Origin of the sequence: Neobacillus sp. PS3-12 (assembly GCF_030915385.1) — a bacterium.
Taxonomy (GTDB): domain Bacteria; phylum Bacillota; class Bacilli; order Bacillales; family Cytobacillaceae; genus JAEVLT01.
On the sequence record NZ_CP133268.1, the window covers coordinates 3,274,385 to 3,332,055 of the forward strand.

Annotated in this window: 57 protein-coding genes, 6 pseudogenes and 1 riboswitch (2 of these 64 running past the window's edge); of the genes and pseudogenes, 42 read left to right on the forward strand and 21 right to left on the reverse strand. The window is 38.1% G+C overall.

The genetic code is table 11. From position 1 onward, the window contains the following. On the reverse strand, window positions 1-154 hold the 5' end (the start) of the coding sequence (locus tag RCG17_RS16610; protein WP_308171253.1) for an SDR family oxidoreductase. The gene continues 614 nt to the left of window position 1, outside the view; only the first 154 of its 768 coding nucleotides appear in the window; it begins with the start codon at window positions 152-154; its stop codon lies beyond the left edge, outside the window. A gap of 306 nt (window positions 155-460) precedes the next feature. Here RCG17_RS16610 and RCG17_RS16615 point away from each other — a divergent pair, with 306 nt between their 5' ends. Genes RCG17_RS16615 through RCG17_RS16625 form a run of 3 tightly spaced genes read left to right on the forward strand, consistent with a single transcriptional unit; the run spans window position 461 to window position 4,745 of the window. Further along, a complete protein-coding gene (locus RCG17_RS16615; RefSeq protein ID WP_308171254.1) occupies window positions 461-1,609 on the forward strand; it encodes an iron-containing alcohol dehydrogenase in 1,149 nt (382 codons plus the stop codon). A 35-nt stretch (window positions 1,610-1,644) separates the two neighbouring features. Beyond that, on the forward strand, window positions 1,645-3,273 hold the full coding sequence (locus tag RCG17_RS16620; RefSeq protein ID WP_308175866.1) for a PAS domain-containing sensor histidine kinase: 1,629 nt from the start codon (window positions 1,645-1,647) through the stop codon (window positions 3,271-3,273). Next, on the forward strand, window positions 3,270-4,745 hold the full coding sequence (locus RCG17_RS16625; RefSeq protein WP_308171255.1) for a sigma-54-dependent transcriptional regulator: 1,476 nt from the start codon (window positions 3,270-3,272) through the stop codon (window positions 4,743-4,745). Before RCG17_RS16620 ends, RCG17_RS16625 begins: the two co-directional genes overlap by 4 nt. A 65-nt stretch (window positions 4,746-4,810) precedes the next feature. Here the strand turns inward: RCG17_RS16625 and RCG17_RS16630 are convergent, their stop codons facing one another. The 7 genes from RCG17_RS16630 to trmL form a co-directional block, all read right to left on the reverse strand. Further along, window positions 4,811-6,304: an aldehyde dehydrogenase family protein gene (locus RCG17_RS16630; protein ID WP_308171256.1), complete on the reverse strand. Its 1,494-nt coding sequence runs from the start codon at window positions 6,302-6,304 to the stop codon at window positions 4,811-4,813. A gap of 64 nt (window positions 6,305-6,368) precedes the next feature. Continuing rightward, window positions 6,369-7,382: an alcohol dehydrogenase AdhP gene (gene adhP / locus RCG17_RS16635; protein WP_308175867.1), complete on the reverse strand. Its 1,014-nt coding sequence runs from the start codon at window positions 7,380-7,382 to the stop codon at window positions 6,369-6,371. A 347-nt stretch (window positions 7,383-7,729) separates the two neighbouring features. Further along, on the reverse strand, window positions 7,730-8,005 hold the full coding sequence (locus RCG17_RS16640; protein WP_308171257.1) for a hypothetical protein: 276 nt from the start codon (window positions 8,003-8,005) through the stop codon (window positions 7,730-7,732). Beyond that, a complete protein-coding gene (locus tag RCG17_RS16645) occupies window positions 8,005-9,408 on the reverse strand; it encodes a radical SAM protein (protein ID WP_308171258.1) in 1,404 nt (467 codons plus the stop codon). Before RCG17_RS16645 ends, RCG17_RS16640 begins: the two co-directional genes overlap by 1 nt. Further along, window positions 9,380-10,132, reverse strand: a complete 753-nt coding sequence (locus RCG17_RS16650) for a prolipoprotein diacylglyceryl transferase (RefSeq protein WP_308171259.1) — start codon at window positions 10,130-10,132, stop codon at window positions 9,380-9,382. Before RCG17_RS16650 ends, RCG17_RS16645 begins: the two co-directional genes overlap by 29 nt. 152 nt (window positions 10,133-10,284) lie before the next feature. Continuing rightward, window positions 10,285-11,121: a hypothetical protein gene (locus RCG17_RS16655; protein WP_308171260.1), complete on the reverse strand. Its 837-nt coding sequence runs from the start codon at window positions 11,119-11,121 to the stop codon at window positions 10,285-10,287. Between the two features lie 139 nt (window positions 11,122-11,260). Continuing rightward, window positions 11,261-11,731, reverse strand: coding sequence for a tRNA (uridine(34)/cytosine(34)/5-carboxymethylaminomethyluridine(34)-2'-O)-methyltransferase TrmL (gene trmL, locus RCG17_RS16660; RefSeq protein ID WP_308171261.1), 471 nt, complete (start codon window positions 11,729-11,731; stop codon window positions 11,261-11,263). A gap of 190 nt (window positions 11,732-11,921) precedes the next feature. Here trmL and RCG17_RS16665 point away from each other — a divergent pair, with 190 nt between their 5' ends. Beyond that, window positions 11,922-12,848 carry an HPP family protein gene (locus RCG17_RS16665; protein WP_308171262.1) on the forward strand — a complete coding sequence of 309 codons (927 nt, stop codon included), beginning with the start codon at window positions 11,922-11,924 and terminating at the stop codon, window positions 12,846-12,848. Between the two features lie 65 nt (window positions 12,849-12,913). On the opposite strand, the gene RCG17_RS16670 is transcribed toward RCG17_RS16665, so the two are convergent. The 4 genes and pseudogenes from RCG17_RS16670 to RCG17_RS16685 form a co-directional block, all read right to left on the reverse strand. Further along, complete coding sequence (locus tag RCG17_RS16670) at window positions 12,914-13,501, reverse strand: YhcN/YlaJ family sporulation lipoprotein (RefSeq protein ID WP_308171263.1); 588 nt, start codon at window positions 13,499-13,501, stop codon at window positions 12,914-12,916. Window positions 13,502-13,526: 25 nt separating this feature from the next. After that, window positions 13,527-14,099: a hypothetical protein gene (locus tag RCG17_RS16675; protein WP_308171264.1), complete on the reverse strand. Its 573-nt coding sequence runs from the start codon at window positions 14,097-14,099 to the stop codon at window positions 13,527-13,529. A 215-nt stretch (window positions 14,100-14,314) separates the two neighbouring features. Next, window positions 14,315-16,200: pseudogene (nosZ, locus tag RCG17_RS16680) on the reverse strand (Sec-dependent nitrous-oxide reductase). A gap of 19 nt (window positions 16,201-16,219) precedes the next feature. Next, window positions 16,220-16,660, reverse strand: coding sequence for a cytochrome C (locus RCG17_RS16685; protein WP_308171265.1), 441 nt, complete (start codon window positions 16,658-16,660; stop codon window positions 16,220-16,222). A 161-nt stretch (window positions 16,661-16,821) separates the two neighbouring features. Between RCG17_RS16685 and nosD the strand changes: the two genes are divergently transcribed. Genes nosD through RCG17_RS16710 form a run of 5 tightly spaced genes read left to right on the forward strand, consistent with a single transcriptional unit; the run spans window position 16,822 to window position 20,618 of the window. Next, window positions 16,822-18,147 (forward strand): nitrous oxide reductase family maturation protein NosD, encoded by a 1,326-nt coding sequence (gene nosD, locus RCG17_RS16690; protein WP_308171266.1) that lies wholly within the window; start codon window positions 16,822-16,824, stop codon window positions 18,145-18,147. Next, window positions 18,135-18,929 carry an ABC transporter permease subunit gene (locus RCG17_RS16695; protein ID WP_308171267.1) on the forward strand — a complete coding sequence of 265 codons (795 nt, stop codon included), beginning with the start codon at window positions 18,135-18,137 and terminating at the stop codon, window positions 18,927-18,929. The genes nosD and RCG17_RS16695 overlap by 13 nt, the downstream gene beginning before the upstream one ends. Continuing rightward, window positions 18,926-19,597 carry an ABC transporter ATP-binding protein gene (locus RCG17_RS16700; RefSeq protein WP_308171268.1) on the forward strand — a complete coding sequence of 224 codons (672 nt, stop codon included), beginning with the start codon at window positions 18,926-18,928 and terminating at the stop codon, window positions 19,595-19,597. The genes RCG17_RS16695 and RCG17_RS16700 overlap by 4 nt, the downstream gene beginning before the upstream one ends. Further along, on the forward strand, window positions 19,594-19,965 hold the full coding sequence (locus tag RCG17_RS16705; protein WP_308171269.1) for a FixH family protein: 372 nt from the start codon (window positions 19,594-19,596) through the stop codon (window positions 19,963-19,965). The genes RCG17_RS16700 and RCG17_RS16705 overlap by 4 nt, the downstream gene beginning before the upstream one ends. Continuing rightward, window positions 19,962-20,618 (forward strand): hypothetical protein, encoded by a 657-nt coding sequence (locus RCG17_RS16710; RefSeq protein ID WP_308171270.1) that lies wholly within the window; start codon window positions 19,962-19,964, stop codon window positions 20,616-20,618. The genes RCG17_RS16705 and RCG17_RS16710 overlap by 4 nt, the downstream gene beginning before the upstream one ends. A 56-nt stretch (window positions 20,619-20,674) precedes the next feature. Here the strand turns inward: RCG17_RS16710 and RCG17_RS16715 are convergent, their stop codons facing one another. Then, complete coding sequence (locus RCG17_RS16715; RefSeq protein WP_308171271.1) at window positions 20,675-21,139, reverse strand: hypothetical protein; 465 nt, start codon at window positions 21,137-21,139, stop codon at window positions 20,675-20,677. A gap of 190 nt (window positions 21,140-21,329) precedes the next feature. On the opposite strand from RCG17_RS16715, the gene RCG17_RS16720 reads away from it, so the two are divergent. Together RCG17_RS16720 and RCG17_RS16725 are read left to right on the forward strand one after the other, a co-directional pair. Continuing rightward, on the forward strand, window positions 21,330-22,469 hold the full coding sequence (locus RCG17_RS16720; RefSeq protein ID WP_308171272.1) for a heavy metal translocating P-type ATPase: 1,140 nt from the start codon (window positions 21,330-21,332) through the stop codon (window positions 22,467-22,469). Next, entirely contained in the window at window positions 22,466-23,539 is a 1,074-nt protein-coding gene (locus RCG17_RS16725) for a heavy metal translocating P-type ATPase (RefSeq protein WP_308171273.1), read from the forward strand. The genes RCG17_RS16720 and RCG17_RS16725 overlap by 4 nt, the downstream gene beginning before the upstream one ends. Window positions 23,540-23,607: 68 nt before the next feature. Here RCG17_RS16725 and RCG17_RS16730 read toward each other — a convergent pair whose 3' ends face one another. Both RCG17_RS16730 and RCG17_RS16735 read right to left on the reverse strand, forming a co-directional pair. Beyond that, complete coding sequence (locus RCG17_RS16730) at window positions 23,608-23,838, reverse strand: hypothetical protein (RefSeq protein ID WP_308171274.1); 231 nt, start codon at window positions 23,836-23,838, stop codon at window positions 23,608-23,610. Next, window positions 23,835-24,566, reverse strand: coding sequence for a hypothetical protein (locus RCG17_RS16735; RefSeq protein WP_308171275.1), 732 nt, complete (start codon window positions 24,564-24,566; stop codon window positions 23,835-23,837). Before RCG17_RS16735 ends, RCG17_RS16730 begins: the two co-directional genes overlap by 4 nt. 515 nt (window positions 24,567-25,081) lie before the next feature. Between RCG17_RS16735 and opuFA the strand changes: the two genes are divergently transcribed. The 3 genes and pseudogenes from opuFA (at window position 25,082) to RCG17_RS16750 (ending at window position 28,826) form a co-directional block, all read left to right on the forward strand. After that, window positions 25,082-26,035, forward strand: coding sequence for an osmoprotectant update ABC transporter ATP-binding subunit OpuFA (gene opuFA / locus RCG17_RS16740; protein ID WP_308171276.1), 954 nt, complete (start codon window positions 25,082-25,084; stop codon window positions 26,033-26,035). Further along, window positions 26,028-27,556 (forward strand): annotated as a pseudogene (gene opuFB, locus RCG17_RS16745) (osmoprotectant update ABC transporter permease/substrate-binding subunit OpuFB). The gene opuFA and the pseudogene opuFB overlap by 8 nt, the downstream one beginning before the upstream one ends. Window positions 27,557-27,638: 82 nt before the next feature. Next, on the forward strand, window positions 27,639-28,826 hold the full coding sequence (locus RCG17_RS16750; protein WP_308171277.1) for an MFS transporter: 1,188 nt from the start codon (window positions 27,639-27,641) through the stop codon (window positions 28,824-28,826). 342 nt (window positions 28,827-29,168) lie between these two features. On the opposite strand, the pseudogene RCG17_RS16755 reads toward RCG17_RS16750, so the two are convergent. From RCG17_RS16755 to RCG17_RS16765, 3 genes and pseudogenes are all read right to left on the reverse strand, one after another. Further along, window positions 29,169-30,496, reverse strand: a pseudogene (locus RCG17_RS16755) (NCS2 family permease). A 184-nt stretch (window positions 30,497-30,680) separates the two neighbouring features. After that, window positions 30,681-31,667 carry a multicopper oxidase family protein gene (locus RCG17_RS16760; protein ID WP_308171278.1) on the reverse strand — a complete coding sequence of 329 codons (987 nt, stop codon included), beginning with the start codon at window positions 31,665-31,667 and terminating at the stop codon, window positions 30,681-30,683. Window positions 31,668-31,706: 39 nt separating this feature from the next. Then, window positions 31,707-32,140, reverse strand: a pseudogene (locus RCG17_RS16765) (multicopper oxidase domain-containing protein); the annotation flags it as partial. 367 nt (window positions 32,141-32,507) lie between these two features. On the opposite strand from RCG17_RS16765, the gene RCG17_RS16770 reads away from it, so the two are divergent. The 9 genes and pseudogenes from RCG17_RS16770 to hprK all read left to right on the forward strand — a co-directional run bounded on the left by RCG17_RS16770 (window position 32,508) and on the right by hprK (window position 39,963). Then, entirely contained in the window at window positions 32,508-32,957 is a 450-nt protein-coding gene (locus tag RCG17_RS16770) for a hypothetical protein (RefSeq protein WP_308171279.1), read from the forward strand. After that, on the forward strand, window positions 32,941-34,323 hold the full coding sequence (locus RCG17_RS16775; RefSeq protein ID WP_308171280.1) for a 4Fe-4S binding protein: 1,383 nt from the start codon (window positions 32,941-32,943) through the stop codon (window positions 34,321-34,323). The genes RCG17_RS16770 and RCG17_RS16775 overlap by 17 nt, the downstream gene beginning before the upstream one ends. 169 nt (window positions 34,324-34,492) lie before the next feature. Beyond that, window positions 34,493-34,675, forward strand: coding sequence for a hypothetical protein (locus RCG17_RS16780; protein WP_308171281.1), 183 nt, complete (start codon window positions 34,493-34,495; stop codon window positions 34,673-34,675). Between the two features lie 164 nt (window positions 34,676-34,839). Next, window positions 34,840-35,304 carry a hypothetical protein gene (locus RCG17_RS16785; RefSeq protein WP_308171282.1) on the forward strand — a complete coding sequence of 155 codons (465 nt, stop codon included), beginning with the start codon at window positions 34,840-34,842 and terminating at the stop codon, window positions 35,302-35,304. 214 nt (window positions 35,305-35,518) lie between these two features. Then, the gene (locus RCG17_RS16790) at window positions 35,519-35,965 is read left to right on the forward strand and encodes a PCYCGC motif-containing (lipo)protein (RefSeq protein WP_308171283.1); all 447 of its coding nucleotides are present in this window, start codon (window positions 35,519-35,521) and stop codon (window positions 35,963-35,965) included. 606 nt (window positions 35,966-36,571) lie between these two features. Next, complete coding sequence (locus RCG17_RS16795) at window positions 36,572-37,096, forward strand: GNAT family N-acetyltransferase (RefSeq protein WP_308171284.1); 525 nt, start codon at window positions 36,572-36,574, stop codon at window positions 37,094-37,096. A 271-nt stretch (window positions 37,097-37,367) separates the two neighbouring features. Next, on the forward strand, window positions 37,368-38,336 hold the full coding sequence (locus RCG17_RS16800; protein ID WP_308171285.1) for a DMT family transporter: 969 nt from the start codon (window positions 37,368-37,370) through the stop codon (window positions 38,334-38,336). 189 nt (window positions 38,337-38,525) lie between these two features. Continuing rightward, a complete protein-coding gene (locus RCG17_RS16805) occupies window positions 38,526-38,822 on the forward strand; it encodes a hypothetical protein (RefSeq protein WP_308171286.1) in 297 nt (98 codons plus the stop codon). 218 nt (window positions 38,823-39,040) lie between these two features. Further along, window positions 39,041-39,963: pseudogene (gene hprK / locus RCG17_RS16810) on the forward strand (HPr(Ser) kinase/phosphatase). Window positions 39,964-40,152: 189 nt separating this feature from the next. Here the strand turns inward: hprK and RCG17_RS16815 are convergent. Together RCG17_RS16815 and RCG17_RS16820 are read right to left on the reverse strand one after the other, a co-directional pair. Beyond that, entirely contained in the window at window positions 40,153-40,458 is a 306-nt protein-coding gene (locus tag RCG17_RS16815) for an iron-sulfur cluster biosynthesis family protein (protein ID WP_308171287.1), read from the reverse strand. Window positions 40,459-40,511: 53 nt separating this feature from the next. Next, window positions 40,512-40,943, reverse strand: coding sequence for a MarR family winged helix-turn-helix transcriptional regulator (locus RCG17_RS16820; RefSeq protein ID WP_308171288.1), 432 nt, complete (start codon window positions 40,941-40,943; stop codon window positions 40,512-40,514). A 166-nt stretch (window positions 40,944-41,109) separates the two neighbouring features. Here RCG17_RS16820 and RCG17_RS16825 point away from each other — a divergent pair, with 166 nt between their 5' ends. The 5 genes from RCG17_RS16825 to RCG17_RS16845 all read left to right on the forward strand — a co-directional run bounded on the left by RCG17_RS16825 (window position 41,110) and on the right by RCG17_RS16845 (window position 44,801). Then, window positions 41,110-42,621 carry an MDR family MFS transporter gene (locus RCG17_RS16825; RefSeq protein ID WP_308171289.1) on the forward strand — a complete coding sequence of 504 codons (1,512 nt, stop codon included), beginning with the start codon at window positions 41,110-41,112 and terminating at the stop codon, window positions 42,619-42,621. A 411-nt stretch (window positions 42,622-43,032) separates the two neighbouring features. After that, a complete protein-coding gene (locus tag RCG17_RS16830) occupies window positions 43,033-43,836 on the forward strand; it encodes a fumarylacetoacetate hydrolase family protein (protein WP_308171290.1) in 804 nt (267 codons plus the stop codon). Between the two features lie 176 nt (window positions 43,837-44,012). Further along, window positions 44,013-44,237, forward strand: coding sequence for a spore germination protein (locus tag RCG17_RS16835; RefSeq protein ID WP_308171291.1), 225 nt, complete (start codon window positions 44,013-44,015; stop codon window positions 44,235-44,237). Between the two features lie 79 nt (window positions 44,238-44,316). After that, window positions 44,317-44,541 carry a spore germination protein gene (locus tag RCG17_RS16840; RefSeq protein ID WP_308171292.1) on the forward strand — a complete coding sequence of 75 codons (225 nt, stop codon included), beginning with the start codon at window positions 44,317-44,319 and terminating at the stop codon, window positions 44,539-44,541. Between the two features lie 35 nt (window positions 44,542-44,576). After that, a complete protein-coding gene (locus RCG17_RS16845; protein ID WP_308171293.1) occupies window positions 44,577-44,801 on the forward strand; it encodes a spore germination protein in 225 nt (74 codons plus the stop codon). A 149-nt stretch (window positions 44,802-44,950) separates the two neighbouring features. Here RCG17_RS16845 and RCG17_RS16850 read toward each other — a convergent pair whose 3' ends face one another. Next, the gene (locus RCG17_RS16850; RefSeq protein WP_308171294.1) at window positions 44,951-45,145 is read right to left on the reverse strand and encodes a spore germination protein; all 195 of its coding nucleotides are present in this window, start codon (window positions 45,143-45,145) and stop codon (window positions 44,951-44,953) included. A 200-nt stretch (window positions 45,146-45,345) separates the two neighbouring features. Further along, window positions 45,346-45,532, forward strand: a riboswitch (cobalamin riboswitch). Window positions 45,533-45,705: 173 nt separating this feature from the next. On the opposite strand from RCG17_RS16850, the gene RCG17_RS16855 reads away from it, so the two are divergent. The 14 genes and pseudogenes from RCG17_RS16855 to RCG17_RS16920 form a co-directional block, all read left to right on the forward strand. After that, window positions 45,706-46,665, forward strand: a complete 960-nt coding sequence (locus RCG17_RS16855; protein WP_308171295.1) for an ABC transporter substrate-binding protein — start codon at window positions 45,706-45,708, stop codon at window positions 46,663-46,665. Continuing rightward, window positions 46,631-47,689 (forward strand): FecCD family ABC transporter permease, encoded by a 1,059-nt coding sequence (locus RCG17_RS16860; RefSeq protein ID WP_308171296.1) that lies wholly within the window; start codon window positions 46,631-46,633, stop codon window positions 47,687-47,689. The genes RCG17_RS16855 and RCG17_RS16860 overlap by 35 nt, the downstream gene beginning before the upstream one ends. 3 nt (window positions 47,690-47,692) lie before the next feature. After that, complete coding sequence (locus RCG17_RS16865) at window positions 47,693-49,156, forward strand: adenosylcobinamide amidohydrolase (protein ID WP_308171297.1); 1,464 nt, start codon at window positions 47,693-47,695, stop codon at window positions 49,154-49,156. Then, complete coding sequence (gene cbiB / locus RCG17_RS16870) at window positions 49,156-50,139, forward strand: adenosylcobinamide-phosphate synthase CbiB (protein ID WP_374120964.1); 984 nt, start codon at window positions 49,156-49,158, stop codon at window positions 50,137-50,139. Before RCG17_RS16865 ends, cbiB begins: the two co-directional genes overlap by 1 nt. Next, the gene (gene cobD, locus RCG17_RS16875) at window positions 50,096-51,175 is read left to right on the forward strand and encodes a threonine-phosphate decarboxylase CobD (RefSeq protein ID WP_308171299.1); all 1,080 of its coding nucleotides are present in this window, start codon (window positions 50,096-50,098) and stop codon (window positions 51,173-51,175) included. Before cbiB ends, cobD begins: the two co-directional genes overlap by 44 nt. Further along, on the forward strand, window positions 51,154-51,729 hold the full coding sequence (locus tag RCG17_RS16880; RefSeq protein ID WP_308171300.1) for a bifunctional adenosylcobinamide kinase/adenosylcobinamide-phosphate guanylyltransferase: 576 nt from the start codon (window positions 51,154-51,156) through the stop codon (window positions 51,727-51,729). The genes cobD and RCG17_RS16880 overlap by 22 nt, the downstream gene beginning before the upstream one ends. Then, window positions 51,726-53,234, forward strand: a complete 1,509-nt coding sequence (locus tag RCG17_RS16885) for a cobyric acid synthase (RefSeq protein WP_308171301.1) — start codon at window positions 51,726-51,728, stop codon at window positions 53,232-53,234. Before RCG17_RS16880 ends, RCG17_RS16885 begins: the two co-directional genes overlap by 4 nt. After that, window positions 53,231-54,019 carry an adenosylcobinamide-GDP ribazoletransferase gene (cobS, locus tag RCG17_RS16890; RefSeq protein ID WP_308171302.1) on the forward strand — a complete coding sequence of 263 codons (789 nt, stop codon included), beginning with the start codon at window positions 53,231-53,233 and terminating at the stop codon, window positions 54,017-54,019. Before RCG17_RS16885 ends, cobS begins: the two co-directional genes overlap by 4 nt. After that, complete coding sequence (locus RCG17_RS16895) at window positions 53,968-54,588, forward strand: histidine phosphatase family protein (RefSeq protein ID WP_308171303.1); 621 nt, start codon at window positions 53,968-53,970, stop codon at window positions 54,586-54,588. The genes cobS and RCG17_RS16895 overlap by 52 nt, the downstream gene beginning before the upstream one ends. Beyond that, complete coding sequence (locus tag RCG17_RS16900) at window positions 54,540-54,974, forward strand: bifunctional adenosylcobinamide kinase/adenosylcobinamide-phosphate guanylyltransferase (protein ID WP_308171304.1); 435 nt, start codon at window positions 54,540-54,542, stop codon at window positions 54,972-54,974. Before RCG17_RS16895 ends, RCG17_RS16900 begins: the two co-directional genes overlap by 49 nt. Window positions 54,975-54,987: 13 nt before the next feature. Continuing rightward, entirely contained in the window at window positions 54,988-55,572 is a 585-nt protein-coding gene (locus tag RCG17_RS16905) for a cob(I)yrinic acid a,c-diamide adenosyltransferase (protein ID WP_308171305.1), read from the forward strand. After that, on the forward strand, window positions 55,573-56,067 hold the full coding sequence (locus RCG17_RS16910) for an ECF transporter S component (RefSeq protein WP_308171306.1): 495 nt from the start codon (window positions 55,573-55,575) through the stop codon (window positions 56,065-56,067). Further along, entirely contained in the window at window positions 56,064-56,774 is a 711-nt protein-coding gene (locus RCG17_RS16915; RefSeq protein WP_308171307.1) for an AIR synthase related protein, read from the forward strand. The genes RCG17_RS16910 and RCG17_RS16915 overlap by 4 nt, the downstream gene beginning before the upstream one ends. 18 nt (window positions 56,775-56,792) lie before the next feature. Then, window positions 56,793-57,671, forward strand: a pseudogene (locus RCG17_RS16920) (cobyrinate a,c-diamide synthase) (it continues 493 nt past the right edge of the window).

Here is a 57,671-nt window from a genome sequence, read left to right on the forward strand (position 1 = left end):
TATCAGGAATGTATTCTTGAAGATTAATTAAAGCCTTATCCACGCTTTCTTGTGTTGTGCCGTTAATGGTTACCTTACAACCTGCTTTTAAAAATTCCGTTGCCAAACCAAAACCGATTCCTCTCGTACTTCCAGTTATCACAACATGTTTCAATTTTTTTCTCCCTTTCTAACAATTGTTGAGATTTCATATCCTTATTATAGATCTTTCCATATTGTAATTTTTGGTATGAATATGACAAAATTTTTATCCTATTTAATTCTATAATCCTGAATAAACAACATACGTTAAGAAAATGATTTATCAAATAAGTTTGGGAGCATCAACAAATTGTATTATAATTATAAATAATCTGACATTAATTGAATTTATCTATTAAAATGAGAATCAGATAGGTTATTTCTTCATCAAAAAACGGGAATATATGATTTAAAGATTAATTGACTATAGGTGATCCTTATGCACATCAATAAATTTGTTACACCCGAAATTATTTTTGGAAAAAATGCAATTAAACAGACGGGGGATGCTTGCCTAAGGCTGGGCGCAAGGAATGTATTGATTGTAAGTGATAGGGGCGTTGCAAACGCCGGATGGCTGGAAAGAATTATAGATATATGCCAAGACTCCTGCCTTAAATTTGCTGCATTCATTGATGTTTCAGCCAACCCAAAAGATGTGGAAGTGGTTAACGGCTGCCGAGCGTTTATTGACAATGAATGTGATGCAATTATCGGAATTGGCGGAGGAAGTGCATTAGACGCAGCAAAAGCCATTGCGATTCTTGTTACGAACGGCGGAAAAATCAGTGATTATGAAGGGGTAGATAGAATTGAAAAACCCCTCCCGCCAATGATCATGATTATGACGACTGCTGGTTCAGGGTCGGAGGTATCTCAATTTTCAATTATTGTTGACTCTAATAGAAAAAAGAAAATGACGATTATTTCAAAGACACTAGTGCCGGATATTGCGATCATTGATCCATACACACTTGTTACAAAAAGTAGTGCTCTAACAGCCGCAACCGGTATGGATGTTCTAACACATGCAATTGAATCTTACGTGAGCATCGCGGCAACACCGCTTACTGACGTTCAGGCTAAAAATGCACTTTCGCTTGTTTCCACTTACTTGCGTCCTTCGGTAGCTTCAAAAACAAATGAGGAAGCAAAAGAGGCAATGGCAATGGCCAGTTTGCAAGCCGGACTTGCGTTTTCGAATGCAATATTAGGTGCTGCACATGCGATTTCCCATGCGGTTGGCGGAAGGTTTCCTCTTCCGCATGGAGAAATCAATGCCATACTGCTCCCATATGTAATGGATTTTAACTTTATTTCTGCTCCTAAAAGGTTTACAGAAATAGCTGAATTAATGGGAGTAGACACAAGAGGAATGACACAAAGAGAAGCCGGTAATGCAGCTATTAATTTTGTAAAAGAGTTATCGATTGATATCGGGATACCGAAGCAATTAAAGGAAGTAGGAATGACAGAAGAAATAATTGATAGTTTAAGTCAAACAGCGCTTGAAGATGCGTGTATGATTACCAACCCCCGTGATATGGACCTCGAACAGGTTAAAAATTTACTGAAAAAAGTATTATAAGGCGGTGAATCATCTTGCTCGAGGACAAACATGAAATGATTGCCCAATTGACTGGCGTTAAATCCTCCAAGAAAAGTTACTATACTGAACTAAAGAAAACGGTCGATCAATTAAAAAAGAAAAATATGCAACTGGAAATCATGAATGAAGTGATGAAAAATATTAAAGTGGATATGCCGCTGCAGGAAATATTGAAAAATATGATCGAAAAATTAAGAGTCCTTATCCACTTTGATCGTCTAGGTATATTATTGCTGCGGAACAATGACCTAACGCTAACAAATGTTTATCCAGCAGAAAGTCATAGTATGGAAATGGGAACAGCAATTCACAATGAACATTCCCTTTATTGGTCTGCCTTAAATAACAGGAAAATCATTTTTCAGCGATTGCATGACACTGAGGTGAATTTTTACGAAAAGAAATTTCTAACCATTCTACAGTTAAAAACTGTATTGGTATTGCCTATATATAGTAAAAACAAAAGGATAGGTATTTTAAGCATAGGGCGCCATGATGATTCTGATTGGAGCATTGACGATCTTGCATTTTTGGAGCAACTTACAGACCATCTGGCAGTCAGTATTGAAAATGCTCAATTATACAACGAAGTATTACGGGCAAAGCAGGAATGGGAGGATACATTTAAAGCTGTTGATGATATGATTATTGTTTTTGATAAAGATTTAAACATGATTCAGTTAAATGATTCAGTAAAGAATTTTTTCAAACTATCCGAAAAGGCAAACTTTGCCTTATTGGAAGAAGGATGTAAAACGCTGGTGAGAGAAACATTCCAATCAAAAAAGGCCGGCTACAATGAAATACATCTGCCAAATCAATCTACCTGTGAATTATATACATATCCTGTCTTCAACAATGAACAGCAGGTTTATGGTGTGATCGCCTATATAAAGGATGTAACAGAAAAGCGGAGGATGGAAGTCCAACTTCTCCATTCAGGAAAATTGGCTGCCATCGGGGAAATGGCAGCAGGTATCGCTCATGAATTAAATAGTCCTTTAACGGCAATATTGGGAAATTCTCAATTGTTATTACGTACGACATCAAAGGAAGATTCTTCGTTTTCTCTTCTTAACGATATAAAAAATTGCGGAGATCGCTGTAAACGAATTATTAAAAGTCTCTTGACTTTTTCTCGGCAGGATGAATATTTTTTTGACTCCTTTTCTCTCAATGAAGCGGTAGAACAAGTGCTCAATCTTTTAAAATATCAATTAGAAAAAAACAAGATCAAGATATCACTCCTCCTTCAAAAAGATTTGCCCGTAATTGAAGGGAGCCAGCCGCAGATTGAACAAATCATTATTAATTTACTGCTGAATGCCAAAGATGCCATGGAGCTTTCATCTGAAAAAAATAAGGAAATCCTTATTAAAACGGAGTGTCAATCAAACGAGGTCCACTTATCTGTGATTGATAACGGGATTGGAATTGAGGAAAACAGATTATCTGAAATCTTTCACCCCTTTCACACCACAAAGGAATCAGAAAAGGGAACTGGATTAGGCTTATCCGTAAGTATTGGTATTGCCAGAACACATGAGGGAACCATTGAAGTGAAAAGCAAACTCCATAGGGGCAGTACATTCATTTTAAAATTGCCCATTCAACAATCGAAAGGAATGGAGGTGACCACATGACAAATTTATTAATCATAGACGACGAAAAAGAAATCGGCAATTTTCTGTCCCATCTTTTTCAGTCTAAAGGGTATCATGTGCAAGTGGCGAACAGCGGCAAAGAATTTACTTCCATTGATTTTACAAAGCAAATTTTCCATGCTGCGATGGTTGATTTAAAACTGCCTGATGCAGACGGACTGTCCTTATTGCAACAGTTAAAGAAATTTCAGCCGCGGTGCAAGGTAATTATCATGACTGGCTACAGTACCATTCAAACAGCAGTTGATGCTATAAAACTTGGTGCAAGTGACTATATTGAAAAGCCGTTTGATGATATTGATTTATTGGAGAAACAAGTGGATCAATTATTAGTTTCCAATGATACCTCCACTTACGAACAAATTAAAAACGTTGCCAGTGAAGCAGGGCTTATCTTTGGCCGAAACGAAGCAATGAATCTGCTGCTGGAGACTGCCTATAAAGTTGCGGGGAAGAATGTCAATGTCCTTATTGAGGGTGAAACTGGAACCGGGAAAGAAGTTCTGTCCCGTTATATTCATCAAGCAAGCGGGCGCAGTCATGAATCATTTATCGGGGTAAATTGTGGGGCCATTTCCGAATCCCTATTAGAGAGTGAACTGTTTGGCCACGAAAAAGGTGCATTTACGGGAGCAACGCAGCTTCGAAAAGGTCTATTTGAAATTGCCAGTAAGGGGACTCTGTTCCTTGATGAAATTGCGGAAGCATCCTCAGCCATCCAGGTGAAATTGCTTCGGGTTCTAGAAACCCGTGAATTTTTTCGTGTTGGCAGTGAAGGTATCTTACGTACAAATACACGTTTGATTGCTGCCACAAATGAAAACCTCCAAGAAGCTGTTCAACAAAAGAAGTTCAGGGAAGATTTATTCTATCGTTTAAATGTCGTGCATTTAAAGATACCGGCACTTCGTGAACGAAAGGAAGATATCCCTTTATTGATCGACCACTGCCTAGAGCGGCATCCAAATATTGATATCACTTTTTCCCATGATGCAATGGAGGTACTGCAGAACTATGAATGGCCCGGGAATATCTGCGAATTATCCAACTTTATTACAAGGATCGTTACATTCGCTGATTCAACCCGCAGTGTGATTACTGCAGACGATTTATCTTTTTCCAATCAAGCTGCAAGATCGTCTTTCCCTGAAAAAGTAATGAAACCAGCAGATTCAGCAAAGCAGGAAAATCATCTGGAAAGTTACTTGCAAAAGTGGACCAATGAAATTCTTGCCGTTTTCAAACAAAAAGAGGGATTCGGTCTTGAGGATGTTCTTTTACAGATTAAAACACTGGAGTCACAAGTAGGAAAGGCCTTCATTTTACAAAGCTTAAAAGATGCACATGGGAATCGAAAAGAAGCCGCAAAAAGATTACAAATTACGATGAGAAAGCTTCGTTACCTCTTAAACGAAAAAAAAGGCAGCCCGGAATTTCAAAATATCGAATGAGATACTAAAAAAGATGAAAGCACCTGTCTAATGAGGTGCTTTCATCTTCGAATAAGTAGAATACTTTAATCCATATTCACCCAAACGCTTTTTACTTCAGTATAATTTTCCAATGCATAGCTGCCCATTTCACGGCCGATACCGGATTGCTTGTAGCCTCCAAATGGACTTGCTGCATCAAATACATTGTAGCAATTCACCCAAACTGTGCCTGCTTTTACTCGGTTGGCAAGATAATGAGCCTTTTTGATATCCTGCGTCCAAACACCTGCAGCCAGCCCGAAATCGGAGTCATTTGCTTTTTCAATGAGATCATCCAAATCAGCAAATGGCATTGCTGACACAACCGGACCAAAAATTTCTTCTTTCGCAATCGTCATCGAATGATCGACATCTGCAAAAATCGTCGGAGAAACAAAATAACCTTTATCGAATGGAATGCTACCCCCTGCCAATACTTCTGCTCCTTCTTCGATACCTTTATCAATGTATCCTTTTACACGATTTTGCTGTTGTTTAGAGATCAGCGGCCCCATTGTCGTTTCCTGGAGCAGTCCATTACCTTGTTTAATATCCTTTGTAAGAGATACTAAATCAGCTACGACATTGTCGTACAATTTCTTCTGAACATACAAACGGCTTCCCGCACAGCAAACTTGGCCTTGGTTAAACATAATGCCCATCAATGCACCAGGCACTGCTTTTGAAAGGTCGGCATCCGGCAAAATAATGTTAGGTGATTTCCCGCCAAGCTCAAGGGTTACCCGTTTCAATGAATCACTTGCTTTTCTCATAATTGCTTTTCCTACAGGCGTTGAACCAGTAAAAGCGATCTTATCCACTAATGGATGGTCCACCAGTGGTGCGCCGGCTATTTGCCCAAAACCAGGTACAACGTTGACAACTCCATTTGGAAATCCTGCTTCTTCTATTAATTTGGCCAAATATAAAGCTGAAAGTGGTGTTTGTTCAGCTGGTTTCAATACAATCGTACAACCCGCTGCCAGCGAAGCACCCAGTTTCCATGCAGCCATTAACAATGGGAAGTTCCAAGGGATGATTTGTCCGACTACTCCCAATGCCTCATGACGAGTATAGTTAAAATAATTTCCTTGTACAGGGATGGTTTGTCCCACAATTTTTGTTGCCCAGCCCGCAAAATAACGAAAATGTTCAATTGCTAAAGGAACATCTGCATTCATGGTTTCACGAAGTGGCTTCCCATTATCCAATGTCTCAAGCTCCGCCAGTTCTTGCTTATGTTCTTCCATTAAGTCAGCTAATTTATAGATGAGACGGCTTCTCTCAGCTGTTCCCATTTTAGACCAAGGTCCATGGTCGAACGCTTCTCGGGCTGCTTTTACAGCTGCATCAATATCTCCAGGGCAGGCCTCTGCCACATCGGCCAGCTTTTCTCCCGTTGCCGGGTTAACAGTTAGGAATGTTCTACAGGTAAGGGCTTCAACCCATTGTCCGTTTATATAGAGTTTCTTTAACCCCTTTAAAAAATTTTCTAATCTTGGACTTACTCCTGTTCCTTTTGTACTTAAGTTTTGCATCAACATCACTCCATCCCGCATTATTTAATAAATTCATAGAGTTATATAAGACACTTATAGTTTTTTAAGAAATGGATAAAACAACACGTCCATTGATTTTTCCACTTTCCATCCGGTCAAATATATTGTTAATTTGATCAAGCGGCTGAACTTCGATGTTTGTGCGGACCTTCCCTTGTGCCGCAAACTCAATGGATTCCTGTAAATCCTTTCTTGTTCCTACGATTGAACCTTTTACTGTGACCCCATTTAACACCGTATCAAAAATCGGAATTGGCAGTTCATCATTTGGCAGACCGACAACGACAAGTGTGCCGCCTCTTTTTACCGAACCGTAAGCTTGTTCAAACGCTTTTCTTGTTACCGCAACGCTCACAGCTGATTGAACTCCGCCTACTTTGTCTTTGATTTCCTGAACAGGATCTACTTTTAATCCATTAATGGTAAGATCAGCACCTAATTCTTTTGCTAATTCAAGTTTGTCATCCTGAATGTCTACTGCAATGACATTGAAACCCATCGCTTTGGCATACTGAAGTGCAACATGTCCGAGACCGCCGATACCATAAATGGCCACCCAATCTCCGGGCTTAGATTCTGACACTTTTAAGGCTTTATAAGTGGTAACTCCGGCACAGAAAATTGGTGCTACTTCTTCAAAGTCAAGATTTTCTGGAATTTTGACCACATAGTTGGCGGGAGCTTTACAATATTCTGCATATCCCCCATCCACTGAGTAACCTGCGTTTAATTGATTTGGACACAATGTTTCACGGCCTGTTAAGCAGTATTCACATTCTCCACAGGCAGAATATAACCATGGAACACCAACACGATCGCCTACTTTAATCGAAGAGACACCGTCCCCAACTTTTTCAACGATCCCAACCCCTTCATGCCCTGGAATAAGTGGAAGTTTTGGTTTTACCGGCCAGTCTCCGTGTGCAGCATGTAAGTCAGTGTGACAAACTCCGCAAGCTTTTATCTTAACCAAAATTTCACCATATTCTAATTCAGGCACGGGCACTTCCTTAATTTCTAGTTGTTGTTTAAATTCATTTACTACTGCAGCTTTCATCATTCTGTTTTCACACATAAAAAAATCTCTCCCCTCAATTTTTGATTCATTCATTCTATTGCAAAAACCGTGCCAACTATAAAAACGCTTTCAAACATGCTTTTTAATAAATAATCCTGTTATTTTAGCCGAAAATTTGGCTCATTCGGCCGATAAGTTGTCAGAATTACGACGATTTATCGGTTCATTGGTTGTTGAGCATATTAAAGCTTAGATGGAGTTCATTGGATAAAATTGCAACAAAAAAGCACCAAAGATTTGGTGCTTAGTGGATGAAATACATAAAATATTTAACGTTTCCGTAATTCTTTTAATGCGGTCAACTGATTTTTTGGCTGCACGCCATATTAATTATTAGACAAAAACAGCCCAAAACAGGCGGCGGTTAGAAAAAGAGCAAACCCAAAAATAATCAGCATCCCGATGCCAGTGAACTTTTTCCCGCTTTTAAAGAAATAAATGATCAAACCAAGATAAACAAGCAGTAGAATCCATACTAAATATGACGATACTGTAGGTAAACTGATTAGTATTCCAATCTCTATAATGCAAAAAACAATCCCAATGCCAATCCCGATACCTAAATTCCCTTTGGACTGATTGTCTTTATTGCTATTGTTCATTAGATCACCTCAATTTCCTCCCTTATTTTCAAAAGCTGCTGCTCCTTATCATTCCGATAAAATAAATTATAGGTGTCGAAAGGAATGATTCTTCCATCAGGGTGTGCGATATGGACACATGATTTTTTCACAGAACGAACATCGAAGTTGTGGGCATCCTGAAATTGCATAATAATTACTCGAAACACATTGGCGTAGCTTATCGTCCCTGGCAGATTGACCTTCGGAAGACAGCAAAGCAAATCTTTCAGTGATAGGGCTGACGATTGAGGAGAATGATTTAAAGAAAAGAGCTTAAAAATCTGTTTTCGGATATCTTCATCTTGCTCGAATACAATTGTATTTCTGCTACCTTCAAGCAAAATATTTTTATCAATCATTCCCGTCAGTGGTGTCACGACACCGTCTTTCTTGAATGCGTATCCCATCGCAAGGGCATCGGGGTGGCAAGGCACTGGTACCATATCTTTTTCACCGAAGACCCCTGACTGATCGATGATCATCTGGCGAACCTCGCTAAGGGTCAAGCGGTCAGCCTCCGGATTGAATCGTTCCAGTCTTCCTGCTTCCTGAACGGGCTGAAACGTTACTCCGCGAACGCAGCTTTGTTTAAGACCATATTGAATGATTTTCCCGACTTCATGGTCGTTCAAGCCTTTTTTCAGGACAACCACTAATGTTGTGGAAATATTAAATTCATTTAAATGATCGATTGCTTTTTGGCGAATATCTTGCAAATCAACGCCACGAAGTTCCTCAAGCGCCTCTTTTTCGAAACTATCAAACTGCAGGTAAATCTCGAATCCTGGTTTATATTTGGCAAGACGCTTCACGAAATCTCTATCAGTAGCAATCTTAAGTCCATTTGTATTAAGCATAATGTGTCTGACTGGGCTTTTTTTCACCATATCCAAGATTTCAAAAAATTGGGGGTGGATTGTTGGCTCGCCCCCGCTGATTTGGATAATATCAGGTTCTTTTTCGTTGGCGATTATGCTTTCGAGCATTAGCCTAATTTGTTCTAATGAGCGAAAGCCGCCCTTATTTGGTGACGACTCCGCAAAACAGATGGGACATTGCAAATTGCATTTTTCGGTAATCTCGAGGAGGGTTAGGCAACTATGCTGCTCATGGTCAGGGCATAATCCGCAGTCATAAGGGCAGCCATATTGGACCTGCGTGTTCCAACGATGAGGCATCTCAGATGGTTTGATGAACTCCCTGCAAAGTTTATAGTAATCAATGTCGGTGGAAATCAAGACTTTCTCTCGGCCGTGCTTCATACACGTTTTTACCATGTAAACACAGTTATTTTCAAAAATGATTTTTGCCTCCACTTTTCTTAGACAGGTTGAGCAGATACTAACAGTGAAATCATAATAGGTATAAGGACGGTTCGGCATATAATTCTCTCCTTTTTTTACGCATGAGCCATACATAATAAACGAGACCTAATAGGCTTACGACTTGTATATTATTAAGATAAAAGTAGGGGTGCGGTGTCGGTTTGATAAAATCAATCCAAAAACGGAACATCAAATACGAAAACATATAAATTTGAAATAAATATCCTTCGTATAATTTACGTCTCTTCTTGATGAAAGTTAGAAAGAGGATTAACACCAATAAAAAAGCAATTTCATATAGCTGCGTCGGGTGCCGTTTTACTCCATCTCCGAAATCGACACCTGTAATCCAATTAGTCGATGTGCCGTAAGTATGGTCGTCGAGTCCCGTTAAAAAACAGCCGATTCTTCCAATCATCTGGCCCACTGCAAGAGGGAGGACAAAGTCATCACCCGTCGAGCGCGTCCATCCTATGATTTTTTTCGTCGTTTCGACTCCAATCAGACCTCCAAGCAGTCCGCCAACAATCGTTTTTCCTTCCATCATGTATGTGAGGCTATTCCATTGATGTAAGGTTTTCACAGGGTTTTCCATCCAGTAGACGATTTTGGAGCCGAGAAACGCACCGAATATGGCACCGACCACAATCCATAATGCTTTTTCCATCGGAATTCGTTCTTTGTTCCGAGTATACAAATACACCCGAAACCCGATGAAATAGGAAAGGGATTCAAATAGCAGATGGGGATGAATTCCAAAAAGATAGACTGGGAATTTCATAAATACTCCTTTTTTTCTAAATATTTACTTACTTTTATTAAAGCATATGGTTGTGTATTTTAAACAGAAAAAATAATATATTTTTTAGATTCAGCCTTAGCCGAAATACAAAAAAGCCCGGAAGTAACTGTTAACAGTTACCTTCAAGGCTTTTAACGTTTGTAAATTGTTTTATAAAAAAATCTTGAAATAAACGTCATTAGTAGGTATCGAGAACTAGTAACGAAAAATTGTTTGATTTTCACTTTTAAGATATCCATTTTTACCAAAGCTATATCAATAATAATATGGCTTAGTGGAGGTAATATCCTATAAAACACCCCTGTCTTTGAGGAAGTAATGGTAGCGATAAAAGAAAGTATTAAACTGTATAAAGGAATTATTTTAAAATGTTCATACCACGAAAAGAAATATCCACGCCCAAATCGAATATAATGTTTCATTGCAAAAATATACATTAAAGTAATCCAGACTACTTCAGTAGCAAAGTAATGAGCCATTACCATTGCCCATCTTTTTTTGATTGATAGTGCCTTATAAAACCCATCACTTATATAAAAATATACATTTAGAAAAACTAGAGTGTATATAGGCCTCCACCAATATACTTTATAAATATTTAATCGTAAAAATAGTTTCTCAATACAATAATAAAAAATGCTAAAACTGATTTTCCACTTCCAGTTCTTGTTGAAAAGAGTTAAAAAGGTAGATGTAATTGGTACGTATACCGCCTGAGAGAAAATAGCTCCTAATAATGAATCAAAAACACGTTCTTTCAAAATTGAAGGTTTGTATTTATAACCGTGAAATAAGTTAAGGATGGGGTACTCGAATAGATAAGCAAAACCTATATTTGATAATAGTAAAATCCAAATATCCTTTCGATTTTTACGTTTTAACAATATCAAAAACAAACCTAAGTGTATAACTGCTAACAATAAAAAAGGCATTGAATTCTTATTAAAAAATTTTTTCCTTTTTCTCATTCATTACACCATTTTACTTTTTGACATTTAGTTTTATTATTGTTCACTTAACAGGAAATATTTATTAAACGAAATAGTAGTTCAGCACAATATGCTTTTATGGAAAAACAAAAAATCTTCCAAGGCTAGGAAGATTTTTTTATTTTAAATTGGGATATCCTTGCTGGCGCAAAGCCTCATACACCAATATCGCAGCTGTATTCGAAAGGTTCAGTGAACGTACATGCTCATTCATTGGTATCCTCAAAAAGTGATCTTTATTTGTTTCTAGTAAATCCTTTGGTAATCCCGTGGATTCTTTTCCAAACATAAAATAATGTTCCTTTGATACATCACTGAAATCAAAAGTTGAATGTGGTTCTTCACCAAACGTCTCAATATAGTAAAACTCACCTTGATTTTTTGAAAAAAAGTCATCCAATGAGTCATAATACGTTATGTTTACAGAATGCCAGAAATCTAAACCTGCTTGTTTTATCATTTTTTCATCAGTTGAAAAGCCAAGTGGCCGTATTAAATGCAACCTTGTATCGGTCGCGGCACAAGTACGAGCAATATTTGCAGTATTAGCTGGAATTTCTGGTTGATATAGTACAACATGTATTGCCAAGAATGGTCACCTCTATCTTTATTTTCCCCTCAAAATTATAGCATAATGTTGTGCAGACCTAAGGATTTCTATTATAGAATTTGCCCGTAAAACCACGTGGGCTTGCCCTGTGGAGTAAGTAAGGGTAAATAATTTGTTTAGAATCGACGAATATTAATAGAAACTTTACTGCCTGAGTGAGGAGATTTCGATGGATTTTTCTTGGAAAAAAGCGTGGATACCAATGATAGTAGTATTTTTATTCGTCGAATTGATGTTATCTATAGCATCAATTATTAATAATTCTGAGATCCTTTTTCCAGAAGCATCAGCATTAGCTGTTGGCTGTTGGGTATTTAAAGAAGAACGCTGGAATCGTAATTTTCAGCATATTTGTTTGATGCCTACGCTATCAGCAAGCTTAGCTATTATTTTGAACAATTGCCCAATATCTATATTTATGAAAGAAAGCCTCGCTTTGATATTGGTGGTTGCTGCCCTTCATTTCTTGAAATCATTGATCGGACCATCCATTTCTGCAGCAATATTGCCTCTCGTGTTGGGAATTCATTCATGGGATTATGTATTATCTGTTTTCGTATTAACATTCGTGATTATGCTTGGAGCAATAAAAAATAGGACAAGTAATAAGCATCCTATAGACAAACAATCCACGAGGAAAGTAGCTTATTCTTTTTTAATCGTGCTATTTATTCTATTTTGCTGGGTATTGAAGCTTGAAATAGGAATTATCCCTCCGCTATTAGTTGTTACCTATGAATGGTTTAGCAAAACCGAGATTAATCGTTTATTTGTGAGTAAGCAAATTACTTTACTAACATTGTGTGCATTAATAGGGGCAGGATGCCATCAAATTTTCCCGCATTTAACTCTTTTGGTTGGATTGATATCAGTATTGACTTCCCTCCAATTCATGCTTTTATTGGGGGTCAAACTTCCTCCGGCTTTTGCCATATCTCTCTTGCCTTTAATTATCGGGGAACTTCCAGTTTGGAAATTTCCACTGACCGTTCTTGTTGAGAGCTGGGCTTTATCAGAAATGGCAATATGGTATATCCGATTGGAACCAATCTTTTCCCTTAAATTTCTTTCATTTAAGCAGGTTTTATCAAAGTAAATAAAAAATGGGGCTGTTACGTCAGGACAGCCCCATTTTTAGGAGATCTTAAAAAGAAGAAGCTTTTACTTAGTCGCACTTTGGCGGCCAATTTCATAAATCACATTACTGATTCCTTTGGTAACTTGACTGCTTCTTACATTGGTCATGCTTGTATTCATGTATCGAATCTTATTATGAAGAGTTGGGTCAGCCGTAACATAGATATTATAGCCACTGTCTGCTTTTTGGGCTGCTTGTTGAACTTGTTTTTCCAATTGTTGGGCTGGGACTTTACCATTACCATCAATGCCGATCACCACATCAATTCCTTGGGCAACAGCGGAGGCTCTTGTTACTCCCGGCACTTTACTGGCAACCCCCGCTATTCTTTTTGCTGTGATAATTGCCGAGCGTACATCAGCTTCGGTATAAGCCAAGGGCCTATTTCCGTCTACTGCAGCACTGTAATTTTGATTATAAGGGTTTTGAACAGATTTAACTTTTCCAGCATTCGGATAGTTGGAAAGATTTGTTTCAGTCGTCATCGTCCCTTCGTGATTATCACTGGTTTGAAGCTGATTTTTCGTTGTTGCACAGGCCGATAACCCTGTTAATATTAAGGATGGAATTAATAATACAGCTGCCATATTTTTTCCAAGCTTACTAAGCATAGACACAGCCTCCTGGTTGGTCAATTTATTCGGGTTTTTTATTTTGTTTTCGATCTCTCCAAAGTGCAAACAGGATAAGGAGAAACGAAAGTCCAAGTAAATAAGATCCATAAGTGAAATAACTAATAGTTGTAAAATTGGCGATTTTGTTTGTTCCGATAATCGGTGGAACAAATGGTTTCATCTTTATCGGAGCAGTAGGGTCCAAATTGGTTCCATAATCCGCAAGCCAGCGATGGATATCATATAGTCCTAACCCTCCGCCCATGATAAAAATGATGATTAATACATATAGAAAGGTTCTATTTCTGAGAACTCCAACAATTAATGTAAGCAAAGCCATTCCTGCAAGGAGATATGGTAAAAATTTAAGTTCAGGAAAACTTTCTTCGCTGAAATTTTTCATTCCGATATAGTGATTTAATCCGTTGATAATATCTAATTGTCCTGTCATCTTATAGGGATAAACAATGATGTCCAACCCTTCTGGATACTGAGGGGCATAAAATTTCATTCCCCACCACGGAAGAAAAATGGAAATAATGATCAGCACTGCACCAAGGCTTAACATGATCGTTGACAAACGGGTGAGTTTCATTGCCTACACTCCCAATGAAAAAGTTATTTGTATCTTTCCCTGGGAGGATGAGTAAATACAGTTCCGAGATGTAGTAAAATCAGGGAACAACGAACATGAATGATAATCTAAACGAGTGAGGTTTTCCTCACTCGTTTTCTTAGCTAATAGGCAAGTATAAGGGCAACTACGCCTCTGTCTTCGCCCTTAGGGGCTCGCCAATCGGCGAGTTTTCTTTAAGTTCCACTTGGCTTCACTAATAAATAACCATTCATTTCCTGATGTAGAGCTGAACAGAAATTCGTGCAATAAACAGGGAATGTTCCTGCTTTGTCTGCAATAAACTCCATTGTTTTTGTCTGTCCTGGCTGTACTTCCATATCGAGATCATAGGAATTTATCCCGAAACCATGGGTTATATCTTCATCAAGATCGATATTTGTTAGATGGAAGAAAACATGGTCTCCCTGGTTTAGGGTTACCGAATCTTTGTTTTGAGCACTGTTATCAAAGACGAAATGGGACCTTAGTGCCACACCATATACATGCACTTCATTGCCTTTCCGTTCAATATGGGCATCCTTTTGATCCCATATACTAAAAGGTCTCTTTGTATCTTTATCAAAAATAAGCTCAGGTTTTAGTTTATCTGCTTTTACAATTTGAGCATAATGCGGTTCTGGATCGGCTGGCATCGTTTGAATAATCTGCATCTTAGGAGTAGTTAAATCAATCAATTGCAACGACTCAGGATGGGATGGTCCAACCTGTAGGTAGGTATCTTTTGCTAATTTGTTAAGTGAAACTAAATATTTTCCGTCAGGGCTGACAGTATCCCCTTCTGCAGCAGCAATATGCCCAGGAGAATACTGAACGGAAACGCGATCGAGCACCTTCCCGCTACCCACATTCCACTTCACGACTTCAGAGGAAATAAACATACTCGTAAATGCATTGCCTTTATCATCAAATTGTGTGTGCAGAGGTCCCAGTGCATTAGGTGGGTTCACTTCTCTTTCCATCACGGATTTGTAATCTAACACGGGGATTCCCCCAGCTTCCCGGAAAACTTTTTGTTTTTGATGGCATCAAACGCCTTTTGAAAAGAAAAGACTGTCATTGCCGGGGCCAATTTTCCTGATGCGACGAAGCGTGTCCCATCAGGGGTAACATCTACACCATGCGGTGATTTCGCACATGGAACTAAATAGACGGCACCCTTATGTTTGGTTGGATCAATCATCTTTACTCCATTTACAAGATCATATTGACCGCTGTTCGCCATTTTTTCGAGTTCCTTCCAGTTAAACAAAACAACATAATCGCGATCTTTTTGGGAAGCATTGATTTCCATTTCCGTTGTGGCATCTTCGGTATTGTATGTAGTCATAACAGCCCAGCCATCAGACATTTTTTTCCCGGAATCAGATAAATCAAAGGACCAGGGAGGGAGCATGAGTTGATAAGCTAATTCTAATTTCTTAGTATCCGTATTAAACTTTACAGCTGAGGTGACTCCCTTGTACGTAGTCTTATATTGCTCCAAAGGTGAATAAGCAAAGCCTAGCGGAACTGCAAACCGTGTTGGTAAAAATAAATATTCAGTATTAGGCGTCACAAAAGCTGCACAGTGAGGTCCCCCTGTATTGGGAACATGGAGAATATCTGTTGTTGAAAAGTCTTTTAAGTCAACAACTGCTGCCCTGTTATTGGCGACATCTGTAGCAAACAAATACTTTCCATCATAGTCTCCATTGGTTTCGGAAAGGGCAGGATGGTGAAAATCTCCCCAAGAATAATCTCCCATCAGTTTTTTTGATTCTTGATCATATCCATAACCCGTTGCTGAATCAGGAGAGAAAATGGGAATTGTTCGAATACGGCGCATGGAAGGGATTCCGTAGACAAAAAGCTGGCCTGAATGTCCACCAGAAGCCATCAGATAATATTCATCTTTTTTACCAAACGGAACATAAACTTTTTCAGCAGCAGAAGCCTCGGCTGATTGTGTTTGCTGCTGCCCCTGTCGGGAAGGTATACCAATATCGCCAAAGGCTACGGTAGAAACTAAAAGTCCCCCGACCAGCCCGCTGATAATTGCAATCAGATCCTTTTTTTGCATAGATTTTCCTCCAGTGATGTTATGGCTTTTCCGAAGCAGCTTTTAATGCCGTAAGAACAGCATTATATTCTTCATCGGTGAGAGGTTTATTCCCCAAAACGCCTGACATGACTGCCGAATTGGGCTTTCTCAGGAATTGTTGGATGGGAATTCCGTGTTTCGCCTCAACTTCTGTGTAGGCTTTTGAAAGATCGGGACCAACGGCGCCGCCCTGAATATTCAATGCTTTAACACTATGGCATTGTACGCATCCCCGCTGAACAAAAATCCGTCCCTCTCCAGCCGTTGCCGTGGTTGTTTCTGTTTTGTCGGTACTTTGAGTGGCTGGTGCAGTGTTCGGTGCAGTTGTTTTTGGCTGACTCACGTTCTTTTTTGGAGTATTGGTAAAGTACTCATATCCAACGCTGAATGTGATGGCAAAACTGCAGAGAAAAATCATAATTAACCTTCCGTATCCCAATAAAAATCCCTCCTATCCAAGTTGTATATTTTCTCAGTTATTTTGCGTTTTTCCTGAAAAGTTAAACATTACATAGAATATTTTTTTGCAAAATTTTTTGGGGAACTGGCTGATAAAAAAGAAAAATTTGCTAATAATACTTTTGGAATGGAGGGACATTGATGAAGAAAGTTATTACGTTATTTTTCGTATTAATGGGGATCTGGATCTTTTATTCTCCTTTTGCTAGTGCAGAAGTTTCTTTACAGCAGAAAATTGACAGCACACCTGGAAATGGGATTATTCATTTAGATAATAAGGTGTATTCGGGAAATATTGTGATTAAAAAACCTCTTACCATCGTTGGCGCCCAAAATACAGTGATACGTGGAGATGGAAAGGATAATGTAGTAACGATTCAAGCTTCGAACGTAAAACTGGAAAGCTTGAAAATCATGCATGGAAGCATAAATCGCAATACATTGGAGGAATATGCAGGTATAAAAATCACCCATGCAAATGGAAATGTCCTTAAAAATATTGGAATTTCTGATTCCTATCACGGGGTGTACTTGGATTATGCAAATAATAATTTAATTGAAAACATAAAGGTTACGGGATTAGGAGGAAATAAAATTGGCGAACAGGGAAATGGCATCCATTTAAATTTCTCCAATCACAACCGTCTTTTTCATAGCAAGATTAAAGAAACACGTGATGGAATTTATTTCTATAAATCGGAAGGAAATAAAGTGGGCGATAATTTAGTCGAAAAAACCCGATACGGACTTCATTATATGTATTCCGATGGTAATCAGTTTTATCATAATCGTTTTACACTTAATAGTGCAGGTGCAGCCATTATGGTTTCCAGGCACATTCAACTAAAAGACAATGAGTTTTCTTTCCATGAAGGACCAAAGGCATTTGGAATCCTGATGCTGGAAAGTGAGGATGTTCAAGTTGTTAACAATCAATTCTTTCATAATGTACGGGGGATTTATATCGATAACTCATTTAAAAACAAAATCAAGGATAATAAATTTTCTCTAAATCAGGTTGGAATCGAAGTTTTATCCAGTTCAAATAATCAAATATTTGCGGGTAATCGCTTTTTCGATAACACGTCACCGGTTATCACGGATGGTGTCCGTTCTTATAATAGCTGGAGCGACAAGGGAAGAGGAAACTATTGGGGCAATGGATTTCCTTTATCAGATTTAAATCAGGATGGGGTTGGGGATTTCCCAATAGCCTATAAATCTTCGTTATACAAACTATTGAATGAGCATGAGCTAGCCTATTTATTCATGAAAAGTCCCGCAATTTCCCTTTATGAAAAATTGGGACAGCTGATGAACGGCCAGGACATTATGTTTGAAGATGCATATCCGCTGGTTGAACAAAAGGCAAGTTTCCCTTGGACGTGGATGTCCCCGTTTATCTTGGCAATTGGTGCCTGCTATGTGCTGATTAGGCGAAGGAGGAAAGTTAAATGTACATATTAAAAGAATGGAAAGAAGAATCACGCAGTATCGGCATTTGGATTGCGCTTGCTATTTCATGCGCAGCATCTATGTTTATTCTTGTTCAATCCCGTTCATTTCCCTCGGAACAAGGGTTTGAAGCGATGCTTTTATCCCTTTACGAAATGAATCTTTATCTCATTCCACTGTTAAGTTTATTTATCTCATCACTGTCTATTGTTTCAGAGAAGGAACAAAAGACATTAATGATTTTCCTTACAAAAAAGGAGTCGTACCGCGGTTTTCTTTTACGAAAAAGTATCGCCGTACAAACTGTTCTAATTGGTATTTTTATTGTGTGGAATTTTGTTCTTGCACTCCCAATGAAATTCATTCAGCCGTTTCATTTAAAAAGCTTTCTGGCATACCTCCTGGCTATTGTAGTGCTGCTTTTTATTTTTAATCAGATCGGGATTTTTTTGGGCAGTTTTTGCAAAAATCGTTTACAGCTTACAGGGGCAGTTATTTTTAGTTGGTTTGGCTTTCTGTATTTACTTGATCTTATTTTTCTTTATTTATTGCCTTCCGAAACGAAAAATACGATTGAATTTTTTTCAGCTTTTTATTTTCTCGATCCGTTGCACACGATTTATTTCTTCCTGGAGAACGCATTAGGTTTGTTATCACTCGACCATCTATCGAAAATCGTTCAACAGATGGTTTGGATGTCACCAACTTATTATCTGTTTATCATTCTATTGATTTGGACGGTCATTCCATTTGAATTGGCAGTATGGTTTAACAGAAAGGGGGAGGTTGAATGATTGTAGTGGAAGGGCTGTCACAATCTTACGGAAAAAAACAAATTTTAGCGGAAGTTAATTTAGTTGTTGATAAGCATGAAAGATGTGCGCTTGTTGGAAAAAATGGTGCGGGCAAGTCCACTTTAATCCACTCGATGCTTGGCCTGTTGCCTGTCAAAAAAGGTTCCGTTGTTCTAAATGGAATTCCTGTTAGAAAAGAACAATGGAAACCATTTGTTTCTTATTTGCCTGAAAAATTTACTTTATACCCTCTGTTAACGGGATGGGAGAATATCGAATTCTTTGCGTCATTTGCAGAGAACGGAATAGATGAAAATAAAATTGAAAAAACCCTAAAGGACGTACGCCTCTGGGATGATCGTCATGCGAGGGTAAAGAGTTATTCAAAAGGAATGCTGCAGCGGCTTGGGCTAGCCATCATGCTGTATTATGACTCCGAGATTCAAATTCTTGATGAGCCGACAAGCGGACTCGATCCAATTGGAAGAAGGGAAATCTTATCAATCCTTCAGACACTGACGAATAAAACCATTCTTTTTTCTTCCCACCATATGGAGGAAATACAACAAATTTGCACACATGTTGCCTATCTTGAAAATGGTTTTATCACAAAATACACGGTTGCGGATTTTTTAAGCAAATTGGAGGAAGGAGAAATTGTATCATGAAGAACAGCTTGATTCTAATGGGGATTGTTGGGCTGATTCTTACTGGATGTAGTTCATCTGGACACTGGCAAACCGCTATCAAGGAAAAAGTTAATTTTAAAGAAGGAGAAAAAATTCCATTGGTTCTGGAAATAAAAGACCATGGCAAACCTGTTGCCGGTTTGGTAGTGAAAGCTATTCTGGAGATGAAAACAATGGACCATGGACAAATTGAGGTGGTCCTCCATGATAATGGAAATGGGATTTATAAAGAAAATGTCCAGCTGCCAATGGATGGAGATTGGATTGCGGATGTTAACATTACGAATGGAAAGCAAAAGATGGAAAGTGCACTTTCATTTAAGGTCGAAAGGACAAACAAGGAATGAAACGGACGATTAGAATAGGAATTACGATATTGCTGCTGGTTATGGGCTGTGTTATTGCCTATGAAAAACACTCGAACAGAATAATGGCATCAGAAGCAAACAAAAAAATAGTTGCAAAAATAAATAGCGATACAATTACGGAAGAAGATTTAGATTTTTATAAAGTAATTAATCGAATTCAGGTTGAGATGAACCGAGAAGCGGACAGGAATCGACTTCAAGGTAAAGAGTTAGAGGAATCGATTAGCTTTTGGAATAACCAGGAAAAAGCTGCCATAGACAGAAATACCTTGCTTACCCAAATGATCAGGTTACACGCCGCAGCCTTACTCGCAAAAGAAAAAGGCTATACTGCTTCTGAAGCGGAAGTAAAAAAGGAAATGGATGACGTAAAGCAAATATACCGCAAAGAGCCGAATGCTTTAAAAATGATAAAAGCGTATGGTGAGAAACGCTTTTGGAATAAAGAACTCTCGCAATACCAATTAATTGTTTTGTCCAAGAAGGTTCAACTGGATGTTATGAATCAGGTAAAGAAGGCAAATCCGAAAGCCGAGGAGAAGGAAATATATTTCCTTGCCAATAAAAAGTATGAAGAATTACTGATTTCGCAAATTGGTACATTGAAAATCGCTTTTGTTAATAACCGCTAATTGGCAAGGATTTATTTTAAGTTTGATAATTAGATTTCGAAAGATTATTGAAAAGATTAACCGATAAAAGTTTTCTTTGAGTGATCATTTTTCTTAGTCTTTATTTCCTGGTCAATTACACGAAGCAGTAGAGCTGTCACTAATATGTAGATCACATCTAAAAAGGCTATCATCAATTGTGCGGAATTTGGCTGTAACATGACTCCTAACATTGCACCCATCATTCCGCCCATAATACCTGCCATGATCCCCTCAAGAGAAGCCAATAGAGAAATTGGTCTTCCGGTTACATATCCCGCAATCATGCCGATTGAAACAGAAACAATGATAGGAGATGTTAAATCCATATCTTTAGCATTGATACCTAAAATAATCCCCAAAGCAATGCTCGCCATCATTGAATTTGTCATACTAATGATCGTACCTGCCATGGAAGAAATTTGTTTTCTTTTCATGTGGGTGGTATAAACCACAATAAGCGAGATCAGAACAATCAACATCATACTTATCGTAAAAAGCATATTGTCCTTCACATCCTTCCTAAATATTCCCTCTTGATATATATGTTAATGACAGCTTTATTCATGTTAGTCATTTGAATTTGATTTTAGGAGTTGTCCATTCTTTTATAATTAATCTGCAGGAAATTTGAATAAATGGAATTTTTCATTAATAAAATAGTTCAAAAAAGTAGTGTGGTGGTAAAGGTTTATGGAAGAGACTAACTTTTTAGAGATAAAGGGGATGCATTGCGCTGCTTGTGCAGTGAGAATCGAAAAGGCTGTTTCCAAAATGGAAGGTGTAATTGACGTTAACGTTAGTTTAACGACGGAAAAAGGAAGATTTACGTTTAATAAAAATCGGACAAACATTCAAGATATCATAAAAAAAATTAATAATATTGGATTTGCCGCAAACGAATTCATTCATAATAATCCCGAATCAGACCAACTAAAACGAAAAGAAATGAGAATTCTCCAAACGAAATTTATTTTGTCCGCCTTACTCACTTTTCCTCTGGCATGGGCGATGTTTGCTCATTTTTCGGTGACTTCTTTTATAAAAGTGCCGGAATTATTTTTGAATCCATTGTTTCAATTGGCTATTACCATTCCCATTCAGTTTGTCATTGGCTTTCAATTTTACGAGAGCGCCTGGAAGGCACTGAAAAATGGAAGTGCAAACATGGATGTTTTAGTAGTGTTAAGCACGTCTGCGGCTTTTTTCTACAGCCATTATCTTACGATTACAGCTTTAAAAACAGGAAATCATACGCATGCCATCGGGATGTTCTTCGAAACTAGTGCCTTTATTATGACCTTTATTTTATTAGGAAAGCTGCTGGAAACAAAAACAAAAATGCGAACAACTGAGTCAATCAAAAAACTTTACCAATTACAGCCAAAAACGGCAACTTTGGATTTGAATGGGAAACAGTCGAAAGTAGCAATTGATCAAATTTTGCCGGGAGATGTTATTTGGGTAAAGCCTGGTGAAAGAATCCCGGTTGATGGACAAGTGGTCACAGGGAATTCCATGATTGATGAATCTTTATTAACAGGCGAAAGTATTTCAGTTGAAAAAAGGATTGGGGATAATGTCTATGCCGGGACCATCAATCAGAATGGTTTAATGAAAGTTCAAGTGACAAAAAAAGATTCGGAAACGACTTTGTCACAAATTATTCGTATTGTAGAAGAGGCACAAGCTTCTAAGGCACCGATTCAATACATAGCAGATAAAATTACAGCTATTTTTGTACCTGGGGTTTTTTTATTTTCAGTCGTCACATTTATCGTCTGGTATTTCATTTTTTTGCCGGAAACTTTTACGAAGCAATCGAAAAAGTGATTGCAGTATTAATCATTGCCTGTCCATGCGCCCTGGGGCTTGCTACGCCTACATCGGTTATGGTAGCAAGCGGAAGGGCTGCCCAATTGGGAATTCTTTTTAAAGAAGGGAAATTCCTTGAATTGCTTGGGAAAAATAACATCGTAATGTTTGATAAAACAGGAACCATTACGAAAGGGGAACTGCAAGTAACCCATCTTTATGTTGAACAGTTTAGTGAAAATGCTTTTTTGGAATTAATCGGTGCAGTTGAAAGTGTTTCTACGCATCCTGTAGCAAAAGCGATTGTCACGAGGGCAGAAAGCAAGATTCATAACCTTCCAAATCCAACAGAGGTGGAATTTTTTCCGGGATACGGTGTCAAAGCAACAGTAAACGGAAAAAAAGTGGTGATTTCGAACCCTCGATATTATAAAAACAATTATTCTAGCATTCCTGGTAAAGCATCACTTCTTGTAGAAGAGCTTGAAGAAGAGGGGAAAACAGTGATGATTGTAACGGTTGACGCTCGTTTTGCCGGAATTGTTGCAGTTGCCGATGAAATTAAACCCACTTCTAAAAGGGCGATTTCCCGTTTGAAAGGTTTGGGGTTAGAAGTAGTGATGCTGACGGGGGATAATAAAAGCACAGCACTAGATGTGGCGAAGCAGGCAGGAATAAAAAGTTTGTATGCAGAGGTTACGCCGCAAGAAAAGGCTGCCATTGTTCAACAATTGCAAAAAGAAGGAAATAGGGTGGTGATGGTAGGGGATGGTATTAATGATGCACCAGCATTAACAGTTGCGGATGTGGGAATTGCGATCGGGACTGGGTCTGACATTGCTATTGAATCAGCAGATGTAACAGTTATTACCGGTGATTTAAATCGAGTTGTTGATGCGATCAAAATCAGTAAAAAAACCATCATCAATATAAAGCAAAATTTCCTCTGGGCATTTTTATATAATATTTTTATGATCCCGTTTGCCATGTTTGGTCTATTGGCTCCTTGGGTGGCAGGAGCAGCCATGGCTTTCAGCTCTGTGTCCGTTATCTTAAACTCGTTAAGATTAAAAAAAGTAAAAGTTTAATAATTTCATATCATATAGGGCTGAAGTTACGGGTAGAAGCGGTCCTTCCAATTGAAGGACCGGCTTCCTTAGTGATACCATCCCATTTTAAAGCCCCAATTACTGATATTTAAGGACATTCCTATCCCCCAATAAAAAAGAAAAAAAGCGCCTCCGATTATTAATGCTATTGCACTCACTAATTCGGCTTGATACGGTTTTTCATTTGCCCATCTTCCAAGTCTATTACGAAAAACTCCTAACATCAGGAGAAACAAAATAGCCATTAACGCAATTTGCCCCAATCCTTGTATACTCATAACCAGAGCACCATATAGCGGATTGTTTGACTCAGCTGCATAACCCAGAAAATCCCGAAACACGGATAAGGTCTGCCAATGGCAAAAAATCCAACCAAAACCCCCAACATCCCAGCCTTAGTTGTTGGTTTGGATATATTTTCTCGAATCGACAAAGGAAATTTTTTTGTGAACCTGTCAAATAAACCAAAAGTGATAGCTCCCCAGATTAGCATAATGAAACCGATGATTGAAAAAACAACCTGAGCCTGATGGATACGAATTACAGGGTCATTGTAGGCATGTGCACCCTTCACACCAAGCATCCCTACATAAAAACCATAAATAGCTCCAACAAGGATAACTGCCAATACAAAAATAAAAAAAGCCCATAGTGCCGTAGCCTTGGTTGAGGAGTTCCCTTTATTTGCAGGACAAACAAGGCCTGGAATCATCGTATAAATGACACAATTGCATGCTGTAAAAGTGGCTGCAACCCCTGCAATCAGAGCAAAGATCATCCCAAAGCCAAACCCATTTTCTTGAAAACTTCCTGCTAATTGAGCTGTTTCTCCAATCGTACGGTTCGCAATGATATTTCTTCCAAAATTGTCCACGATTTTGTAGTTCCAAAAACCAGCAATTAAGATTCCTAAAGCAAGGGATACTATGACCCATACGACTCGTCTACGTAAAGAATAATTTTTGGAAAGGATCGTTTGTGGCGGGTCGGATGTCAAATGACTCATGATGCGCTTTTCCCTCCTTTATTATGGATGTTAAATGACACTTTACAAAATATGTTTGAGCATGAAAGAAAATGAATAGTTCCTTACGTTCTTCGGTAAACCATTAAACTGGCAAATCCTCAGATAAAGCTTTAAAGTCTAAATTGTAAGAGAAAGTATTAAAACATTAATAATTACAATTCTAGTGGGGAAAACTATCGTTACGTGAACTCATAATGACACGTAAAGCTAGGACAAGGATACAAAGCCCCGATGATATTCGTTGGGGTTTTTCTTTTTTACTATAAGGCTGTGTTAAAGGAATTTGTTGATTTTTTAACGCTGTTGATTGGAGCGGAAGGTACTTGACTCCTGCGGGAGTACGGGTCAGGGGAGACCCCACAGGCGCCTATGGCGCCGAGGTGGCTCCCCGACACGCCCGCGGAAAGCAAGTGCCTGGAGCGGAAATCAACAGCCAAATTTAACACAGCTTACTATAAAAAATATTGCAAACAAGAATGAAATGGAGAGGTAAAATGATTCGATTTGAACAAGTATCGAAACAGTTTCCTAATGGGACCTTTGCCGTAAAATCATTAGATTTAGAGATAAAAAAAGGCGAATTTTTCGTGTTAATCGGTCCCAGTGGATCTGGAAAGACAACCACATTAAAAATGATTAATCGCCTCATTGAATTGTCTAATGGCTGGGTTTGGATTAATGAGCGGAAAATAAGCGACTATGACATTAATGAACTCCGTTGGAATATAGGGTATGTCCTGCAGCAAATTGCACTTTTTCCACACATGACAATTGCCGAAAATATTGCAGTTGTACCGGAACTGAAAAATTGGGATAAAGAAAAGATATCTGTGCGTGTTGACGATTTACTTAATATGGTTGGACTTGACCCAAAAGAATACCGAAATCGTAAACCTAACGAACTTTCGGGTGGACAACAGCAGCGAGTAGGTGTAACAAGAGCCTTAGCAGCGGACCCCGAAATTCTATTGATGGATGAACCATTTAGTGCACTTGATCCATTTAGCCGAGAAAAATTGCAGGATGACATGCTTGAAATTCAACGGAAACTGAAAAAAACGATTGTTTTTGTCACACATGATATGAAGGAAGCCTTAAAGCTGGGAGATCGTATTTGTTTGATGAAAGATGGAGAAATCGTTCAGGTAGGAACTCCACACGAATTCTTAACCAATCCTGCTAATGATTTTGTGCGTGAATTTGTTGGAGGGCGGAAAATACCGATTCATTTGAATGAACTGATCACACAGGTTCCAGCAGGACAAGTATTATCTGATACGAAAACCATTTCCTTATCAACTCCAGTAGTTGAAGCATTAGAGCAATTAGCATTATTGGAACAAATTGCGGTCGAGGACAATGGAAAACTACTAGGATTCATCAGCCGGCAAAACGCTCTTAAGGTTATGACTCAATATATGAGGGAAGGAGGGCAAATACATGAATAATTTCTTAAGTGTATTTTCAGCCAGGAAGGGTCAGCTTCTCACGGCCCTCATGCAACATATTGAAATATCACTAATCGCTCTCTTTTTCTCATTAATTATCGCGATCCCATTAGGGATTTATTTAACCCGAAAACAAAGAATGGCGGAATATATCATTGGGATTACTGGAGTATTGCAAACCATTCCTTCTTTAGCCCTGTTGGGTCTGTTGATTCCACTTTTTGGAATAGGAACCGTTCCTGCTGTTATTGCTTTGGTCGCTTATGCGCTGCTTCCCCTTTTGCGTAATACCTATACAGGAATTAAAGAGATCAATCCTTCCCTTTTAGAAGCTGCAAGTGCGATGGGAATGAACAGAACAAAAAGGCTAATAAAAGTCGAGCTTCCTTTAGCAATGCCTGTCATCATGGCAGGTATCCGAACAGCGACCATTTTCATTATTGGAACTGCAACCATTGCAGCATTGATTGGTGCCGGCGGTTTAGGGGATATTATTCTGTTGGGGATTGACAGAAATGATTATTCTCTTGTGGTGCTAGGAGCCGTACCATCTGCACTTTTAGCGATTATTTTTGACCTTCTTCTCCGAAGACTTGAAAGCATTTCTTTTAAAAAAATAATCGTATCATCGGGTGCATTTGCTCTTATTATCGTTCTAATCATTGGTTCGATGATTGCTCCAGCATTTCTTCATAAAGGCGGACAAAAGACGATTGTGATCGCTGGTAAGCTGGGGCCAGAACGGAAATTCTCGACAATATGTATAAATTGCTTATCGAAGAAAACACAGACTTAAAGGTGAAGTTGAGAACGGGATTAGGCGATACAACCTTTGTTTTTAATGCATTAAAATCGAAGGATATTGATATGTATCCGGAATTTTCGGGAACCGTCATTACCGATTTACTCAAAGAAAACCCGATAAATACAAATAGCAAGGATGTATTTTCACAGGCAAAGGTGGGCGCAGCGAAAAAATTGAACATGGCTCTATTAAAACCTATGCAATTTAATGATACATACGCATTAGCTGTTCCGGAAAGTTTTGCCAAACAATATCATCTGAAAAAAATATCAGATCTTGTTAAAGTTGAGCAATATGTAACAGCTGGATTCGATCCTGAGTTTGCAGATCGAAAAGATGGATATCCTGGGCTGGCGGAAAAATATGGATTGCATTTCAACATTGTGACCATGGACCCGTCTGTTCGGTATCATGCCATTCAAACAGGCAAAGTTAATCTAATGGATGCTTATTCAACAGATGGTGAACTGCAAAAGTACCATCTCGTTGCTCTTGAAGATGATCAACATTTCTTCCCGCCATATCAAGGGGCTCCTTTATTGCGAAATGAAACCATCCAAAAATATCCTGAGCTTGCAGCAGCATTAAACAAGCTGGCTGGGAAGATTACAGACAGCCAAATGCAAAGAATGAATTATGAGGTCGGTGTTAAAGGAAAGAGTGCTGAGGCTGTTGCCAGAGATTTCTTAACAAAGGAAGGTCTCCTGAAAAAATAATGATGAACATTATAGGAGAATAAAAACCATATGATATTAATAGATGGGCATATTTGGATTTAAATGAATAAGAGGTGAGGAAATGGCTCCCAATTCTAAAACCAAAATTAAAAGGATTTTTACAATGAATCCGATTATTGTTGCACTTGGTTTTATTAGTTTATTTACCGATCTCTCCAGTAATATGATTGTTCCAATTTTGCCGTTGTATCTTTCGAGTGTATTACATGTTCAGACAAGTTCCATTGGAATTATCGAAGGGATCGCGGAAAGTACAGCAAGTATTTTAAAATTATTTTCGGGTTGGATTACTGATCGGGTCGGTAAATATAAACCTTTGATGCTGGTTGGTTATGGGTTATCAAATTTAACCAAACCACTATTTGCATTAAGTGGATCATGGGGACAGGTGCTTCTCGTTCGATTTTCTGATCGTATTGGTAAAGGTATTCGTACGTCACCAAGAGATGTATTAGTTGCTAATTCCACTACAAAAGAAGAACGGGGCAAGGCGTTTGGGTTTCGCCGAGCGATGGATGCTTTAGGGGCGGCTCTGGGACCTCTGGTCGCTTTTGGTATACTTGCTTGGTCAATGAATAATTATCGCCTCGTGTTCTGGTTATCGGTTATTCCAGGTGTTTTGGCCATTATCCTTATTATCTTTTTCTTGAATTATAAGGAGGCAGCTGGAACTGGAAAACAAGCAAAACCTCTCAAGATTGGTTTTAAAAATGTAAATAAACGTTTTATTTGGTTTTCTTTAGTTGCAACGCTGTTTACTATCGGGAATTTTTCTGATGCGTTTCTTTCTCTTCGTGCACTAGACACTGGGATGCGCCCAGCATTAATCCCGCTTGCCTTTTTTACTCTAAATATAGTCAGTAGTATTTTTTCCATTCCAGTAGGTATGTTATCTGACCGTATTGGTCGGCGGCCAGTCCTAATTTCTGGATTTATTATCTTTGCATTGATTTATTTTGGATTTGGAATGGCCAAAAACGTTATTTGGATTTGGGTGTTATTTATATTTTATGGCCTTTACTATGCGTTTACCGAAGGGATTCAAAAAGCATATATCGCTGACATTGTCCCAGAAGGTCAACGAGGAACTGCGATGGGGACATATAACGCAATGACCGGAATCGCTGCTTTACCGGCTAGTATTATAGCGGGATTCTTATGGCAGAATTTTGGACCTTTTGTTGCGTTTAGCACAAGCAGTATTATTGCAATTATCGCTGCACTCTTAATGATTTTATTTCGTATTTAAATGATGATCAATATAAATAAATGAAAACAAGCGGGGTTTTGCCCCGCTTGTTTTTAGATTGTCGAGAAACCTATTTCTAAGAAAAGATGCTCTGACTTCGGACAACGCTGCGGTCATTTTGGGACTCTTTGTCCGAAGCTGCCCTGAATTCGGACAACACAAGACCAATTTTGGGACACCTTGTCCGAAGCTGCCTTAACTTAGGACACAGCTAACGCAAATTTGCTATCCTCTGTCCAAAGATACCCATTTCTCAAAGCAATAAAAAACAAGCGAGGGTTTTTCCCCGCTTGTTTTGTTGCTATCTTAGAGTTGTAGTGTACGTAAGACAAGACAAAAGCTTTAACCTTGTAAAAAGGCCAACTGGCAGAAAAATAATATAGCAAACACATATACAAGTGGATGAACTTCCCGCCACTTTCCCTTTACGATTTTTAAAATAGGCCAGGAAATAAACCCAAGCGCAATTCCAGTTGAGATGCTGGAGGTCAATGGCATACTCAAGATTACTAAAAATGCCGGAAAAGCTTCATCTAGCTGGTCCCATTGGACACGTGCGATCGTCCCCATCATAAGACTTCCGACAATGATTAATGAAGGAGCAGTTATAGCTGAAACGCCCGAAACAGCACCAACCAAAGGACTGAAGAATGCAGAAACCAAAAAAGAATCGCGACGACGAGCGATGTCAGTCCTGTTCTTCCCCCTGCAGCAACCCCGCTAGTTGATTCGATAAAAGCAGTAGTTGGACTTGTCCCAAAAATAGCACCAATGGTGGTCGCAAATGAATCGGAAAGAAGTGCCCTATTTGCTCTTGGCAGGGTATTCCCTTTCATCAGCCCCGCCTGTTCTGCCACACCAATCATAGTTCCGGTTGTATCAAAAATAGTTACTAATAAAAAGGAAAACACAACAGAATAAAGACTATGGCTTATAACTTGACCAAATGCATGAAACGGATTTGTGATAATAAGACCATCAGGTAGTGAAGGCAGTGAAATAACCCCTTTGTGGAAGGAAAGTTGACCAGATAAAGCGGCGATAATCCCAGTAAAAATCATTCCGAAAAACATGGCGCCACTAACCCTGAAACTCATGAGAATTAGAGTTATAAAAAGTCCAGCTAGTGTGAGAAGGACAGAAGTACTGTGCAGGTTACCAAGTCCAACGAGATTTTCCGGGTTCTTTACAATAATTCCAGACATTTTAAGGCCGATAAAGGCAATAAATAAACCGATTCCGGCTGAGATTCCATGCTTTAAATTTTCAGGGATAGCCTGAATTAATTTTTCTCTAAAAGGTGTTAAAGAAAGAATGAGAAAAATAATACCAGCGACAAAAACTGCGGCAAAAGCTGTTTCATAGTTTATATTTCCATGATGACCCACAACGGAGTAAGCAAAATAAGCATTCAACCCCATTCCAGGTGCAATGGCAATCGGATAATTAGCAAAAAACGCCATCCATAAGGTGCCAAGGGCAGCAGCAATAATGGTAGCAGAAAACACTTGTGGGAACGGAACTCCTGCACTGGATAAAACAACAGGGTTAACAACAACAATATAGACCATTGTTAAAAAGGTAGTAATTCCTGCTATTACCTCTGTTTTAATATTTGTTTGATTTTCTCTAAGTTTAAACAAAATGATGACCTCCAAAAAAACGAACATTAAAAAAACACTTAATAATAATATTCGTTTTTATTCAGTTTTTCAATCAATATTTTTAAAAAATTATTTATTTCTGGTTGGTTTTACTTTTCTTATGAATTAGAAATTCAAAAACTAGATCAATTAAGAGAGAAATTAAATAAAAAAGAGGCTCAAATTAATTAAATTTGAACCTCTTTTTTATTTAATTATATTTCACTAAACTTACCATCCCGCTTTCGGCATGATGTAGTTCATGGCAATGGAACAACCAGGTACCTGGGTTATCGGCAACAAATTGAATTATATATGTTTCGTTTGGTTTAACATTTAGAGTATCCTTTACTACTTCAGAACCAGTAAAGGTCACTCCATTCCTAGATAACACTTGGAAATGATGTCCGTGCAGATGCATTGGATGGTCTACATTTGTTTCATTTTTGATTGTAAATCTAACTACGTCATCCTTGTTTACATTATACACTTCCGAATTAGGCATTTTCTTGCCATTGATGGTAAATGTATTCCCTCCATCACTCGAGCTCAAAACCATTTGATATGCTTTTGTTGGCGATTGAATTGCCGTTTTACTATTTTCTCCGTAAGTAGAAAAATCAAAGAATTTGTTAATCGTTCCTTCCGTTTTAACCTTTTGTTTTTCATATCCTTTATAGGTTAAAGGGATAACGGCTTTTAAACTTTTATTGTTGTCTGCGTATATTTTAATTCCCCAATTGCCTGGTTGATCGGCCTTAAATTCAACATCATAACGCTCTCCAGGGGCAATTTGGATCAGTTGATTACTGGTTAAAGTTGGTTTATTAACCCTGACACCGTCATAACCCGTTACCATAAATTTATGAACTGGGATTTGAATGTTCTGCGTAAATAAGCCGAAATTCACAAATCTCAATTTTACATTATCGCCTTTTTTTATTGTAATTGGCTGAATGCTAGGTGCAGCTTTTCCATTAATAATTGGCATGTCATACATATTCATCATCATGTCCGAGTGATTGGACATGGTGGATTGGGAATGATCTGTGCTTCCCATATTCATATTACCCATATTACTCATAGCGCCCATGTTCATATTACCCATGCCGTCCATTGAACCCATAGATGAACGTTCGCTAATGGTAACTGCCTTGTCTACATTTACTTTTTCGCCATTTTTTGGCTCTACAATCAAAACACCATATAATCCATTGCCAATCTGGGTAGATTCATTTAGATGAGAATGAAACCAATAAGTACCGGGCTTTGGTGCAGTAAATGTGTAATCGAAACTTTTTCCGGCTTGATTGGCATTTGCGTTACATCTGGGACACCGTCCATTTTATTCAGATCGGTTAATCCATGAAGATGCAGTGTAGTTGCTTCTTTTAATGAATTTTTGAAATGAATGGTTACCTTTTGTCCTTCCTTAACCCGAATTTCCTGACCTGGCACACTTCCGTTGTATGTCAGGGCAGTTTCGACCAATTTGTTGTTATATTTTATTTTGGTTTCTTTTGCCTCTAAAGTGAAGTAGTTTGATGAAGAATTTTTATCCGTGCTTGGTTTACTTTGGGTTGTGGTTGTATTTTTATTACTTGAACATGCAGCTAAAAAGACCGATACGATCATCAAAATAATCGGAATGACAAATAACTTTCTTTTCATCGTTTTCCTCCCAAAAACATTTAATTAAGTTAATAAGTTTACAATAGTATAAAAATGTGCAGAAAATAAGGATTTCTACACATTTTTTTGATTTTTATGGGGGAGGGAATTAGAACGGTTCTTCTGATGTTGATATTTTTAATACAATAACCTATTGGTCTTTGAAAAAGAAAAACTAGCAAAAGTTTTAAATAGTATCAAAAGCAAATTGTCTAGTTTCAAATTTATGTCCATTTACTTTCAAAGTAATAAAAGACAAACTTTGTACAAAAAAAACTCAAAGTTTCTGCACACTTTTCCATTATTGTATTTTACATAGGTTAACCAACTAAATTAATTTAAACATATTAGGAATGAGGTGAATGCTTTGAAGGTTAAAATAATAGTTTTAGCTTTACTAGTTTTTATACTTACAGGTGGTGGAATGGCGCTGGCCTCAAATGGAAACGGGAATTCTAGTAACAACATGCAAGGCATGGACATGAGCGGTAAGGACAAAAACATGGATATGAGCAATATGGACATGAGCGGTAAGGACAAAAACATGGATATGAGCAATATGGACATGAGCGGCAAGGACAAAAACATGGACATGAGCAACATGGATATGGGTGGGAAAGACAAAAAAACGGATATGAGTGGTTCTAATATGGACAATATGCCAGGCATGGATATGGGAGATAAGCCAATAAAAGAAACACCTCCAAATGCAAAGATTTTGGGAACTTATGGAGTCGTAAATGCTGCCTTTATTATGATTGGTGTTTGGAATAAATGGTTTAGACGGAAGGATGGTACCGATGGCAATTCCAAATAATAAACTAGACCAAGAGAAAAATAAACTAGAAAAACAACCAGTTAATTTATTAAAGGTTCCTTTCATTAAAAAGTTCATCCAAAGCAAATGGTATCCTGGTCTTTTTCAATGGATTGTACTAATTGTTTTTTCAGGAATTGTATATGAATTAGTGGCTGGGACCGTTGACCCGTCAAAAAACTTGGGTACTTCGTTGACTTGGGTCTTGTGGTGGCCTTTAATCCCGCTGTTCTTCGTATTAATCGGCCGGTTTTGGTGTGCGATCTGTCCTTTTGGTAAAGTTAGTGACATTATTCGTAAAACAATTGGGAGTGAACGCCCCGCACCAAAGTTTTTAAGAAAATACGGTCTGTGGTTTATTGATCTATTCTTTATTGCCATTACCTATAGTGATCATATTTGGGGAATTGTAGAAAACCCAAGAGGTTCAGGTTACTTACTTTTATTACTTGTAACCATGGTAGTTGGAACATCGGTCTTTTATGAAAGAAGAACATTTTGCAAAACTTTATGTTTCCTAGGGGGATTGTCAGGAAACTATTCTCGGTCAGGTTCCCTGGAACTTCGTGGAACGCCTGAAGTGTGTAAATCTTGTAAAGTACAAGCTTGTTATAAAGGAAGCGAAAAGGCAGAAGGCTGCCCAATGTTCCAATTTGTTCGCACAATGGATTCAGCAGCAGATTGTAACCTTTGCGGAAACTGTGTGAAAAACTGTCCAAATGATTCAATCAGGATATCACCACGTGTGCCTACATCCGAATTATGGGTAATTAAAAAACCTATGATTGAACATACATTTTTAGCAGCTGTCATCATGGGGATTGTGTTTGTACAAAACATTACGATGATTGCCATTTGGCAGGACATTCTAAAAGCAATTAGTTCTGTAACTGGTACCAGCAATTATAATATAAACTTTACCGTTGCATTTATTATTGCAATGGCAATCCCAGTAGGTCTTTTATTTGGAACTGCAAAAATTGCTACCATTACAGGCGGTTCTGTAGAAAAGGTGAAACAAAACTTTATTAAATTTGGTTATGCTATTATTCCTTTAGATTTAGCAGGGCACCTCGCTCATAACTTGTTCCATATTATCACTGAAGGAAAAGCGATCTGGTATAACTCAGCATCAGTAATTGGTGTTAACGTCACTAGAGGTGACCTTGCTTTCGCGCCTGCTTCAACTGTACAAATGCTGCAGTATATCATTATCGTCATTGGAACAATTGGTTCCATCTATACTGCTTACCGAATTGGAAATAAAGGTTCATTTAAAGCATTAGTACCTTACTATACTTTAATGGTATTGCTTGCAGTAGCAAATATTTATCTGTTCTCAATGCCAATGATGCACAGGGTTTAATTTCAATATTTTTTGCAAAACGACCAGGTTTAAAACATCTGGTCGTTTTCTTATTTGTCAAATTAACATTTACAATTTTATGAACCCTACTAAAATGCATAATTTCTGCATATTTATCAGCTATATTCTCCTCATACAAACTGTTCTTTTTTCAGCGGAGTTGATTCATATGAATAAAAAAATTCTGTTAGGATTAATGGCTTCTTTATTATTAGCCGGAGTAGTTGGATGTTCAAATTCTCAAAGCAGTGACAAAAAAATGAGTGATAAGCAAACACAACAATCAGACGGTAAAAAAATGAACATGACTGATGATCAAATGAAAAATATGAAAAAAAGCAGTAATAAGTAATCTTTTTTTTGATTGCATGATATAAAAGGCTGAAGAGATCAATATCTCCTTCAGCTTTTATTCGTTATTCAGGTTTATAGTTTCTTTTGGTATAGATGCTAACTAATTTTGAACCGTTTGGTGTAACAATGGTATCTTTTCACACAAGAATGGAGCTGTTGATATTGGAAACTAAAAGGAGTTACAAAGAAGAATTAATCGCAATTTTGGTAGAAATAAATCGGCTAGTTACCGAACATTTAAAAGTTCAAAAAAGCGTTTTTAATCCCACGATAAAAGTAAGGATCGCATTTCTATCAAAGAAAAATTATTATGAAAATCTATACGAAACAAACAAAAAGATTCAAGAAGAGCTTTATCAAACTATCAGAAGAATGCATGAAAACAAAAAGGAATTAAATATGAACCCATTCATTTATGGAGGAATCAAGGAATATGCCCTATTATTTCATTCCTCAAGTGAAAAATTAACACGAATTGTTTTTGAATTGCATCTTAAGACAAAAAAACAAAACAAATTAACGGATGAGGAATACAATCATTTAGTCAATGAGTACCAAATCATCGAAAATTCCAGGATGGAAAAAGGGAGCAGAATACAAAAAATCGCATTTATGCTAGCCCAATAAAAAGGATTAAACAGTAAAAAAGAGTGGTTAAATTAAGGAAATTGATTAATTCCTGAATATATTTTTCGTCATACTCATCTTTTTATTTCATCAAATGTCCATAGTTTTTGCTAACTTTCTGCACATTCTTCCTTTAATTTAGAGGTGTAATCATTCACCTAATGTGTTTTGTAAAATGGATTATAAATCATCTGAGAGAGGAACGAGGTGAAATATGAAACGGTTTACATCGATACTAATTATAATAATTGCTTTAGCGGTCATTGCAGCTGGATGTGGGACGCAAAAAGCCAATACAACTTTTAATAAGAAAAATCAGCCATTGCCGAGTTATGTTTTGAATTCATCATCAAAGGTTCAAGAAACGTATATTATGGCATCAAATTATCCGAAGGTTTTATCCCAAGTTCCATGTTTTTGCGGATGTACAGCAGATGGTCATAAGAGTAACCTTAATTGTTTTATTGGTAAAATGGGACCAAATAATACTGTTGAATCATGGGACCAGCATGGTATATCGTGAGATACTTGTGTAAATATCGCGCGTGACGCGATTCAAATGAATCAAGATGGAAAGAGTCCAAAGGAAATTTATGATTTAGTGACTGAGAAATATGGAAATCTTGGTGAAGGCACTCCAACACCTGAGCCGAAAAAATAAATATTGGTCTGTAAAAAAGATCTATTTAATTTAAACATTAATTATGTTTTAAAAGAAGGTGCAGGGATTTTATTCCTGCACCTTCTTGTTTATAAATGTTTTATTAAGCTTTGTTAGAAACCTATTTCATGTGTTGAGAAAAAGTGTAATACGGGCTTCTTCTTCCAATAACTTCAAGAGCATAAATAATTTTCTTTTTGAATTTTTCCATTGAGTAAAATCTCTTTTCATTGAGTGGTTATTTGTATTATCTACCTTAACTGATAAATGAACAAAGTGGATGAAAGCGGAAACATTCGCCATGTAAGCGATGCAACAGATAGATTGCTCACTGTTGCGCAATCGCTCTAATCTTTTCATTATTTTTTTGTGATTGATACTATTCAACACTAAAGGTATTAATAACGTAAGCAGATGGTATCACTTTAGTTATCTTATCGTTGCTATTAATTGCAATTGTTTCCGTTAGAATATGGAATAACATTAAAGGTGAAACAGAAGTGGCGGAATGTTAAATAAATGTAAAACCAGATACATTTCCTAAAGGATTTAACAAATGGTAGAATGACAATGGTTCAATCAATGTTTATAAATAAAGGAGTCAAAATGAATATAAAATATGAAGTCATAGCTGACGATAAAGCTGAATATTGTAGAGAGTTATGCAATGAACTCATGGTCTTTCAAAAGTCAAAAGCAAAAATTAAACCTGAATTGTTTGACAGCATGAATTTTGAAACACGAATGATTCCTTCTATAAAGAATGCAATTTACAATCAAATTGTAGTTGCTAAAGACGATGAGAAGATAGTTGGATATGCATACTCAAACATTTCTCCCAAAGAAACATATTCCAATGATTTTGCCCCTTTTTTTGACATTACTTCTGTTAGTAGAAAGAATGTCGGTTGTTTATCTCAGTTTTATCTTAGGGAAGCCTATAGAAAATACGGGATTGGATCGGAGCTTTTTGATAGATCGATGAATTGGTTGAAGCAATTCACTGATGTCGAGGATTATTTTATTTTTGTTTCGAATGGTAATAACGATGCCTTGGAGTTTTATAAACGAAAAGGATTTGTTGTAAGCCATGAAATTTTGGATGGTTTTATTACTGTGCTACGAAATTAAGAATCTAAATGAAAATTTTATCAACAATACTAGTGCCAGGCGCATATAAAGACACTTATACATTTGTCTATTTATGGTGTCTGGCTTTTTTATATCTGAATTAATATTTCGATATGCCCCTTTTTTCTATAGATTTTCCATGTAAAGATCATTCATTAAAGAAAGCTAGTAACTTGTCAACATTTTTCCATAAAAATTAAAAATACTTCATGCTATACTAAAAATGCATATGGGAAATAGCATAATTTTATTGTCCGAGGGAGCAGATTATTTGTTTGATCATAAAAAGTTTACAAATGCAAAATTCGTTGCAGCGATTGCAACATTATGCTGTTTATTATGGGGGAGTGCTTATCCAGCGATAAAAATAGGATATATATTATTTAATATTAATACTAATGATATAGCCTCAAAATTTTTATTTGCAGGGTATCGGTTTGTTATTGCTGGTGTAATTTTACTAACACTTGCACAATTATCTGGAAAGAGAATATTTAGTTTTTCAAAGAGAAATTTTTCAAGATTATTTACTTTAGGTGTTATTCAAACCACTTTACAATATATATTCTTTTATATAGGTGTAGCAAACACTACTGGAGTTAAAGGGTCAGTAATGAATTCTACAGCTGTATTTTTTGGTGTTATATTAGCTCATTATATATATAAGGATGATAAGTTAACGAAAACGAAGGCAATCGGATGCATGATAGGATTTATTGGAGTTATTGCAGTAAATTTTAATTCCGAACTATTGCGATTTTCTTTTAATTTTATTGGAGATGGTTTTGTTATTATTGCTGCCCTTATTTTTTCAGTGGCAGTAATATATTCAAAAAAACTTACAGAAAGCATGGATGTTATGGTCATAACAGGATATAGCCTTTTTATAGGGGGGATTATCCTAGTCCTTTTGGGAGAGGTGTCTGGCGGACAAGTTGATCATTTTACGCTGAAGTCTTCTTTCCTTTTAATTTATCTGGCATTATTGTCTTCAATCGCATTTTCATTATGGAATCTTTTACTAAAATATAATAATGTAGGCCTAGTTTCTGTATATAATTTTCTAACACCAATTTTCGGCTCTGTCCTCTCCGCCATATTTTTAGGAGAAACCATATTTGAACTAAAAAATATTGTCGCACTTATATTAGTATGTATCGGTATTTGGATGGTTAACGCAGTAGAGAAAAATGTAAATGTATTGCTAAATGAAAAGTTGAAGAAAGAGTTTAAAGTATAAATTCCTATTAAGATATAAAAGCTAATGCTAATAAAGGCTGCCAACGTACAAATAGATAAGAAAAACATCTATAAGAGCTTTTACCATATTAACTTTTGAGATAAGATGGTAAAATAAGAAAGTGATTTTTAGACGAGGGAAAAAGTTAAATCAATAACTTACATTGGAGAGATTAAAGTGGAAAATTGCTTGATTGTAAAAGATGTATCTTTTGAAGATTTTGATGACGGACAGCGTTCATATCAATGTATATTAACCTTTTTGGGCGGGGAAAAAGCGCGCTTGTTTTGTAAAGAAAATATAGACACAAAGAAAATGTATCCATTTTATGTTGCTGTAATGAATGGGACATGTCCTTGCTGCAAAAAGCCGAATTGTGCAAGTTTAGAATCGAAGAAGGGCATGCTTTTTGAGCAAGTGTTAAAACTTAAGCCAGCTGCAGGAGAATTTGAAACTATTCAACCTTTAGTATTATCAGCCCGCTGATTTATAGTCCATCATATTATCCAAAAAAAGGCGATTCCTTACTTTAGGAATCGTCTTTTTTTGAGTTTTAAAATATATTAAAGAGACACAAATTGCTGTTATAATCTAGTAGCGTTTTTTATTAAGGATTATTTTTATAGAAAAATATTGAGTTAAATACCCTTTTACAAGTAAAGTGTAGAATATAAAAGTTTTTAAAGATGGAGAGTGCCATAGAAGTGAATGTATTAACGGTTGAACATTTAGTTCGAAAATTTTCATTGAAAGTATTGACCGGGAAAATCAATTACACCAATCTATTAAGCAATCAAGGTCCCATCGTCCGGGTTTGGAATTCGTTGGTCACTTTGATTTTTTTCCAACGGAACGTGTTCAAATACTTGGAAGAAAAGAAATTACTTATTTGCATAAATTAAGTATAGAAGAGCGGCAGTTGAGAATCGGGAATATTGTTAAATACCACCCGCCGTGCTTTATCGTTACTGCTGAGCAGAAAGGATTAACGTATTTAACTCAGTATTGTGAAGAAGAAGGGATCCCGTTATTATGTACAACCGAGCCTCAGATAACTTCTGAATTTATTATGAAGCTTGATGATTATATGGTAAAAACATTAGCTCCTGAGATCGCAGTGCACGGAGTTTGTATTAATGTGTATGGAATGGGCATATTACTTCGAGGAAAATCTGGTGTCGGCAAAAGTGAGACGGCACACACGATGATTGGCAGAGGACACCGGCTAGTGGCTGATGATATCGTTGTATTAAAAAAGCTTAGTCCACGGACCATTTTAGCAACTCATGATGGGAAAACGAAGGAATTTCTTGCCCTAAGGAGCGTTGGTCTTTTAAATGTAGTCCGCTTATATGGGAGAAAAGCTTTTCAAGATGAATCGAGGATCGAGCTCGATATTGAACTGACAAAATGGCAAAAAAATTCCCTTAATAATGAATTGGATCACGAACTTAAATTTACAGAGTTTATGGGCGTTCGTATTCCACATATAGAGATACAGCTCCAGCCTGGCCGTGATGTGGCGGGGCTAATTGAGGCTGCGGCAAATAACTGGCTTCTGAAGAAGGAAGGGTACAGTGCTGCAGAAGAGTTTATGAGAAGGCTAGAATCTGATTCGAACTGGTAATAGTACATAAAAAAACAGCGGACTTTCTACAGTCCGCTGTTTTTTCTGGTTTTTGAGAAAGGGACACCTTCGGACAAAAGAAGGAAAAATTTAAGTTAGTCTATAAAGCGGACCAAGATGATTATGTCACAAAGTCAAATTTGGAATTTTTTTGCAAAAATGATTCTCAACACTCTAATAAAAAGATGCCTATTTGGCATCTTTTAATGTAAATCTATCAATTCGTATCTCTTGATCATAGGCAGAAGGGGTGTAGTCAATTAGTATATGTCTCGTGTGGAATAAAATTAAACGATCGTAAATAAATGTTATACCCTCAACTTCTAGTACATTTTCATCTTCTTTTTGATTTACAGGTGTAAGTGAAAAGCTAGCTTTTCCTCCGCCTCCGCAACCGATCCCTGCCAAATAGATATATACGGCTTGTTTACTTTTGTCTTTGGCTAATAATTGTTTTAAGGTTTCCAACGCAATTTCTGTTATCTCAATATGCATAAATAACCCCTCCCTTTATCCCGCGATATTATGATAAATACTTGGAAAATGTATTATTCCTCTTTCAAATGGTCTATGAGTCGACTAAGTAAATCGCTTAATACCATTATTTCATGGTCATTGTAAATATGATAGGTATTGGCATTAAAGTCATTTCTGGAGGCTTTCAATTTCTCATATACACGATTTCCTTCTTCTGTTATTTTCACACGAGTCCGTCTTTTATCTTCAGGGTCTGGAAATAAAGCGACTAAATTTGACTGCTGTAAACGATTGATCATCCCTGTCATATTTTGTTTGGTTACGAGTGTCTCTTCTTTTAATTCTCCAATTGAAATTTCTCCCTTTTCAATGATGGTTCTGAGAATAACCCATTGCTGTATACTATTCAGTCCAACATCTGCAACCATCTTTGATCCATATCTGCTTAAAAGATTGGATATCCTAATGAAATCCAATGTTATGTTTGTTTTTAAATTTTCCATTTAAACCTCCAAAGCGGTCAATTTATCTTTGGTCATTATTTCTATTAATAACAATATAAAAAAGATTAACGAATTTAGTCAAGTTGTTGACTAAAAATAGTATGATGAATTAAAATGATTTAGTCAACAAATTGACCGAATTACTAATTTTAAGGAGATAAGAAACATGTCGAATACAGCTACAAACCGAAAAATGGTAACAGTTGCAATGCTGGTGGCCATTCTTTTAGTTGCCATTGATGTTACTGTTGTCAGTACGGCTATGCCGCGGATTGTCAGTGACCTTAGCGGTCTGGAATTAATCAGCTGGGTCTTTGCCATCTATACGCTTACAACATCTGTGACAACGCCAATTTATGGGAAATTGGCTGATTTATTTGGTAGAAAGAAAATTTTTATGACTGGGGTCATTTTGTTTGTTCTCGGCTCGATGCTATCGGGTGCTGCACATACGATGACCCAATTAATTTGGTTCCGTGCATTTCAGGGGATAGGGGCTGGTGCGGTGATGCCGTTAACTTTTACGATTATCGGCGACCTCTATCCTGGGGAACAACGGGCAAAAATGCAAGGTGTGTTCAGTTCGGTCTGGGGAATCGCAGGTCTTTTAGGTCCGTTAGTCGGCGGCTTCTTTGTGGACCATGTCAGCTGGCGCTGGATTTTCTATATTAATTTGCCTGTTGGGTTAGTCTCTATTGTATTACTCTCTATTTTCTTCCATGAGATAGTTGACTTGAAAAAAGATCGCAAAATTGACTATCTTGGAGCAATCACTTTTACAATTGGGATTTCAACTCTATTATACGCTCTTCTAAATGCTGGTCCTGGTCAGAAATATGCTTGGAATTCAGCACAAATTTATATGCTTTTTGCTGTAGCATTTATTTTTATTTTACTCTTTGGTTATATTGAAACAAAAGTGAAAGAACCTATGCTTCCACCGTCGTTATTTCGGATACCAGTGATTTTGGTTTCTAATTTTATTGGTGTACTCTCAAGCGCTGTTCTAATTGGGGTTAATGTTTATTTACCAATGTGGATCCAAACTATTCTTGGCCACAGTGCAACGAGCTCTGGTCTAACGCTAATGCCTATGTCTATTGCCTGGCCTTTAGGTGCAACTTTTGCCGAACGTTATATGTATAAAATCGGCTCTAAGTTTACGGCTGTTATCGGAGCTATATTAATTGCACTTGGAGGGACATGGCTGTTGTCCCTAGAACTTGGATCACCGTATTGGTATTTTGTTGGAATTATGATCGTTATTGGTCTTGGTATGGGTTACGCTACAACTCCAACGACAGTCCTTGTCCAATCGGCGGTAGGCTGGCAAATGCGCGGTGCAGCAACAGCTTCTAACACCTTTACCCGATCTATTGGTCAAACAGTTGGGGTGGCTATTTTTGGAACAATTTTTAACAACTCGCTCATCACTTATGGTAAAGAACATTCAAATGGAGCATGGAGCGGGGGTGGCACTATAAGTAATGTCTTAAATTCAGGTGCCATCAATAAGTTGCCTGCAAATGTCATTGATATGATTCATCAAGCGCTTGCCCACGGCCTTCACCTTGTGTTTATTCTGGTATTTTTCCTTGGGGCCGCAAACCTTGTCGTTACTCTTTTCCTTCCTTCACACAAGAAGGTAATGGAACAGCAAAAACAAGTTCAACATTAAAAGCAAAAGTCGCCAAAAGGCGGCTTTTGCTTTTCCATTACAAACAAATCCCAGATTGAAATTAACAATTGTCGATAGTCTTCGACACCATTAGGCAGGTTAACCTATTTTAAATAATTTACAAAATATAAGATAATCGATATTTCCACAAAAAGTGCCATATAAAAATTTTTTATATGAAAGTATAACTTTTTAACATTTTATTTATTTCAATTATTGGCTTATCCTTATTTATATAAAATTCATCATAAATACCTTGAATAAATGTCAACGTAATTTTTAAACCTCAATAGTATTTGAAGCTACAAATTTAAAACTGCGATTAGCTTGGCGACCCTGATGATTATTCCTTTATTTCAGATGATTCGTGGAGAAATGAAATTATTTATTATGTAGATGGAGTTGATATGTATGGTAATGCAAGTACTGCAAAAAACACAGACAATCGTTCGATACCAAAATGATAACAATAAAATATATTATGGAATTGTTGAGGATAATGAAATTCTACAATTGACCAGTGATTTTACTGAAATTGTAAACAATGAATTCAAGTATGATGGTGTAAGACTTAAATATAGCGATGTGAAAATTTTAGAACCAGTATCACCTTCAAAAGTGGTTAATTTCGGCTGGACATATGCTGGACATGCTAAGGAGACTGGAGGAAAGGCCAATCTTAAGGAACCATTTTTGTTTTTAAAGCCGAAATCTTCCTTGATACCAAACGAGGGAGAGATCATTCTTCCTTCTAGTGATTTAACCAAACAGGTAGAAATGGAAGGGGAAGTGGCTCTCGTTATCGGGAAGCGCGGAAAAAATATAAAAGAAGAAGAAGCAATGGATTATGTTTTCGGCTGTACCGTTTTTAATGATGTTACGGCAAGAGATCTTACTAAAAAAGACCCTCAGTTTACACGCGGAAAAGGGTTCGACACATTTGGTCCATTGGGGCCGTGGATTGTAACGGGTATAGATCCAACAAATTTACGTATCGTTACAACTTTAAATGGTCATGTTGTTCAGGACGGAAATACGAATCAGATGTCACTATCTATACCATATCTTATCAGTTGGATTTCACAGGTTATGACACTCGAACCAGGAGATATTTTAGCCACTGGTTCACCATCAGGAAGCTGCCCGATGGAATCGGGCGATGTTGTTACTGTCGAAGTAGAGAAGATCGGAAAACTATGTAACTATGTAAAATAAAACATCATCAAAAGCGTTAGCATTAAAATTGCTAATGTTTTTTTTATGTCAAATGAAAAGTCCAAGCTATCTAATCTCAATGTATAGTGCCAATTCTGCTTAAGAGAACAAGGACAGCGATAGAAACATAAGTTATTGGTAAAGCACAGAACAAATATAAAGAAAGGGTGATTCTAATGCCTGTAATGATAGGCGGTCCATTAAACATTGTTAACATTGGGGGAACAGGGGTGGTAAATTTCGGGGCTTCCGCTGCTGTTTCTCCAATGTCTGCATCAAAAACATTCTCTGGTTGCGGAGGTTCTAGTACTGGGGCATGGGTCTTATCAACTAATGGTTTGAGCAGTACGGGTGTATTGGATACAAGTTTAATTGATCAAGCTGTTGCTGGAAATAACTAACGGTTATTTTCAAATCTTGATAAGGAACATATTAAAATTGTTGACATAAATTAGGGTATATACCGAAAGGGTGTTGAAAATGGTAGCGTTTATCGGAGGCCCTCTTCATATTAAAACAATTGCAGGATCGGCAAACTTAAATTTTGGCGGGGCCCTTTTTATTACTCCTAAAAATGTCTCTAAGAACTTTTTAGGTTCTGGTGGCGGACACACATCTGTAGTAAGTTTTAATTTTACTGGTCCAAGTTCAACGAATACGATCGATTCGGATATACTTGACCAGCCGGTTGTACTTGATAATTAGTTTTAGGTTGAGGATAAAACGAAAGGATGTAGAAAATGGAAGGATTTATCGGCGGTCCTCTCATCATTGATACTGTTGGAGGCCAAGCAAACGTAAATTTTGGCGGTACACTCTATCTTTCTCCAAAAAATATTTCGAAGACTGCCGCTGGAGCCGGCGGCGGACACACCAATGTTATAGGTTTCGGCATTAGTGCCCCGAGTTCAACGAATACAATCGACACGAATGTTGCTGCTCAGCCAGTAATCCTGGATAACTAGCTGCATTGTTCCTAGCAAAGGGACACAGGTATACGTCAACATCCGATAACAAGCTTGTACTAAATTGAAAGGGCTGGCAAATGCCGGCCCTGTTTGATATTTACTTAATTTCCATGCCTGAGATTTGGTCAGAATCAAGAAGAAGAAACTCATACTGTCCCTTCTATTGCACCAGAGAGATTACTTGGTATGTTCGACTCTGAGGTCATCTGCCCTGAGGTGGACGGACGGGAACCTGTTGTTGTTTTAGAAATCGAAACTGGTGCAATTTTATTTGTACCTCCAAAATTTACAATACCGCCAGATATCGTATTAATAAAAATAACACTACAATCTCCTGACAAAGTCAGCCTCTCCTTAGTAATTTTTATAATACAATATGTGAACAAACTTCCCAATGTATAAGCTAATGTATTAAGGAGAATGCGGATTTTCTGCAGGAATTAATCCTTTAATTCATACTGCACTCTAGCAATATGGTTAAATTTTTCGAGAAATCATGTACAAATGGATAAATTTATATAATAATAGCTGTAGCATAAAAAAATAGATTTTAAAAACAGGTGCTAAAATCAAAAGATTTTTAGCTTAAAAGGGAAGTTGGTTGAAATCCAACGCGGTCCCGCCACTGTAAATGGGAGCTGCCTATAGTATCCACTGTCTTAATGATGGGAAGGGATAGGAAGTGATGATCATGAGCCAGGAGACCTGCCTGTTTGTTGCGCCAAAACCTACGCGGATAGGAATGTGTGGCATGCTGGACTCTTTACATTACGTATTTGAATCTACACATACCAACATCTCCATGTCTTCATGGAGATGTTTTTTTGCGTTTTAGCTACCTAGTTTTTTTGGCAAGTCTTTATTTTCCTTATGCTGCAAAATCAAAATCAGGAGGAATAAAATGAAGAAATTGTATTCGCTATTGTTGATTGCATTGTTAACAATAGGTATGCTGGCAGGTTGTGCAGGAACAACAGAAAAATCTACTGGAGGAAATCAGGCTGATTCAACAAAGACAGCGGCAGCCTTTCCGGTGACAATCAAGGATGCTTTAGGAAATAAAGTGGTTATTAAGCAAAGGCCGACAAAAATTGTATCTCTTATGCCGAGTAATACAGAAATCGCCTACGCATTAGGGTTAGAAAAGAAAATTGTAGGGGTTTCAGATTATGATAATTATCCAAAAGATACTCTTAAAAAAGAAAAAATTGGCGGGCAGCAATTTAATACAGAGAAAATCATTGGATTAAAACCAAATCTAGTTCTGGCACATGCTTCTTCTGCTTCTATTGCGAAGGATGCCCTAAAGCAGCTGCGGGATGCAGGCATTCCAGTTCTCGTTATCGCTAATGCAACAAACTTTGAGCAGGTGTATAACTCGATTGGTATGATCGGAAAAGCAACGGGCACAACAAAACAAGCGGATGAAGTAGTTAAAGGCATGAAGGATAAATTGGCTGTTATCAAGGAAAAAGCAGCATCGATAAAAGAAAAGAAAAAAGTATATATGGAGGTTGCTCCTGCACCTGATATATATACGACGGGAAAAAATACCTTTATGAATGAAATGCTTACAGCCATTAATGCTGACAATGTTGCAGGAGATCAACAAGGCTGGATTAAGGTCGATCAGGAATCTATCATTCAAAAAAGTCCCGATGTCATTATTACCACATACGGATATTATGTGAAAAATCCTGCCGAACAAGTGTTATCAAGAAAAGGCTGGGAGAATGTGAACGCCGTTAAAAATAAACAAGTAATTGATGTAAATTCTGACCTTGTCGACCGCCCGGGCCCAAGGGTTGTTGAAGGAGTAGAGGCGCTTGCAAAGGCAGTCTATCCGGAAGTTTTTAAATAACAAAACCATAGCCTATCTGGCGGCGGGAACCTTCCTGCTCCTGTCAGTTCTATTGGGTACATCCATTGGAACAGTATATGTTCCAATGGTAACCATTGGAAGAATTATCGAAGCTAAACTTTTTGGATTATCTCTAGAGCGAATCGACCCAATGTTTACAAATATTGTTTTGGATATCCGACTACCCAGAGTGATCTTATCCGGTCTTGTTGGTGCATCTCTTGCAATTGCTGGAGCGGCCTTTCAAGGCTTATTAAGAAACCCGTTGGCAGACCCTTACACACTGGGAGTTTCATCGGGTGCATCAGTCGGGGCGGTTATCACATTATTTTTTCAAATTTCAATTCCGTTTGTTGGTTCCTTTACCCTGCCATTTTTAAGTATCTTGTTTTCACTTGCTACGGTCTTTTTGGTTCTTGCGTTCGCCAGAAAAATTGAACGCTCGATGAGAGTGGAAACGATTATTTTAACGGGAATTATTTTCAGCTCTTTTCTTGGGGCACTTATTTCCCTCATGATTGCTCTGACGGGTGATGAACTAAGGCAGATTATCGCCTGGCTTTTGGGTAGTGTTTCAATGCGGGGCTGGGAATATGTTAAGATCGTTATTCCTTTTTTTACCATTGGATCATTCATTCTCATTATGAATGCAAAAGAATTAAATGCGATGTCGTTCGGGGAAGAAAGGGCGCAGCATTTAGGCGTCAATGTTCAAAAAAGAAAACTGATCATCCTTACCGCTGGTTCCATCTTAACGGGTGCGGCAGTCGCGGTTTCAGGAACAATTGGATTTGTGGGACTTGTGATTCCACATTTGGCAAGATTGTTATGGGGGCCGAACCATATACACCTCTTACCAATATCGATTTTAATCGGAAGTGGATTTTTAATTTTAGCGGATCTTATTTCAAGAACGATAATTTCTCCGACCGAGTTACCGATCGGAGTGCTTACAGCTCTTATTGGTGCACCGGTATTTTCCATCATTCTTTTACAAAGAAAAAGGACGGAAAGAAGTGGGTAAGAAATGATAAAAGTTCAGCATGCTTCGGGTGGATATACAAATGAATCCGTCCTTAGAAACGTTTCTTTTGAAGTCGGTACTGGGGAATTGTTTGGAGTCTTGGGACCAAATGGGAGCGGAAAGACAACCCTTTTAAAAATCCTAAGCGGGATCTTGCCAGTTCAAGAAGGTGAAGTTTTTATAAAAGGAAAAAGGCTTCAAGAGTATTCCACTAAAGAGATAGCGAGAATGGTTGCTGTTTTATCCCAGCATTCCTGGCAATCTTTCTCCTATACAGTTAAAGAAACTGTTTCATTAGGACGCTACGCCCACCAACATGGTTGGTTTCAATCGTGGAACAAGGAAGATGAAGAAATCATCCAAAGAGTTATGTCGCAAACAGGTGTATCGACATTACAAAATAAAAATATTCAGGAACTATCGGGCGGGGAGAAGCAGCGTGTCTTTTTAGCCCAGGCACTCGCCCAGGAGCCTGAAATTCTGCTTTTAGATGAACCGACCAACCATCTGGACCTTTCCTATCAAAAGGAATTATTGGATCTGCTCAAAACTTGGTCGGTGGAAAACGACTTAACGGTTCTTTCTATTTTTCATGATTTAAATCTTGCTGGACTTTATTGTGATCGAATGCTCTTGCTAGAAAATGGATCGATTAATATCGTGCATGTTCCGAATGAAGTACTTAAAGAAGAGCGAATTCAAAATGTATTTCACACTGATATTAAGAAGCAGCCGCATCCAAAAGTAGCTGCCCCGCAAATGGTCCTGCTTCCAAATCATGAACGAGTTGAAAAAACTGTGAGAATTGACAAAGATCTCCTGGCTATTTCTGAAGAATACATTGCATTATCCTCGCCAATAGCATTGCGGACAATGTCTTCTGGTGTTATAGGTTCGGGTGTAGGCTGGTACCAAAAATTTGTCAATCGCCACGTTGATAAAAACTATAACTGCAGTGATCATCGTCTGGAAATGGCTGATTTTCTAAAAGTAAATGGGTTTGAACCGGCGGAGACTGTCGGGATGATGACAGCCGTTTTCCCTGAGGATGTAGCCTATACTTTATGCGAACTTGATAGTTTTTCCATCTTTGTTGTCGTGACCGCTGGTGTTAGCAATGCCGTTGATGCTTCGAAAAGCGATTTGCATTCCTTTGAAAATTTGCCAGGAACCATAAACACATGGATTTTTGTAAATGGTGAACTAACCGAAGAGGCATTCATTCAAAGCATTATGACCGCAACAGAAGCAAAATGTAAGGTTATGGAGAGTCAAAAGGTCATCGACAAGGTCACAGGAACGATAGCCACTGGAACTTCAACCGATAGCATTTTAATTGCAGCCACACAGCAAGGGAATAGTATAGAATTTTCCGGTACAATAACACCCTTGGGAAAGCTTATTAGTAAAGCGGTATATGAGTGTACAACAATAGCGATCCAAAAATCACGGAAAAGGATGAGATGATGATGGTTTATCATTTAATCTCAATTACAATCGCCTATTTCATTGATATGGTGATCGGAGACCCGCCTAATTGGCCGCATCCAGTCAAATGGATTGGCAGGATGATCGCTTATTTAGAAAAGCGCTGGAATAAGGGAAATAAAAAACAGCTGAAGGGTACTTTCATGCTCCTAGTCGTTTTATTGGCTGTTTTATTGAGCGTTACTCTTATTGTTTTAATAGGTTATAAAATTCATCCACTAGTAGGAATTTTGATCGAGAGCCTCATAATATCAGCGACGATTGCTCAAAAAAACCTGAAACAAGCTTCGCTTGAGGTCTATCATCCGTTAAAAGAGAGGGACCTAAAGACTGCAAGATTAAAATTATCCTATATTGTAGGCAGGGATACGGACATGTTGGATGAAGGGGAGATTTCCCGCGGCGCGATTGAGACAGTTGCAGAAAACACCAGCGATGGAGTAACAGCGCCTTTGTTTTGGGCATTAGTGGGGGGCGCACCGCTGGCAATGGTTTATCGGGCCACCAATACTTGTGATTCAATGGTTGGTTACATCAATGAGAAGTACAAAGAATTCGGCTGGGCTTCAGCGAAATGGGATGATGTGCTTAATTGGATTCCAAGCCGCTTGACGGGAATCCTTATGCTGTTTGGAAACAGGCCGAAAAAGACGAGTTTTCAGGAGGCGTGGACCATTTTGTTCCGCGATGCCAAAAAGCATCCAAGCCCAAACAGCGGCTGGGGTGAAGCGGCGGTTGCTTCTATTTTGGGAATCCAGCTCGGGGGGATTAATTACTACAATGGGATGATTTCAAATCGAGCAAAAATGGGAGACCCGATTCAGCGGATACGGTTTGAACATATCCGTGAAGCTAATGCCATTTTAAGAAAGACTGTTTTTTTATTTTTACTTTTACTATGGGCAGGAGGGATGACCCTTGAAATGGCCATCACATGGATCCAATCCTCAATATCTCTATGAAGCAATGGGCATGATGCTTCCAGAAAATTACCTTGATTTTAGTGCGAACATTAATCCGCTCGGTCCGCCTGAAGCATTGAAAAAGAGCTGGAATGAAATCTATAAAAAGGTCACGGTATATCCTGACCCATATGCCTTAGCTTTGAAGGGAAAACTATCGAAAAAGGAACAGATTCCAATTGATTCTCTGCTGGTTGGAAACGGTGGAGCGGAGCTAATTACACTACTTGCGAGAATGCTGGAGGGTAAAAAGGTTTTGTTGATTCAGCCCACATTTTCGGAGTATGAGCAAGCATGCAGGGTCAATCGCTGTGAGATCATGACCTACCAATTAGAAGCGCCGGATTTTGAACTTTCTCTTGAACGAATACGTCCGAAATTGAGAGACGCAGATGCGATGTTTTTCTGTAATCCAAATAATCCAACAGGAATACGTTACTTGAAATCTGACATCCTTATGCTGCTGGAAGAATGTGAAAAAAACGATTGTTTATTTATACTGGATGAAGCCTTTTATGATTTTCTGCTAGACTATCAATCTTATATTCCATACATAAAGAGATTCTCCAATCTAATCATTATTCGTTCAATGACGAAAATGTTTGCCATCCCTGGGATTCGGCTTGGTTATTTAGTTGGACATCCCGAAATGATTGCAAACCTCCAATCGATACAGTCCCATTGGAGTATCAATGCAATTGCTTTAGCAGCGGGTGAATTATGTATGGATGAGAAAGCATTTATTAAACAGACTCAAAATCTTATCGCCAACGAACGGAATAAACTTTTCACCTATTACCGACAACAGGAATTTACCATTTCAGCCTCTGAGGTGAATTTTTACTTATTAAAGGATCCCTATCTAAAGGATCAATTTTCGTTATTTGAATTCCTACTGAAAAAAGGAGTCATTCCGCGCCATACTTTTAATTTTCCTGGTTTGGAGGGGAAATGGCTGCGCTTTGCTATCAGAAGCAGTCAAGAAAATCAGCAGCTCATGGAGGTTCTGAAAGAATGGCGAAAGCTCCATCGTTAATTTTTATATCTGGCGGTGTCAGAAGCGGCAAGAGCAGTTTTGCAGAAAGAACCGCTGTGGAAATAGCCGCACGTTCAGGAGGAAATCTGCATTATATCGCAACGGGTGTTCCATTTGATTCCGAAATGAATGAAAGAATTAAAAGGCATCAGCAGGACCGTGAGAATACGAAGCATCACTGGAATACAGTGGAGCAGTCTGTAAATATTGGTGAACTTGCTCCCAATATTAAAGATCGGGATATTCTTTTGCTTGATTGTGTGACTACCCTATTAAACAATGAACTCTATTCAGCGGTAAATAAGTGGGACCAGCTTTTCCTGGATTCAGTGTATGAAAAGATCATAACTGGAATTTTGGAACTAAAAGGGAAGGCGGAAACCTTGATCGTTGTAAGTAATGAAGTATTGAACGAACCAATATCTCCAAACATCCTTGTTTTTACCTATAAAAAATTGCTTGGGCATATTCATCAAAGAATAGTCAGAGAATCTGACCTCGCCTTTTATGTGGAAGCGGGAATTCCAATTGAATGGAAGAAGGTGTTGGAATGAAAGGCGTAATGATTCAGGGAACTGCTTCCGATGTGGGCAAAAGTTTAATCGTGACGGCTCTTTGCAGAATGTTTGCTAATGAAGGTATTAAGGTTGCACCGTTTAAATCACAAAACATGTCCAATAATTCTTACGTCACGGTTGATGGTAAGGAGATTGGCAGAGCACAGGGAATACAGGCAGAAGCAGCCAAGGTGGAAGCGAGTGTCTGGATGAATCCGATATTATTAAAACCAAGATCTCATTTGCATTCGGAAGTAGTTTTCCTGGGGAAGGCTATAGAATCCTTATCAGGACGTGAGTATCGGGAAAGTTTTTATGAAAAAGGGCTTGAGGTGATCAAAGAATCACTTGCCCATTTGGAAAAAGAATATGATCTTTTAGTTGTCGAAGGGGCGGGCAGTCCTGTAGAAATCAATTTAAAAGATAGAGAGATTGTGAATATGAAAGTGGCAGAAATGGCCGATGTTCCTGTTATCCTTGTTTCCGATATTGATCGCGGGGGCGTTTTTGCCAGTATTGTTGGCACGCTTGAACTTATGGAACCTGAGGAAAGAAAAAGAGTTGCCGGCTTAATTATCAATAAATTCCGCGGCGATCTTTCATTATTTTCGGATGGTGTTCACTGGCTAGAAGAGAAAACAGGGATTCCGGTTTTAGGTGTTTTACCCTATGTGGAAAATCATATGATTGATGGGGAAGACTCTTTGTCAATTAGTCAGCAATTTAGGGGTAGGAAAAAAGCTGACCTTGATATTGCTGTGATTCAGCTGCCATTTATTTCGAACTACAGCGATTTGGAGCCGTTTTTATACGAAAAAGATGTTTCATTACGCTGGGTGAAAGATTCTTCGGAAATGGGACGGCCCGATGCAGTAATCATTCCCGGAACCAAGAGCACAATGAATGATTTAAATTTTATAAGAGTAAAACATCTGGATGATTCCATTCAAAAACATATGGAAGAGGGCGGATTTTTAGTCGGAATCTGCGGAGGCTATCAAATGCTTGGTGATGAGATGATCGATGAAGCCGGTACGGACACAGGAATCGCTAATATTAGAGTGCAGGGGTTAGAGATTATTCCTGCAAGAACATTTTTTCAGCAGGAAAAAGAAACGGTCAGAACAGCCGCCCATTTTCATGAAGATACTGGTCTTTCATGTCTTGATAGGATAGAAGGATATGAGATTCACTTAGGAAGGACGATTCTGGCAAGGGAAGGAAGTTCCTTTCTCCAAACAGTGGATGGGAAATCAGATGGTTACTATGGTAAAAATGGGAAAGTAATTGGAACCTATCTCCATCATCTTTTTCAAAATGACGTGTGGAGAAATCAATGGCTGAACGAGATTCGAAAGTCCAAAGGACTTCCCGAAAAAGATATGGTCCATATTAAAGCCTTCAAAGATCAACGGTTTGATGACCTTGCCCGACAAATGAAAGAACATATAAATTGGGAGCTCCTGACAAATATCATCAACCGATGGAGTTCAAGAGTATGAAGTTATTAAAAGGGTTGTTGATAAACCTGCAATTTTTCACAGCAATCCCAATTAAGCTAGAATTGCCGATGGATCGAGAACATCTAAGAGGAGCAGTTCAAGCTTTTCCATTATTGGGAGTATTCCAGGGATTCTTGTATTCATACCTTTTGTATGCATTGATAAACTGGACACCATTTTCTCATTTAGCTGCTGCTTTTCTTTTGTGGCTGGTAACGATTTTGCTTACGGGTGGTATTCATTTAGATGGTTGGATGGATGTAAGCGATGCTTATTTTTCCTATCAGGATCAGGTAAAAAGGCTTGAGATTATGAAGGATCCGCGAACAGGAGCATTTGGTGTTATCTCGGTCCTTGTCTTGCTAAGCTGCCGCTTTTTCTTTATCTATGAGTTAACTATGAACATTCATTTTGTTACATATTTTTTGATCGCAGCTATCCCGTTTTTAGGTAAAAATGTGATGGGTGCTATCCTGTTAACGGTCCAGGCGGCTAAAGATGATGGTCTTGGCCGTCTATTTCAACAAGCAGCAACAGTAAAAGTACTATGGATTTATCCTTTTTATATCTTTATTTTTCTTTTAATCTTATTTTTTTTAAGGATATTATTTATTCCAATTTGGATTTTGCTTATTGCAGCAATGATTTGTTACCTCATTTCCCGTAGAAATGCTCTCATGTGGTTTGGAGGAATTACGGGTGACGTATTAGGAGCTACAGTAGAAGGGACTGAATGTATTTTATGGCTGACCGTGTGGTTATTGCATTATTTCGTCATGGGTTAACCGAAGAAAATAAACGAAAAGCCTATTTGGGTTGGAATGATTCTCCCTTATGTCTAGAATCGAAAAATCTAGCAACCAAAAGCACTTACGAATGCTATTTTTCAAGTGACCTTGGGCGTTGTATCCAAACAGCCAATCTTTTATTTCCAAACGAAGAATATCTTCTATTAAAAGAACTAAGAGAAATGGATTTTGGCAAATGGCAAGGAAAGACATATGAAGAGCTGAAAGAAGATATATGTTATCGGCAGTGGATCGATGACCCTGTCCATCATTGTCCTCCGAATGGAGAAACTTTTCCTCAATTCAGTGAAAGAGTTCTAAGCGGTTGGAGCCGTGTTACCCAAGAGATTTTTAGTATGGGCATTCAGCGCTGTGCTGTGGTCACCCATGGGGGAGTGGTAAAGTATCTTTTAGCGAAGTTTGCTCCAGAGGAAAAGGAATTTTGGAGCTGGAAGGTACTGCATGGAACTGGAATTGAACTTATTTTTGAGCGTGATGCACTAAGGAGGGGTGAGCGATGCATTTTATTACGGGAGGTACCTTTAACGGAAAAAGAGCATGGGTGAAGAAGACGTACCAGGTTGATCATCATGATGGCTGGGTATCAGCCTATGAAAGCCAGAAACTTCCTCATAATCTCGCGGATTTCAATCAAAATTTAGTTATTTTAGAAGGAATTGAAACCTGGTTGAGGGTTTTAACAGAGGATTACGACATCGAGCATTCCCGAATTATATGGAATTCTTGTTTAAATGATTGGCTGTGCTGGGAGAAAAACGCCAATGACAGAAATTTAATCTTGATCGGAACAGATATATCAAAGGGGATTGTCCCGCTTGAAAAAGAAAATCGTATTTGGCGTGATTTAACCGGCTGGGTGTATCAGGATACAGCTGAAAAGGCTGAAAAAGTGGATGTTATTTGGTATGGGATTAATCAAACCATAAAATAAGGGGGAATTAAATATGAGAATTTACACACGAACTGGAGACGAGGGAAAAACAAGCATCATCGGTGGTCGGGTAGATAAGGATGATACCCGTGTTGAGGCTTACGGAACAGTAGATGAAGTGAATTGTTTTGTCGGACAGGCAATCGTCGAACTCGACCCGCAAATATTTGAAGACGTGCTTGCCGATCTTGAAAAAATACAGCATGAACTATTTGATTGCGGGGGAGACCTTGCAAATGTAACTAAAAAATGGGAAAACAAACTTCAAGAAGAGTCGATTGCCTATTTGGAAGCAAGGATCGATGAATTTACGGACGAGTCACCTGAACTTGAACGCTTTATTTTACCTGGAGGAACAAAGCCTGCTGCTTCCATTCATATTGCCCGAACAATTACAAGAAGGGCAGAAAGATTAGTAGTAAAATTGGCAAAGACTGATTTAAAGACACCGCCAATCGCACAAAAATATTTAAATCGTCTATCAGACTACTTTTTTGCATTGGCAAGGGTGATTAACTATCGGCTGCACGTTAAAGACGTTGAATATGTGCGCAGTGCAAAGGTGTTCCGGGATGGAAAACGAAAGGAAGAAAAGTAGATGAACATTAAAAAATTATGCTTGATCGCATTAATGATTGCCCTGTCAGCAGTCGGAGCAAGCATTAAAATTCCCGCCGTAGTAGATAGTGTAGCATTGGATGCATTACCAGCATTGCTTGCTGCTGCACTATTTGGTGTGAGAGCCGGGGCAATTACGGGAGCGTTAGGACATTTACTTTCAGCGTTAATCGGTGGTTTTCCATTAGGCCCGATGCATATCCTCATTGCACTTGAAATGGCTGTGCTTGTATGGATATTTGGGATTTTATATAAAAAAGGCAAAAAGATCCTGTCGGGTATCGTTTTTATCACGGGGAATGCGTTTGTGGCTCCAATACCGTTTATTTTTCTAATGAATAAAGGCTTTTATGCCGCCATTGTTCCATCATTGTTAATCGGTTCGGTCATTAATACTGTGCTCGCATTAATTATAATTCCGAGACTTTCATCATTAACACAGCATAGGCCGAAAAAGAGAGATGTCCATCTATGAGAAACGTTTTAACCTTCCCATTCCAAGGAAAGGACTCTCTTATAATTGCGACCGATAACAGTGGTGCAATAGGAATGAAAAAGAATGACTTGATCATTGTGCCATATGAAACGACTGCGTATTACTCATTTCGAGTAGCGGTGATGGAATGTATCGCAGCAGGCGGAGAACCTATTTCTGTTGTCCTTACTAATTTTTGCGGCGATGAAGCATGGGAGCAACTGACAAGGGGAATCCAAAAAGGACTTAACGAGCTAGATTTGAAAGTTCCGATTACTGGCAGTACAGAAAGTAATTTTGACATGCAGCAATCAGCAATTGGAATCATCGTCCTTGGCAAAAAAACAATTGGAAAAACGGAGCCCCTGTTTAACGAACAGTCGAAGATTGCGATTATCGGGCTGCCGTTGGTTGGAAATGAGGTAATCAATCAGAACGATCAAATTGTTCCATTACCCATTTTTCAAAAATTTAGCAGGTTAGAAGGAATCACGGTTTGGCCGGTGGGTTCAAAAGGAATTTTATCTGAATGGAACAAGATGTTTAAAGATAAAGAGTTTATGAAGGAACAAGTGATCACAGATGTGGATATTGAAAAATCCTCTGGCCCAGCTACATGTTTTATCGTTCTTTTTCAAGAAAGCTTAGAAACAGAAGTTAAAAAAATAGCAGAATGTTATTTTCATTCCGTCCAAATCATGAATTAAATGAAAGGGGGAAAAAATATGGCGAATCGCCGACTTGTGATTGCAGGTACAGGAAGCGGCGTTGGAAAAACAACCTTGACGATTGGACTCATGTCCGCCCTGATGAAAAAGGGCTATATTGTTCAAGGTTTTAAATGTGGTCCGGATTATATTGACCCCACATATCATACCTCCGTGACTGGCAGGGTTTCAAGAAACATTGACAGTTGGATGCTGAGTCACGAAATGGTAAAAGAGATTGTCAGCCGTGCAAGTGTCGGGGCGGATATTTCCATTATCGAAGGGGTAATGGGATTTTATGATGGAAAAGACCCAACGAATAATCAAGGTTCAACTGCAGAAATCAGCATCATTACCGAAAGCCCGGTAATTCTTGTCGTTAATTGTGGGAGTATGGCACGAAGTGCAGCAGCGATTGTAAAAGGATTTCAAGAATTTCTCAAAGAAACGAATATTGTTGGTGTGATTGCCAATCAAGTTGGCAGTGAAGGGCATTTTCAAATTGTCAAAACAGCGATTGAACAAGAATGCGGCATACCCGTTGTTGGATATTTAAAAATGGATGATGAACTTTGCATTTCCGGAACGGCACTTGGGGTTGATTCCATCGATTGAAAGAGGAGAACTTAAACCATTTTTTGAAAGTCTGGGTGATTTAGTACTGGAAACTATAGATGTTGCATCCATCTATACACTTGCAAAAGCTCCAGCCCTGGAGATTAAGGAATCCCAGTTTATGAGAAGAGAAAAGCTGGAGGTGCGAATTGCTGTTGCCAGAGATGCTGCTTTTAACTTTTATTATCAGGAAAACCTGGACATGTTAGAAGCCTTCGGGGCTGAGCTTGTTGAGTTTTCTCCGTTAAAAGGGGAAGTACTTCCTGAACGTGTAGATGGTTT

Excerpts from the sequence above, each read along its gene's own strand:
- RCG17_RS16630 (WP_308171256.1), bottom strand. The coding sequence starts at position 6,304 with ATGCAAAACTTAAGTACAAAAGGAACAGGAGTAAGTCCAAGATTAGAA.
- RCG17_RS16645 (WP_308171258.1), bottom strand. The coding sequence starts at position 9,408 with ATGCCGAACCGTCCTTATACCTATTATGATTTCACTGTTAGTATCTGC.
- cobS (WP_308171302.1), top strand. The coding sequence starts at position 53,231 with ATGAAGTTATTAAAAGGGTTGTTGATAAACCTGCAATTTTTCACAGCA.
- RCG17_RS16620 (WP_308175866.1), top strand. The coding sequence starts at position 1,645 with ATGATTGCCCAATTGACTGGCGTTAAATCCTCCAAGAAAAGTTACTAT.
- RCG17_RS16895 (WP_308171303.1), top strand. The coding sequence starts at position 53,968 with ATGTATTTTATGGCTGACCGTGTGGTTATTGCATTATTTCGTCATGGG.
- RCG17_RS16820 (WP_308171288.1), bottom strand. The coding sequence starts at position 40,943 with ATGGAAAATTTAAAAACAAACATAACATTGGATTTCATTAGGATATCC.
- RCG17_RS16795 (WP_308171284.1), top strand. The coding sequence starts at position 36,572 with ATGAATATAAAATATGAAGTCATAGCTGACGATAAAGCTGAATATTGT.
- opuFA (WP_308171276.1), top strand. The coding sequence starts at position 25,082 with ATGATTCGATTTGAACAAGTATCGAAACAGTTTCCTAATGGGACCTTT.
- RCG17_RS16830 (WP_308171290.1), top strand. The coding sequence starts at position 43,033 with ATGGTAATGCAAGTACTGCAAAAAACACAGACAATCGTTCGATACCAA.
- RCG17_RS16650 (WP_308171259.1), bottom strand. The coding sequence starts at position 10,132 with ATGAAATTCCCAGTCTATCTTTTTGGAATTCATCCCCATCTGCTATTT.
- RCG17_RS16750 (WP_308171277.1), top strand. The coding sequence starts at position 27,639 with ATGGCTCCCAATTCTAAAACCAAAATTAAAAGGATTTTTACAATGAAT.
- RCG17_RS16910 (WP_308171306.1), top strand. The coding sequence starts at position 55,573 with ATGAACATTAAAAAATTATGCTTGATCGCATTAATGATTGCCCTGTCA.
- RCG17_RS16700 (WP_308171268.1), top strand. The coding sequence starts at position 18,926 with ATGATTGTAGTGGAAGGGCTGTCACAATCTTACGGAAAAAAACAAATT.
- RCG17_RS16730 (WP_308171274.1), bottom strand. The coding sequence starts at position 23,838 with ATGAGTATACAAGGATTGGGGCAAATTGCGTTAATGGCTATTTTGTTT.
- RCG17_RS16710 (WP_308171270.1), top strand. The coding sequence starts at position 19,962 with ATGAAACGGACGATTAGAATAGGAATTACGATATTGCTGCTGGTTATG.
- RCG17_RS16665 (WP_308171262.1), top strand. The coding sequence starts at position 11,922 with ATGGATTTTTCTTGGAAAAAAGCGTGGATACCAATGATAGTAGTATTT.
- RCG17_RS16695 (WP_308171267.1), top strand. The coding sequence starts at position 18,135 with ATGTACATATTAAAAGAATGGAAAGAAGAATCACGCAGTATCGGCATT.
- RCG17_RS16825 (WP_308171289.1), top strand. The coding sequence starts at position 41,110 with ATGTCGAATACAGCTACAAACCGAAAAATGGTAACAGTTGCAATGCTG.
- RCG17_RS16900 (WP_308171304.1), top strand. The coding sequence starts at position 54,540 with ATGCATTTTATTACGGGAGGTACCTTTAACGGAAAAAGAGCATGGGTG.
- RCG17_RS16720 (WP_308171272.1), top strand. The coding sequence starts at position 21,330 with ATGGAAGAGACTAACTTTTTAGAGATAAAGGGGATGCATTGCGCTGCT.
- RCG17_RS16880 (WP_308171300.1), top strand. The coding sequence starts at position 51,154 with ATGGCGAAAGCTCCATCGTTAATTTTTATATCTGGCGGTGTCAGAAGC.
- RCG17_RS16780 (WP_308171281.1), top strand. The coding sequence starts at position 34,493 with ATGAATAAAAAAATTCTGTTAGGATTAATGGCTTCTTTATTATTAGCC.
- RCG17_RS16815 (WP_308171287.1), bottom strand. The coding sequence starts at position 40,458 with ATGCATATTGAGATAACAGAAATTGCGTTGGAAACCTTAAAACAATTA.
- RCG17_RS16715 (WP_308171271.1), bottom strand. The coding sequence starts at position 21,139 with ATGCTTTTTACGATAAGTATGATGTTGATTGTTCTGATCTCGCTTATT.
- RCG17_RS16735 (WP_308171275.1), bottom strand. The coding sequence starts at position 24,566 with ATGAGTCATTTGACATCCGACCCGCCACAAACGATCCTTTCCAAAAAT.
- RCG17_RS16640 (WP_308171257.1), bottom strand. The coding sequence starts at position 8,005 with ATGAACAATAGCAATAAAGACAATCAGTCCAAAGGGAATTTAGGTATC.
- RCG17_RS16615 (WP_308171254.1), top strand. The coding sequence starts at position 461 with ATGCACATCAATAAATTTGTTACACCCGAAATTATTTTTGGAAAAAAT.
- RCG17_RS16670 (WP_308171263.1), bottom strand. The coding sequence starts at position 13,501 with ATGCTTAGTAAGCTTGGAAAAAATATGGCAGCTGTATTATTAATTCCA.
- RCG17_RS16705 (WP_308171269.1), top strand. The coding sequence starts at position 19,594 with ATGAAGAACAGCTTGATTCTAATGGGGATTGTTGGGCTGATTCTTACT.
- RCG17_RS16855 (WP_308171295.1), top strand. The coding sequence starts at position 45,706 with ATGAAGAAATTGTATTCGCTATTGTTGATTGCATTGTTAACAATAGGT.
- RCG17_RS16905 (WP_308171305.1), top strand. The coding sequence starts at position 54,988 with ATGAGAATTTACACACGAACTGGAGACGAGGGAAAAACAAGCATCATC.
- adhP (WP_308175867.1), bottom strand. The coding sequence starts at position 7,382 with ATGAAAGCTGCAGTAGTAAATGAATTTAAACAACAACTAGAAATTAAG.
- RCG17_RS16865 (WP_308171297.1), top strand. The coding sequence starts at position 47,693 with ATGATAAAAGTTCAGCATGCTTCGGGTGGATATACAAATGAATCCGTC.
- RCG17_RS16885 (WP_308171301.1), top strand. The coding sequence starts at position 51,726 with ATGAAAGGCGTAATGATTCAGGGAACTGCTTCCGATGTGGGCAAAAGT.
- RCG17_RS16775 (WP_308171280.1), top strand. The coding sequence starts at position 32,941 with ATGGCAATTCCAAATAATAAACTAGACCAAGAGAAAAATAAACTAGAA.
- RCG17_RS16840 (WP_308171292.1), top strand. The coding sequence starts at position 44,317 with ATGGTAGCGTTTATCGGAGGCCCTCTTCATATTAAAACAATTGCAGGA.
- RCG17_RS16915 (WP_308171307.1), top strand. The coding sequence starts at position 56,064 with ATGAGAAACGTTTTAACCTTCCCATTCCAAGGAAAGGACTCTCTTATA.
- nosD (WP_308171266.1), top strand. The coding sequence starts at position 16,822 with ATGAAGAAAGTTATTACGTTATTTTTCGTATTAATGGGGATCTGGATC.
- RCG17_RS16625 (WP_308171255.1), top strand. The coding sequence starts at position 3,270 with ATGACAAATTTATTAATCATAGACGACGAAAAAGAAATCGGCAATTTT.
- RCG17_RS16845 (WP_308171293.1), top strand. The coding sequence starts at position 44,577 with ATGGAAGGATTTATCGGCGGTCCTCTCATCATTGATACTGTTGGAGGC.
- RCG17_RS16835 (WP_308171291.1), top strand. The coding sequence starts at position 44,013 with ATGCCTGTAATGATAGGCGGTCCATTAAACATTGTTAACATTGGGGGA.
- RCG17_RS16655 (WP_308171260.1), bottom strand. The coding sequence starts at position 11,121 with ATGAGAAAAAGGAAAAAATTTTTTAATAAGAATTCAATGCCTTTTTTA.
- cbiB (WP_374120964.1), top strand. The coding sequence starts at position 49,156 with ATGATGGTTTATCATTTAATCTCAATTACAATCGCCTATTTCATTGAT.
- RCG17_RS16675 (WP_308171264.1), bottom strand. The coding sequence starts at position 14,099 with ATGAAACTCACCCGTTTGTCAACGATCATGTTAAGCCTTGGTGCAGTG.